The organism is Xanthomonas sp. 10-10 (assembly GCF_040182365.1).
GTDB lineage: Bacteria > Pseudomonadota > Gammaproteobacteria > Xanthomonadales > Xanthomonadaceae > Xanthomonas > Xanthomonas arboricola_F.
The window spans coordinates 57672-115342 of record NZ_CP144460.1 but is presented as its reverse complement, the minus strand read 5'-3'; the positions used below and the strand labels follow the sequence as shown (position 1 = coordinate 115342).

41 protein-coding genes (2 of these 41 cut by a window edge) are annotated in these 57671 nt (G+C 67.1%); 25 read left to right on the top strand and 16 right to left on the bottom strand.

Translation table 11 applies throughout. The annotated features are described in order from the left end of the window. Positions 1-2685 carry the 3' end of an AAA domain-containing protein gene (locus tag VZ068_RS00440; protein WP_349656531.1) on the top strand. It extends 2838 nt beyond the left edge of the window, so the window shows 2685 of its 5523 coding nt (coding positions 2839-5523); the start codon falls outside the window, past its left edge; it ends in the stop codon at positions 2683-2685. 265 nt (positions 2686-2950) lie between these two features. Here VZ068_RS00440 and VZ068_RS00435 read toward each other — a convergent pair whose 3' ends face one another. Continuing rightward, positions 2951-3985, bottom strand: a complete 1035-nt coding sequence (locus tag VZ068_RS00435; protein WP_349656530.1) for a nucleotidyltransferase family protein — start codon at positions 3983-3985, stop codon at positions 2951-2953. 523 nt (positions 3986-4508) lie between these two features. On the opposite strand from VZ068_RS00435, the gene VZ068_RS00430 reads away from it, so the two are divergent. The 4 genes from VZ068_RS00430 to VZ068_RS00415 all read left to right on the top strand — a co-directional run bounded on the left by VZ068_RS00430 (position 4509) and on the right by VZ068_RS00415 (position 6727). Continuing rightward, complete coding sequence (locus VZ068_RS00430) at positions 4509-5018, top strand: tail fiber protein (RefSeq protein WP_349656529.1); 510 nt, start codon at positions 4509-4511, stop codon at positions 5016-5018. Between the two features lie 24 nt (positions 5019-5042). Beyond that, positions 5043-5594 (top strand): tail fiber protein, encoded by a 552-nt coding sequence (locus VZ068_RS00425; protein ID WP_349656528.1) that lies wholly within the window; start codon positions 5043-5045, stop codon positions 5592-5594. A gap of 24 nt (positions 5595-5618) precedes the next feature. Beyond that, positions 5619-6206 (top strand): tail fiber protein, encoded by a 588-nt coding sequence (locus VZ068_RS00420; protein WP_349656527.1) that lies wholly within the window; start codon positions 5619-5621, stop codon positions 6204-6206. A gap of 68 nt (positions 6207-6274) precedes the next feature. After that, on the top strand, positions 6275-6727 hold the full coding sequence (locus tag VZ068_RS00415) for a GNAT family N-acetyltransferase (RefSeq protein WP_349656526.1): 453 nt from the start codon (positions 6275-6277) through the stop codon (positions 6725-6727). On the opposite strand, the gene VZ068_RS00410 is transcribed toward VZ068_RS00415, so the two are convergent. The 4 genes from VZ068_RS00410 to VZ068_RS00395 form a co-directional block, all read right to left on the bottom strand. Further along, positions 6728-7549: a sulfotransferase domain-containing protein gene (locus VZ068_RS00410; protein ID WP_349656525.1), complete on the bottom strand. Its 822-nt coding sequence runs from the start codon at positions 7547-7549 to the stop codon at positions 6728-6730. It lies immediately after the preceding gene. Next, the gene (locus VZ068_RS00405) at positions 7546-8499 is read right to left on the bottom strand and encodes a hypothetical protein (RefSeq protein WP_349656524.1); all 954 of its coding nucleotides are present in this window, start codon (positions 8497-8499) and stop codon (positions 7546-7548) included. The genes VZ068_RS00410 and VZ068_RS00405 overlap by 4 nt, the downstream gene beginning before the upstream one ends. Then, positions 8496-8777 carry a PqqD family protein gene (locus VZ068_RS00400; RefSeq protein WP_259159110.1) on the bottom strand — a complete coding sequence of 94 codons (282 nt, stop codon included), beginning with the start codon at positions 8775-8777 and terminating at the stop codon, positions 8496-8498. Before VZ068_RS00400 ends, VZ068_RS00405 begins: the two co-directional genes overlap by 4 nt. Before the next feature lie 80 nt (positions 8778-8857). Then, a complete protein-coding gene (locus VZ068_RS00395; RefSeq protein ID WP_349656523.1) occupies positions 8858-9598 on the bottom strand; it encodes a class I SAM-dependent methyltransferase in 741 nt (246 codons plus the stop codon). Between the two features lie 182 nt (positions 9599-9780). Between VZ068_RS00395 and VZ068_RS00390 the strand changes: the two genes are divergently transcribed. From VZ068_RS00390 to VZ068_RS00315, 16 genes are all read left to right on the top strand, one after another. Then, entirely contained in the window at positions 9781-9936 is a 156-nt protein-coding gene (locus VZ068_RS00390; protein WP_259159107.1) for a hypothetical protein, read from the top strand. A 41-nt stretch (positions 9937-9977) separates the two neighbouring features. After that, positions 9978-11903, top strand: coding sequence for an asparagine synthase-related protein (locus VZ068_RS00385; RefSeq protein WP_349656522.1), 1926 nt, complete (start codon positions 9978-9980; stop codon positions 11901-11903). 245 nt (positions 11904-12148) lie between these two features. Continuing rightward, positions 12149-12721 (top strand): lasso peptide biosynthesis B2 protein, encoded by a 573-nt coding sequence (locus VZ068_RS00380; protein WP_349656521.1) that lies wholly within the window; start codon positions 12149-12151, stop codon positions 12719-12721. After that, positions 12718-14463 (top strand): ABC transporter ATP-binding protein, encoded by a 1746-nt coding sequence (locus tag VZ068_RS00375; protein WP_349656520.1) that lies wholly within the window; start codon positions 12718-12720, stop codon positions 14461-14463. The genes VZ068_RS00380 and VZ068_RS00375 overlap by 4 nt, the downstream gene beginning before the upstream one ends. Next, positions 14460-15695: a polysaccharide biosynthesis C-terminal domain-containing protein gene (locus VZ068_RS00370; RefSeq protein ID WP_349656519.1), complete on the top strand. Its 1236-nt coding sequence runs from the start codon at positions 14460-14462 to the stop codon at positions 15693-15695. Before VZ068_RS00375 ends, VZ068_RS00370 begins: the two co-directional genes overlap by 4 nt. Before the next feature lie 89 nt (positions 15696-15784). Then, entirely contained in the window at positions 15785-17056 is a 1272-nt protein-coding gene (locus VZ068_RS00365; RefSeq protein WP_349656518.1) for a hypothetical protein, read from the top strand. Next, complete coding sequence (locus VZ068_RS00360; protein WP_349656517.1) at positions 17053-18006, top strand: NAD(P)-dependent oxidoreductase; 954 nt, start codon at positions 17053-17055, stop codon at positions 18004-18006. Before VZ068_RS00365 ends, VZ068_RS00360 begins: the two co-directional genes overlap by 4 nt. Positions 18007-18246: 240 nt before the next feature. Beyond that, positions 18247-18984, top strand: coding sequence for a TylF/MycF family methyltransferase (locus VZ068_RS00355; RefSeq protein ID WP_259159312.1), 738 nt, complete (start codon positions 18247-18249; stop codon positions 18982-18984). Beyond that, positions 18981-20327 (top strand): hypothetical protein, encoded by a 1347-nt coding sequence (locus VZ068_RS00350; protein WP_349656516.1) that lies wholly within the window; start codon positions 18981-18983, stop codon positions 20325-20327. The genes VZ068_RS00355 and VZ068_RS00350 overlap by 4 nt, the downstream gene beginning before the upstream one ends. A 52-nt stretch (positions 20328-20379) precedes the next feature. Then, positions 20380-22221: an asparagine synthase (glutamine-hydrolyzing) gene (gene asnB, locus VZ068_RS00345; protein WP_349656515.1), complete on the top strand. Its 1842-nt coding sequence runs from the start codon at positions 20380-20382 to the stop codon at positions 22219-22221. Beyond that, complete coding sequence (locus VZ068_RS00340) at positions 22145-23236, top strand: class I SAM-dependent methyltransferase (RefSeq protein ID WP_349656514.1); 1092 nt, start codon at positions 22145-22147, stop codon at positions 23234-23236. Before asnB ends, VZ068_RS00340 begins: the two co-directional genes overlap by 77 nt. After that, positions 23223-24482 (top strand): hypothetical protein, encoded by a 1260-nt coding sequence (locus tag VZ068_RS00335; protein ID WP_349656513.1) that lies wholly within the window; start codon positions 23223-23225, stop codon positions 24480-24482. Before VZ068_RS00340 ends, VZ068_RS00335 begins: the two co-directional genes overlap by 14 nt. Further along, positions 24479-25819, top strand: coding sequence for a hypothetical protein (locus VZ068_RS00330; protein ID WP_349656512.1), 1341 nt, complete (start codon positions 24479-24481; stop codon positions 25817-25819). Before VZ068_RS00335 ends, VZ068_RS00330 begins: the two co-directional genes overlap by 4 nt. Before the next feature lie 3 nt (positions 25820-25822). Continuing rightward, positions 25823-26902, top strand: coding sequence for a glycosyltransferase family 4 protein (locus VZ068_RS00325; RefSeq protein ID WP_349656511.1), 1080 nt, complete (start codon positions 25823-25825; stop codon positions 26900-26902). Between the two features lie 38 nt (positions 26903-26940). Beyond that, positions 26941-27681, top strand: a complete 741-nt coding sequence (locus VZ068_RS00320; RefSeq protein WP_349656510.1) for a WecB/TagA/CpsF family glycosyltransferase — start codon at positions 26941-26943, stop codon at positions 27679-27681. Next, entirely contained in the window at positions 27678-28946 is a 1269-nt protein-coding gene (locus VZ068_RS00315) for an O-antigen ligase family protein (RefSeq protein ID WP_349656509.1), read from the top strand. The genes VZ068_RS00320 and VZ068_RS00315 overlap by 4 nt, the downstream gene beginning before the upstream one ends. Here VZ068_RS00315 and VZ068_RS00310 read toward each other — a convergent pair. The 6 genes from VZ068_RS00310 to VZ068_RS00285 form a co-directional block, all read right to left on the bottom strand. Beyond that, on the bottom strand, positions 28915-29589 hold the full coding sequence (locus VZ068_RS00310) for a class I SAM-dependent methyltransferase (protein WP_349656508.1): 675 nt from the start codon (positions 29587-29589) through the stop codon (positions 28915-28917). The genes VZ068_RS00315 and VZ068_RS00310 overlap by 32 nt on opposite strands. 13 nt (positions 29590-29602) lie before the next feature. After that, complete coding sequence (wecB, locus tag VZ068_RS00305; protein ID WP_349656507.1) at positions 29603-30721, bottom strand: UDP-N-acetylglucosamine 2-epimerase (non-hydrolyzing); 1119 nt, start codon at positions 30719-30721, stop codon at positions 29603-29605. Between the two features lie 18 nt (positions 30722-30739). Then, a complete protein-coding gene (locus tag VZ068_RS00300) occupies positions 30740-32149 on the bottom strand; it encodes an undecaprenyl-phosphate glucose phosphotransferase (protein ID WP_259159076.1) in 1410 nt (469 codons plus the stop codon). Positions 32150-32215: 66 nt separating this feature from the next. Continuing rightward, the gene (locus VZ068_RS00295; RefSeq protein WP_349656506.1) at positions 32216-33388 is read right to left on the bottom strand and encodes a glycosyltransferase; all 1173 of its coding nucleotides are present in this window, start codon (positions 33386-33388) and stop codon (positions 32216-32218) included. Further along, positions 33385-34527: a glycosyltransferase family 1 protein gene (locus VZ068_RS00290; protein WP_349656505.1), complete on the bottom strand. Its 1143-nt coding sequence runs from the start codon at positions 34525-34527 to the stop codon at positions 33385-33387. The genes VZ068_RS00295 and VZ068_RS00290 overlap by 4 nt, the downstream gene beginning before the upstream one ends. A 540-nt stretch (positions 34528-35067) precedes the next feature. Then, on the bottom strand, positions 35068-37479 hold the full coding sequence (locus VZ068_RS00285; RefSeq protein WP_349656504.1) for a penicillin acylase family protein: 2412 nt from the start codon (positions 37477-37479) through the stop codon (positions 35068-35070). A gap of 551 nt (positions 37480-38030) precedes the next feature. Here VZ068_RS00285 and VZ068_RS00280 point away from each other — a divergent pair. The 3 genes from VZ068_RS00280 (at position 38031) to VZ068_RS00270 (ending at position 48641) form a co-directional block, all read left to right on the top strand. Beyond that, positions 38031-46568 carry a glucoamylase family protein gene (locus VZ068_RS00280; RefSeq protein ID WP_349657791.1) on the top strand — a complete coding sequence of 2846 codons (8538 nt, stop codon included), beginning with the start codon at positions 38031-38033 and terminating at the stop codon, positions 46566-46568. Further along, positions 46565-46786 carry a hypothetical protein gene (locus VZ068_RS00275; RefSeq protein ID WP_259166560.1) on the top strand — a complete coding sequence of 74 codons (222 nt, stop codon included), beginning with the start codon at positions 46565-46567 and terminating at the stop codon, positions 46784-46786. Before VZ068_RS00280 ends, VZ068_RS00275 begins: the two co-directional genes overlap by 4 nt. Positions 46787-47693: 907 nt before the next feature. Then, complete coding sequence (locus tag VZ068_RS00270; RefSeq protein WP_259166559.1) at positions 47694-48641, top strand: LysR family transcriptional regulator; 948 nt, start codon at positions 47694-47696, stop codon at positions 48639-48641. Between the two features lie 252 nt (positions 48642-48893). Here the strand turns inward: VZ068_RS00270 and VZ068_RS00265 are convergent, their stop codons facing one another. Both VZ068_RS00265 and VZ068_RS00260 read right to left on the bottom strand, forming a co-directional pair. Further along, positions 48894-49508 carry an NAD(P)H-dependent oxidoreductase gene (locus VZ068_RS00265; RefSeq protein WP_259159066.1) on the bottom strand — a complete coding sequence of 205 codons (615 nt, stop codon included), beginning with the start codon at positions 49506-49508 and terminating at the stop codon, positions 48894-48896. Between the two features lie 232 nt (positions 49509-49740). Further along, a complete protein-coding gene (locus VZ068_RS00260; RefSeq protein ID WP_349656503.1) occupies positions 49741-50622 on the bottom strand; it encodes a pirin family protein in 882 nt (293 codons plus the stop codon). Positions 50623-50983: 361 nt separating this feature from the next. On the opposite strand from VZ068_RS00260, the gene VZ068_RS00255 reads away from it, so the two are divergent. After that, complete coding sequence (locus VZ068_RS00255) at positions 50984-51328, top strand: hypothetical protein (RefSeq protein ID WP_259166555.1); 345 nt, start codon at positions 50984-50986, stop codon at positions 51326-51328. 319 nt (positions 51329-51647) lie between these two features. On the opposite strand, the gene VZ068_RS00250 is transcribed toward VZ068_RS00255, so the two are convergent. The 3 genes from VZ068_RS00250 to VZ068_RS00240 form a co-directional block, all read right to left on the bottom strand. Next, positions 51648-54740 (bottom strand): efflux RND transporter permease subunit, encoded by a 3093-nt coding sequence (locus VZ068_RS00250; protein WP_349656502.1) that lies wholly within the window; start codon positions 54738-54740, stop codon positions 51648-51650. Continuing rightward, the gene (locus VZ068_RS00245) at positions 54737-55945 is read right to left on the bottom strand and encodes an efflux RND transporter periplasmic adaptor subunit (RefSeq protein ID WP_349656501.1); all 1209 of its coding nucleotides are present in this window, start codon (positions 55943-55945) and stop codon (positions 54737-54739) included. The genes VZ068_RS00250 and VZ068_RS00245 overlap by 4 nt, the downstream gene beginning before the upstream one ends. A 460-nt stretch (positions 55946-56405) precedes the next feature. After that, positions 56406-57671 carry the 3' portion of an ATP-binding protein gene (locus tag VZ068_RS00240; protein ID WP_349656500.1) on the bottom strand. The gene runs 123 nt beyond the window's last position, so 1266 of the gene's 1389 nt are visible here — the last part of the coding sequence; its start codon lies beyond the right edge, outside the window — the gene reads right to left on this strand; the stop codon is at positions 56406-56408.

The following is a 57671-nucleotide window of genomic DNA, read 5'->3' as shown; positions in this document are numbered from 1 at the left end:
GTGGAGCAACTGGAAGGCTCCGTGCTGCGCTGGGTGAAGCCGGCATGGTGGCGGCTGCGTGGCGAGCTCGTTCGTCGCTACGATTTCGGCCGCCATGCCGTGCACCCTGGTTACACGGCGGTGCTGCGCGCGCTGGTGGCCGAGCAGACCGCGGCTGCCGCGGTCCAGACCGAGCAGGCCGCCGGGCAGGCCCGCTACGGTGTGGCGCGGCTGCAGGACCTGATCGATGCAGTGGCCCAGTTACGTGAACGTCTGGGCGCCTCAGCCGCGACCCGCACGCTGGTGGCGCATCTGCGCGCGGCCATCGCACCGCTTGCCCTCGCCCGTGCCGACGCCGACGCGCGCGGCCCGCTGGAGCGGCTGGCCAGCCGCATCGAGGAGCACCTGGAGCTTCCGCGCGAAGCCAGTCTTGAGAGTATTTCCGAGTATCTGCGCGACCTGCGCGAATGCCTGGACGAGTTGGCCGACCTGTTGCCGCTGCTGCGCAGCGTGCATGCCGCGGATGCGGGCAGCGCCTTTGTGATGCGCAATGTCGCTGCAGCGCCTGCAGGCATGGATGCAATCGTCGCGCACGCGGCCTGGCGGCGGCTGGAAGCCGACACACCGGCGCTGGCAGGGTTCGATGGGGCCATGCTGGCCCGCGCGGCGGCCACGGTGGCCCAGGGCCAGGCGCGCCTGCTGGCGCTGAATTCGCAGGTGATCCAGGCGACCCAGCACCAGCGCTTTGCCGAACACGTGCGGCAGTCGTCGCTGTCTGCCAGCCAGCTCGACCAGGACGGCAAGGCGTTCAAGAAGCTCTATGCCACCGGCCGCCGCGAGCTGGAGCATGAATTTGCCAAGAGCATGCGTCACCGCTCCATCCGTGACCTGTCCGATGACGAGACCGGCATGGTGATCAACGACCTCAAGCCGATCTGGCTGATGAGCCCACTGTCGGTCTCGGACACGCTTCCGCTGTCGCCGGACCTGTTCGACGTGGTGATTTTCGACGAGGCCAGCCAGATCCCCACCGAGGAAGCCGTCCCGGCGCTGAGTCGCGCGCGCCAGATCGTGGTGGTCGGCGACGAGATGCAGTTGCCGCCGACCAGCTTCTTCTCGAGCGCCGGCGATGGCACCGACGCATTGGTGGTCGAAGACGACGGCGAGCGCATCGCCATCAATCTCGATGCCGACAGCCTGCTCAATCAGGCCGCCCGCAATCTGCCGGCTACCCTGCTGGCGTGGCATTACCGCAGTCGCCACGAGGCGTTGATCAGTTTTTCCAACGCGGCGTTCTACGACGGCCGGCTGGTGACCATTCCGGACCGACGGATCGAACCTGCCGACGAACAACCGGCCACGCTGCGCTCGGATCGGCCCGATGCCGGCATTGCCGGTGCCGATGCAGTGCTGGCGCGTGCGGTGAGCTTCCATCGCCTGGACGATGGCGTGTACATCGGCCGGCGCAACGCGGCCGAGGCGCGCTACATCGCCCTGACGGTCCGCGAGCTACTGCGCCGGGAGACCGGCCTGAGCATGGGTATCGTCGCCTTCTCCGAGGCGCAGCAGGGCGAGATCGAAAGCGCACTGGAGATCCTGGCCGCCGAGGATGCGGACTTTGCGCTGCGCCTGGACCGCGAGTACGTGCGCGAGGACGATGATCAGTTCAACGGACTGTTCGTCAAGAACCTGGAGAACGTGCAGGGCGACGAGCGCGACGTGATCCTGCTCAGCATCTGCTACGCGCCTGGGCCGGACGGCCGCATGCTGATGAACTTCGGCCCGATCAACCAGCGCGGCGGCGAGAAGCGGTTGAACGTGATCTTCAGCCGCGCACGTCATCGCATGGCAGTGGTGTCCAGCATCCAGGCCGAAGCGATCACCAACGTGCACAACGACGGCGCCGCCGCGCTGCAGGCGTTCTTGCGCTTTGCCCAGGCCAGCGCCATCGGCGATCATGGCCGCGCCCAGCACGTCCTGGGCACACTCAATGCCGGTGCGCGCGAGGCCTTCGTGCGGCCGGCCAGCGCCGATGCGGTACGCAGCGCGCTCGCCCGTGCATTGCGCGAGCGTGGCCACCTGGTGCACGAGTGCGTCGGGCGCTCCCAGTTCCGCTGCGACCTGGCCATCGTCGACCGCAGCACCGGCGACTACCGGCTGGCGATCCTGCTCGACGCACCCGACCAGGCCGTCGCCGACACGCGCGAGCGTTACGTGTTTCGCCCCGGCGTGCTGCGGCGCTTTGGCTGGAACGTCATCGATGTCCCCGGACGTGATTGGTTGCGCGCACCCGATGGCGTGCTGGTACGGATCGAAACGGCGCTGGCTGGCGAGAACATCGAGGAAGACGCCGAGCTGGATCTGGCCCTGGATGACATGCTGCAGGCATCGCTGCCGATCGCCCCGACCGACAGCGCGGCGCTCCTGCCGACGCCGACGCAACCGGCGACGTCGGCGCCATCGCAGCCCCCGATGGCCGATGCGCTGCGCAGCCTGCGTTTCGAGCAAGGCAGCTCTCGCAAGTTCTGGCGCGTGGCGCGTAACGGTACGGAGCTGAGCGTGTCCTTCGGCCGGATCGGCACCACCGGCCAGACGACACTCAAAGCCTTCGATACCGTCGAACGCGCGACCCGCGAGATGGACAAACTGACGGCTGAAAAGCTGCGTAAGGGCTATGTGGAGGATGCAGATCCGGCAGTGCCTTGATGGCCAGCAGGGAGACGCCGACGCTGGCACTAGGCGAATGCTGAGGGCAGTACCGAAACACGTGGACGTTGCTGGCCGCATGCGGCAGCCACGGGCACGCATCCGCCCGCACTTGCCCGAAGCGCTGCAAATTCGTCCCACCATGCTGCCGATTTGTATCGAGGATGCTCGTCTGCCCTGGGGCAGCTTCCGGACACCGCGCGTAACGATTGCCGTTGTTCAATGCCGCACACCAGGCCGCTGGAGCCGTGTTGAAACCGGCGCGCTAGGTCTGCAGGTGCCTGCGTTTGAGCAGATGCTGCCTGGCCAACCGGATGATGCGCACGCCCACGTAGGCCCATTGCAATGCGCCGGGCAACGGCACGGCCTGGCGATCCATGTCGGTCGGAGCGAGCAGGATGGGTAGCAGTTGCACACGGCCGCGCCAGGTCGATTGCAGCGATAGCAAGTGTCTGACGTAAGCAAACAATCCCAGCCGTACCGCCAGATCCGCACCGCGGTCGGATCCGAGCGCATCCATGCACGGCAGCAGCGCGGCGGCGGCCGGCCGGGCCTTTTGCAGCAACGCAGGCTGCCGCTGTAGCGCGGCCGGTAGAGCGACACCCAGGCTCGCTTCTGCCAGCAACGCACTCAGCGCCAGCTGTCGTTCCACGCCAAGCCGACGTGCCAACGCGAGGACCGCATCCCAGTCCACTTGCGCGCTGCGCAGCGCCTGCGCCATGTCCACCAGCCAGAATGCGCGGTGCCAGTGGTGCTTGGTGCCGTGGAAGGCGGCATAGACCACGGCCGCTGTCGGCGACAGCGTGGGTACCTGCATCCCGGCCACCACGACAGTGCTGAGATGATCGCGCCAGACCTGTTGACTGAGCGGAAACTGGCGCTCGTGGTTAGCCAGCCGCAGATGCAGTTCCAGCACCACGCCGGTCGCATGGTGCTGCAATGGCAAGGCATGGTTGTGGCGGCAGTACTCCACCGGATCGAGCGCGGCCTCCGGTTGCAGTGCGTAGCCCAGGACGCTCAGCGCAGAGAGCGCATCTTGGGTGGCATGCGGCTCGATCAGCAGATCGATATCGCATGCCTCGCGGCGGTGCAGTTGACCGAAGTGCGCCGCATATCCCAGACCCTTGAGCAGGCAGCAGCGGATGCCCGCCTGCTGCAGCGCCGCGACCATCTCACGGATGGCAGCAGTCTGTTGCAGCGACTGCAGCAGCATGCGCTGCTGCCGCCGCCGCAACCGGTCGCGCACTGCAACAGAAACATTCGACGTCAGGGTGTCGGCAGCAGGCAAGGCCAACGCCATTCGGTGCTGTGCAAGCGCGCGTTCGAACGCGACCGCATCGGACGGTGCGGCCGGCAGTGGCCGTCCTGCAGCCGCACCCTCGTGGTGTCGCCACAGCGAAAGCACGTAGCCGAATGCGGGGGACCACGCCGCACAAGCGCTCTCGACCGTCACGGCGCAGTGCGCCTCAACGTGCGGCCGCATGAGAATCGCAAGTGGTGAACGTGCTCACCTTAGCGCGTCTGCGGCATGTGCTACGTTCGCTGTCAGGGGTCATTTCTGCATCTGCAGATTGCGGGGAAACTGAGTCAAGTCCTGATCCGTCCACATCGTCGTGTGCCTGACAAGCGGCTTTTTCGGCGTGCCGCCAGAGACGTCCTGTGGCGCACGTCTGCACATTAATAGCATAGCGTTCGCGGCGCCGGCCGTTGCGCAGGCGCCCCCATCCGCAGTGTCACGCATCTCGTATGCGTGACGTGCGTCGTCGTGGTTTTCACATCAAAGGAGTGCACGGATGACAGATGCATATGTTGGCGAAATTCGCTTGTTTCCGTTTGATTGGACCCCGCGGGGATGGCTACCTTGCGACGGCCGTTCTCTGCCGATCCAGAGCAACCAGGCGCTGGCGTCGCTGCTCGGTGCCCAGTACGGCGGCGACGGCAGGACCAACTTCAATCTGCCGGACCTGCGCGGCCGCGTCCCGGTCAGCCAGGGCATTAATCCATCGACCACGCCGACAGTGACCTATGCCGTCGGCAATTACGGCGGCCTGGAAGGTGTGGCACTGACCGCCGCGCAGATTCCTCCGCATACCCATAGCGTGAATGCGGTCAATGCACCAGCGACCACTGCCGCGGTCGTGACTGCCTCCAACTTACTGCTCGCCCAGACCCCCGCACCGCACACCCTGTATGCGCAAAGCGGATCACTGGTGGGGCTGGCCGCCGATTCGGTAAGCCAAGAGGGTGCAGGCGCCGCGCACAACAACATGCAGCCGTCGCTGGTGCTGAATTTCTGCATCTGCACGATGGGCCTCTATCCGCAGCACCCCTGACGCGGCGACAAAAGGAACAACATCATGGACGCTTATACCGGTCAGATCATTGTGTTCGCCGGCAACTACCAGCCCGAGAATTGGGCATTTTGCGACGGACGCCAGTTATTGATCAACGATTACCAGGCGCTCTACGCGCTGATCGGCACTACGTATGGCGGCGATGCCAGAACCACGTTCAATCTGCCTGATTTGCGCGGCCGGCTGGCGGTCGGCCAGGGTCAGGGCGTGGCGCGTGCACCGGCACCGCAATTGACCGCACGGGTGCTGGCACAGCAGTTGGGCACCGAGACGGTGTCCTTGCAACTGCCGGAAATGCCCGCGCACCGGCATACCTTGCAGGCACTCAACACACCAGCCACCGCATTGACGCCGGCCAACCAGTTGCCCGCCATTGCGCAGAACGGCGACGCGTCGTATTTCACGCCGCCCAGCGGAAGCGCGCCCGCGGTCAACACCTTGGCGACCAACGCGGTGGGCCCCAGCGGCGCCGGTCAGGCGCATGACAACCGCATGGCGACACAGACGCTGAACTACCTGATCTGCCTGAACGGGTTGTTCCCGGATCGGCCGTGATCGGCCATCGCAAAGGAGTTCGACATGTCCAACAGTTTCATTGGTGAAATCCGCGCGTTTCCCTACAATTTCGCGCCGGAAGGCTGGCTCGATTGCATGGGGCAGACGGTCAGCGTACAGCAATACCAGGCGCTGTTCGGGGTCATCGGCTTCGCCTACGGCGGCGACAACCGCACAACGTTCGGCTTGCCCGATCTGCGTGGTCGGGCCGTGCTGGGTCAGGGTCAGGGGCCGGGCTTGAGCAACTATACGATCGGCCAGTTGCAGGGCGCAGACAGCGTCGCGCTGACCTCGGTATCGCAACTGCCGGCGCACACCCACACCATCACCAGCAAGTTCATGCCGCCTGGCACTGCCCCGGGTGCATCGACCAGTACACCGGGTGCCAACGCCTACCTGTCGCGATTGCTCAACCCGACCCCTTCGCCACCTGTCACCACTGCCGCGTTCGCGCCGAACTCGACCACGCCGCTCACGCAATTGGCGCCGAACGCGCTAGCGCCGTTTCCACCCACCGCGGCCCCGGCACAGGCCCACGAGAATCGCCAGCCGTTCGCGACGTTTCGCTACTGCATCTGCGCCACCGATGGCGTCTTCCCGCCCCGACCATGATGCCGCCGCAGTTCGCCTGCCCTACGCCATTGCTGGCACGGGGTATGACGGTGCGACCGGAGTGCGCGATGGACCTGCCGGCGCTGCGTACGCTGTTCAGTACGCAGCGCCGGGCGGAATTCGCGATGCTGCCGTGGGACGATGCGGCGAAACAGGCCTTGCTCGACCAGCAGTTCGACGCGCAGCAGCGCCACTACATCAGTGCTTACGCGCATCGACAGTTCCTGGTGCTGCTGGACAGGGAGCGGCTGGCAGGCCGGCTCTATCTGGGCGACAGCGCGGCCGGGGATCTCTGCGTGCTGGACATCCTGTTGTCACCGGACCATCGCAACCGTGGCGTCGGTACGGCGCTGCTGGCGGCGGTCCAGGATCAGGCCGCGACAGCAGGCCGGCGCGTGTTGCTGGAAGTCGACAAAGGCAATCCGGCGGCCGAGCTTTACCGCAGGCTGGGCTTCACGGCAGTGGGCGACACCGATACCAGCTGGCGCATGGCGTGGTCCGCGGCAGCGACACAGGGCTAGCTAGTGGTAGCCCAGCCAGGCCATTACCACACCATGGTCTGCGCGCAAGCGCGTGACCTGTGCGGCATCCAGGGCGGCATGCCAGGCACCGGCCTGGCCTTGGCGAAAGAACCGCTGCTGGCCGCGGCGACGCTCGCTGAAGCCATCGCGTTCTTCAGCGTCGCGTAGCGCGTCGAAACGGCACGCGGCGACAGCACGTGCGATCCGTGCCGGGGCGGTGGGCAGGCCGAGGAATGCGGCCAGCCGCGCCGCTTCGCGCAATGGATGTGCCAGCAAGGTTTCATAGCGCAGCAGCAGATGGGGCCCCGGTGCTTCCTGCAACCACGACACCACGTGACTGGACCAGGCGCTATAGCGCTGCGGGGTCTGTGGCTGATAGCCGGTCGAGCCCCGGCTCATGAACAGGTCCGCATCGCCCATCTGCGCGATCGCGGTGTCCACGTCGACGCGCATGTGATCGGCCCACGACGGCGCGACGTCGCGCGGATCGCGCACGATATACACCGTCCCCAGGGTCGCCGCTGCCGGGAACAGCCGCGCGTCGTAACGATCGTGCACCTTGAGCAAGGTGCTGCCCTGCGCTGCGCAACATCGGTAGGCGCTGGCACGCAGGTGCTCCAGTTCTGCCGGAAGCAGATCGCCGTTATCCACCTCGACGTAGCGTTCGAGCCAAGTGCGCGAGGCGGCGTTGGGCATCGCCTGCCCGAGGTTGGCGAGATCGACACATGACGCGCCGCTCTGCAAGCTGGAGATCAGGCAACGCACCCAGGTGTTGCCCGATTTGGGATAGGACGCGAGCCAGACGATCCCCCGCCGATTCATACCAGGCCGCTTTCGATGAGTTCGGCGGTGGCGGCCAGCGCATCGAAACGGCGCGGCCGCCGTAGGCGCCAGGTCGGCACCTGGCGGGCGATCGCCGCCGCCTGCGCGAATGTGGTTGCACGCAGCCCCATGCGCGCGGCGGCCTGCGGTCGTGCCAGATTGGCGTGCAGCAGAGGCAGCGCGGCGGCGGGACTGCATCGTTGCAACTGCGGATCCGGCGCATCCTGCAGCAGCAGGATGGCGTCCAACCGTGCAGGCGTGGCATCGAACCCCGCCTGCGGGCGCAGATCGAACTTATCCATGCCCAGACGCACCCGCGACAAGCCGTCGCTGGGGATATGCAGAGCATGCAGCGCGTCGTGCCACAGTTTCAGCCGCGGGAAAGCCGGCAGCACCTCGATGCTGCGCTCGTCGCAACGGAGGACGGTCAGATCGTCGCTGAGTAGACCATGGCCGCGCTTGAGCAAGGCCGCAGATAGCGTGGATTTGCCGGCACCACTATGGCCGGCGATGGCCACGGTCTTCCCGCCGACGCGCACGCACGCCGCATGCAGCGGAAACAGTCCGCGTTGCAGGGACAGATAGCCCAGCGCCGATCCCAGCAAGAACAGCCGCCACCCCTCATCGCGCGGGTTCAAACGTTGCACACGGATCGATCGGCCTGCCTGCACGTGGAGGCGGACCAGCTCGGGAATCTGCAGCAGCACCGAACCGTCGCGACCGACCTCGAACCACGACCCGGGCGGCTGGGCCGGATCGAGTCGCTCAGGCACCGGCGCCTCCTCGATGGTCACATCCACGCCATCTCCGTCGTCCGCCAGATTGGTTTCCGACCAGGGCGCGAGCTCGGGAAGTGCCAACGTGCTGCGGACCCGCCAGCCACACAGCAAATAGTCGTGCTGGATCTGCCCGGAGGCAGACACCGCTGCGCAGGAGTGGCCCTGGATCAAGTGCGGATCTCGACCGCACCGGCGCCGTGCAACGTTTCCAGCAGCGCGATGACGTCTGCTTCGATGATGGATCTGGCCGTGGCGTATTCCGCGCTGAGCCGATCGCACAGATCGCCGAGGGTGCTTGGCGAGGCAATCTGCGTCCAGACATCCTTGCCAACCGGATCCAGCGACAAGTACAGGCCGCGCTCGGTACTCATGATCACCAGTTCTTCGCCCATTTCGGCGGCAAGACACCCCGGGGCTTGTGCGATCAGAGTCGTCGGAGCGATGCGCATGACAGGGCCGATAGCGTGGGAAACCAAACCTTACCTGGGAAGCGCGGTGACTGGAAAGACGGCGCGGCTTCGACGGACACTCAATCGCGGGGAACCGCACGGCGGCGGAACACGGCCTGGTCGTCAGACTGTACCGGCAGGCGTCGGTTGTCGGGGCCGAACAGCGGCGTGTCCGCGCGCGCCGGTGTCGGCATGCTCAGTACCGGTTCGAACCAACGCGCCGCCTGGGTATCGCGTAGACGGAAATTGGCGTGGCGCAACACCAGCAACCCGCCCGGACGCAGACAACGGGCGAAGTCCTGCAGCTGCGCCTCGACGTCCCGGAACCGGATCAGGTGATCGCACCGCGCGCCGCGGTGCCGCGCAAGGTCGCCGCGGCGCAGAACCGCAAGACAAAAGATGGCGTCATAGCCCGCCTCGCCCTCTCCCGCCGTATTGCCGGCCACGGCGAACCGCAGGCCGGCATCCGGGTGCGTCCCAAGCCACTGTCGGCACAGCGCGATATGGCCGGGGTGGATATCCAGCCCGGTGATCTCGGCATCCGGGAAGTAATGGCGCAGGCTGATCACTTCTTCACCCGTCGAGCAGCCGAAGGACAACAACCGCGGTGCGCTCGTTCCGGCGAGCGCGCCCTGCACGTAGCTAAACAGGGCCGGATAGCGATCCAACGACGTGGTGCCATAGTCCTGGAATAGGGGCGCCTGCGCCGTGAGCTGCAGCCGGGCGTACCCCCTGCCTTCGCGGTTGCGCGCCGCTCGATACAGCAATCGCAGGCCGGTCCGGCTCAGCAGACGATGCCAGGGCATCCGTGGCGGGCTCATGCAGGCACTCCAGGGCAAATCCGGCGTTGATCGTGTCTGCAGCGCCGCGCAGAGAAAACGCAGCCGTCGGCGGCGTGCTGGACTTGGTGACAGGTGACCGTGACGTGCATGGTCATGCAGCTTATGATACGAAGCATGCATCCCCGCAGCAGCCGCTGCGGCTCTCTGCGCGAGGACATCGTATGAACGCCAACGAATCGGCAGTTTCCGACCGGCTCACCCCGCAGCCAGGCCACAAGGTGTGGTCCACGCCGGTGGTCTCGTTCCTCTCCATCGACGAGACCGCCAACAACGCAACCACCGGCAACGATGGCCTAGGTCCGACCACCGGCTCTTGAGACCATCTGGCCCGACACCATGCGGGCCGATCGGGAGATCGATGAGCGATTTTGCCGGTATCTGGCACCTGGATGGCCGCCCGGTCGAACCGGACGTGATCCAGCGACTGGGGAATGCGCTGGAAGCACGTGGCATTGGCCCTGCGAGAATCTGGAACGCGGGCGAGTTTGCAGTGGTGCATCGCCAGCATGTCTTCACTCCCGAAGACGATGATGAAAGGTTGCCTCGTATCGGCGCATCCGGGGCGTTACTGGTCGCCGACAGTTCGCTAGTAGCGCGTAGCGAGCTCGTGCATGCGCTGGGCTGGTCGACCTTGCCCGCGCAGCCGGACGGCGAGTTGTTGCTCGAGGCTTTGCAACGCTGGGATACGGCCGCGTTACCGCGGCTGCACGGCAGCTACGCCCTGGCACTGTATCGACCGGACCAACGTCGGCTGTTGCTGGCGCGCGATCCGGTCGGCCAGCGGTCGCTGTTCGTACACCGTGGAACACGCCTGATCGCCTTCTCGACCCGATTGCCGGCCTTGCTGACGCTGCCCGGTGTTCCCAGGGATCTGGACGAGCAGAGTTTGGCCGACCAGCTCGTGATGGACCGCAGCCGGCCGCAGCGCACGGTCTACCGCGCGATCGGCCGGGTGCCTGCCGGGCATGCCATGCAACTGACACCGGAGGCGACCTGCACCGAGCGCTGGTGGTTTCTGCCTGAGGCAGGCTCGCTGCAGTTGGGCAGCGATGCCGATGTGGAGGCCGCCGCAGCCGACGTGCTTGATCGCGCGGTCGCCGATGCCTTGCGCGCCAGCAAGCCGGCAGCGGCCTGCCTAACCGGCGGACTCGACAGCGGTTCGGTCGTGCTCTCGGCCGCGCGACAATCGGCGCCGGTCCCATTGCTCACCCTCACGCGGGTGCCGCAAGCAACCACGGCGGCAGCGAACGCCACCCACTATTACGACGAATCTCCGCGCGCCCGTCTTCTGGCCGCCAGCCATCCGGGGATCGATTGGCACATGGTCGGCGACGATGACGGCGACTGGGGTGAGTACGACGCCGAACGCTGGTGGCAGGTCAATGGTCAACCGATGCGCTCGCCCTTGAACATGGCCTGGTTCTTTCCGCTGGACCGATTCCTGCACGCGCGCGGCGGAAATGTGTTGATCGGAGGCGAGATGGGGAACGCCTTCTTCAGTTACGACGGTCTGGTGCGTCTGCCGGAACTGCTATGCGCTCGCCAATGGCGCACGCTGCTGACGCAGACGCGCGCGCTTGCCCGCAATCAGGGGTTGAGTTCGCGTAAAGCGCTACAGCGGTTTGTCTTGCGCCCCTTTGCACCGATTGCGGCGCTGCGGTATTGGCACGGCTTGCCGGCCGCGCCCTGGATGCAATACGCGGCGTTGCATCCGGATTTGGCACGCAAGCTTCGCATGCACCGTCAGCTGGACCGGGATCGCTACCGGATCCGACTCGGCGGACGCCATCGCTCTGCGCATGCCCTGCGCGAATGGTTGCTCGGCCATGCAGCGGCGATGGATGGTTGGGGCACACTGCGGGCGATCTCCGGCGTTGATTTCCGCATGCCGCTCGCCGACCGGCGCGTCATCGAGTTCTTCGGCAGCCTGCCGCTGGACCAGTTCCTGCGCGATGGTGTCACCCGCTCGTTGCCGCGACGCTTGCTGGCCGCACGTGGCGCTCCGCCGGAAATCTTCGCCAACCGGCAAGTCGGCGTGCAGCATGGCGACTGGTTCGCGCATCTCACCGCACAGCGCGCGGCCATGCAGGCGCAACTCCATGCACTACGCGATTCGGCGCTGGCACGCCGCGTGCTCGACCTGCCACGCCTGCAGGCGTTGATGGACGACTGGCCGCGCGATGCGCAGGCGGCCGAATCCAGACGCGAAACCTATCTGCAGATGCTGGTGTTCGGCTTGCAGACCGGCGGATTTCTTGCCTGGCACGAACGCGGCGGCAGCTGATCGCAGTCGTCGGACGATCGCTTGGTCATGCGCTCGGTTTGCCGTAGCCGCACCACCTCCGATCATGTCCACGCCAGCACGCCAGCGCGCGCGTTTGCTAGGCTAGCAGCCACCGGCCACGGCAAGCCGTTCCGGGTTTGCGTGCCGGCATGGGCTTGATCGCGCAGGCCGCCCCTCCTCCGACAGCGTGTCTCTGCCATGCTCCTTCTGCGGTGGGTCCTGCACGTGCGACAGCGGACAACCTCATGTTCCAGCGCCAGTACGCGGTGCAACCGCCAGGCATTACCGCAGCGGCCCGCCAGCTGTGGAGAGGACGGCTGGCGGTGAGTGTTTCCCGTGCTGTTGCCGGCGTGCGCCACAGGCTGCTTGCGTTCGCCCGCCTGCCTCGTTTCGAGCGCCTGCTGCTGGTGCCGACCTGGCTGCTGCTGGGCGCGGCACGTGGCGCCGTGCGGTGGATCGGCTTCCGCCACCTGGCCCGCTGGGTGGGCCACCAGATGGCGGTACCGCCGGCCCTGCCGCGCCTGGACGAGCGCGCGCAACGTCGCGCCCTGCAGATCGGCCGGACGGTGAGACTGGCTGCTCGCCATACGCCCTGGCGATCCAACTGCCTGGCGCAGGCGCTGGCTTCGCATTGCCTGCTGAACGTGTTCCGGGTCGCTCATGTGCTCTGCCTGGGAGTCGCGCGCTGTGCAGACGGGACGGCGCTGCAAGCGCATGCCTGGGTCGTCGCCGGCAGCCAGCACGTGACCGGCGGGCACGGCACCGACCGCTTCGCCCGCGTAGGTTGCTTCGTGCCATATGCATGGCGGTCCCAATGACGGTCTTCCGCTTCCTCGCCGGCGTATTGCGTCTGGCACCGCGCGACCAGCGCATCGGGCTGTTGATGCTGATGGTGCTGGCCGCTGCGACGGAGGGCATCGGTGTGCTGTTGCTGGTGCCCTTGCTGAGTTCACTGCAGGGCGACGCCGCCGCCACGGGAGTGGCGCACCAGCTGTTGCGCCTGCTCGCGGCGCTTGGTGTCCGGGCAAGCTCGCCGATTCCGTTGCTGCTTCTGTTCTGTCTGGCACTGTTGCTGCGCAGCGCGATCCAGTTCGGCCGCGAACAGCTCGCGGCACGGCTGCAGCAAGACGTCGGCGAGCGGCTGCGCATCAGCAGTTTCGCTGCCCTGCTCGGTGCGCAATGGCGTTGGTTGGCGGGTCAGCGCACTGGGGACCACGCCAGTCTCATCCTGAGTGATGTGGGGCGCGCCGAAGTCGGGCTGGGACACGGTCTTGCGATGGTCTCCACGGCGATCACCGCCGCGCTCTATCTGCTGGCCGCCTTCGCGCTGTCCTGGGTGCTGGCGCTGGTCGCCACGCTGAGCGGGATTGCGTTGCTGTTGTTGGTAGGCAGCCAGCGTCGCGAGGTGGCGCTGCTTGGACGCCAGTTGACGCAGGCACACCAGGGCTTGCACGCGGGCCTGCACGACCGTCTGTCCGGTCTGCGCCTGGCCAAGATCCTGGGTGCCGAAACAACATATCTGGCGGCATTCGAACGCACGGCCCGGACCATGCGCGACCAGCAGCTGCGGTTTGCACGGGGTTTGAGCGTGTCCAAAGCCTGGCTACAGAGCGCCGGTGCGATCGTGCTGGCGTTTTTTACCTACCTCGGCCTGCAGTTCCTGCACATGGCGATGGCCGAGCTGCTCGTCCTGGTGGCGATCTTCGCTCGCCTGGTCCCGCTGTTGACGATAGTGCAGCAACAACGCCAGTACTGCCTGCATGCGGCGGCGGCGTTCGCCGAAATCGAACGCCGGCTACGGGAAAGCAGGGAGTGGGCCGAGCCGTCGCTGCCTGACGTCGCGCCACCGATCCACCTGACCACGTCGCTCGCGCTGTCCGCGGTACGGGTCCAGTACGCGGGGCGCAGCACGCCCGCGCTGCATGATCTTTCGCTGCGGCTGCCGGCGCGAACCACCACCGCCGTGGTCGGCGCCTCCGGTGCCGGCAAGAGCACGCTGGCCGACGTCCTGAGCGGCTTGCTGAGCCCGGATGGGGGCACGCTGGAGATCGATGGTGTGGTGCTGGATGCGGCCGCCCGGCGCAGTTGGCGCCGCTCGGTGGCCTACGTGTCGCAGGACGCGTTCCTGCTCAACGACAGCGTGCGCAACAACCTGTTGATGGTTTGCCCGCATGCCAGTGAGGCGGCCTTATACGCGGCCTTGGAGCAGGCCGCCGCCCAGTTTGTACATGCGCTGCCGCAGGGCTGGGACACCCCGGTCGGCGATGGCGGCATGCCGTTGTCCGGGGGCGAACGCCAGCGGCTGGCTCTGGCCAGGGCGCTGTTGCAACGTCCGGCGTTGTTGATCCTGGACGAAGCCACCAGCGCGCTGGACCACGAGAACGAGACACGCATCCGCAGCGCCATCCAGCGCCTGCATGGGGACGTGACCGTGCTGCTCATCGGCCATCGGCTGGCGTTGCTGGAACAGGCCGATACCGTGCTGGTCCTGGACCAGGGGCGGCTGGTGGCGCAGGGCCCATGGCAGATGGTGGCGCCGGTCTGGATCGGCGCACGGTGAAACCGCGTCTGCCGCCTGCCTGGCGCAGCCTGGTGCGTGGATTGTCGGCGCAGTGGGTGTCGATCCTGTTCACCGCCGCCGTCTCGCTGGCGCTGTCGGTGTGGCTGGCGCGTGGCATGGGTCCCGCCGGCTTCGGCCGCTACGCCTACCTGCTCAATCTGGCGACCTTGCTGGCGCTGCTGCAGGATGCCGGCATGCGTACCCTGGTGCTGCGCGAAGGGGTTGCGGCCGGCATCCCTGCGCCGATGGCGCGCGCGCTGCCTGGGCTGGCACGCGGGCACTTGCTGTGGTCCACGCTGTTGCTGGCCGCCGCCAGCCTGGCAGCGCGCCACGCCGGCGGCGATCCCGCACTGGTCTGGGCGGTGCTGTGCTTCGGTGCGGTGACGCTGACCCAGTTGGTCTCCGCCCAGCTGAAGGCGGCGGGCCGCTGGCAACGCGACGCCAGCTGGCTGGCGGGTGCGCGTGCGCTCAGCGCGGTGCTGGTGGTGATGGCGGTCCTGTTGCTTGGTCACGACCCCGGCGTGGTCTTCGCTGCCTGGGGATGCGGTCTGGTGCTGGCCTATCTCTTGTTGGGGCGGGGCCTGCGGGATCGACCGCAATGGCGGCCGCAGCCGCTGGCGTACCGCGCGGCGGCCGGCTTCTTCTGGATCGATACGGCCACCGGCCTGTACCGTCGCAGCGACGTGGTGATCCTGCAGCACATGGTGCCTGCGGCGGAGCTTGGGCAGTACGCCGCGGCGTACCGCGTGTTCGATGGCGTGCTGTTACTGGCGATGCCGGTTGCCTTGTTGCTGTTCCGCCAGCTGCGGCTTGAACGCACGCAGGCCACGCGTGCGCGCCGTCTGGAGGATCGCGCGCTGTGGCTGGCCGGTGCGGCAGGGCTGGCGCTGGCAGCGGCCGGTGCCTGGCTCGGTACCTGGTTGATGGAGTTGTTGTACGGAGCGGCGTATCGCGTGGTGGCCGGGCAATTGCTCGGCTGGCTGTTTGCTGCGTTCGTGTTCGTCCTGCCGAACTATGTGCTGACCCAGGCCGCCATCGCCAGCGACCGGCAGCGTTGGTACGTGCTCGGCGCCGGTCTGGCGGCGGTGGTCAACATCGCACTGAACCTGCTGCTTACCCGTCAGTACGGTGTGCACGGGGCAGCCATCGCCGTGATCGCCACCGAAGCGACGCTGACCGCCACGTTATGGTGCGGGTTGCGCGTTGCAGGGCGCGGCCGCGCCCACGCGTAGGTGCGTTGCCGCCGTTGCAATCGCTGTGGCACAGTGCTGCCGGTGCGGCGTGGCGCTCCCATGTCTCCTTGAACAACAGCGAAGACCCAATGCCGGGAATAGATGAGATCCCTGAACGCCGCGATGAGGTCTCCCTGGGCGATCTGCTGCTGGAGGTACTGCGCTTCTACCGAGAGTTTGGCCGCCTGCTGATCCCGGTGGCATTGCTGTTCGGCCTGTTGGCCGGCGCGCTTGTCGCCATGCGGCCCTTGCATGCGCTCACCGCGTTGCTGGAAACGCCGCAGATGACGCTGGAGCAATGGCGCAAGCTGCAGCCCATGCTCGCCGACCGCCAGCTGGTAGCGGCGTCTCTCGCGGGCATGACCGATCTACCGGCCGAGCAGCGCGAACGTCTGCAACGCGCGTTCGTGCGCAGGACTTACTGGGATACGCGCGTGACCTACCGCAGTGCGGTCGAACGCGACGACATCCGCCAACAGGTCAACATCGATGCCAAGAGCGTCGGCGCGCTGGGCTTGGAGGTGTCGCTGTACGCACGCGACGATGCAGCCGCGAACCAGCAGCTGGACGCCATTGCGCAGCATGTGCGCCAGGTCGTGTTGTGGGTCGGGCTACGCGATTATCTGGACAGCCTGCGTCAGCAGGCGCTCGAACAACGCCCGCAACTGCAGATCGACCAGATCCAGCAGCGCTTCGCGATCGAACAGAACGAGCGACAGGCGGCCGACATGCAGCAGTTGCTGGAGCGTTATCCGGAACTGCGGCGCAACGAAGTGAACACGGTCGTGTCGGTCGGCGATGGCGGCGGACGCTACCTTTCGCCGCTGGCGCAGATCGTCGCATTGCAGTCCACCATCGCCGAGACGCGTACCAAGTTGCGTCAGGTAGAGCGCGAACTGGAACAGCTGGATGGCAAGCAGCGCTTCCTGACGCGGGTGGACCAGCGCGCGCAGGCGCTGCATCTGGGCCGCGCACTGGCAGATTGGGTACAGAGCTGCCGAGCGGCCGTGTTCGGGACCGACACTCCGTCCGGCTCGTCGCTGTCGCAGGTCGCCAGCGAAATCGACCTGGCGCTGTCGCAACAGCGCTGGCGCGCGCAACTGGTGCGCTACCGCGCCATCCCCGCGTTGTCGCCGGCGCCGATACCTTCCCGCCAGCCGGTGCTGGTCGGGCTGGCGGTGTTCCTGGGAGTGCTGGTGCTCTCATCCATGGCGCTGTCGGTCTACGTGATTGCGCGTCGCCACGGCGACCGTCACGCGCCATGGTCAGCGCATGACGATCCGTTATTCGCCTGGTTGCCGCAACGCGCGCGGCGCAGCTTGCTCGGGCGTGCAGGTGCACGCACGCAGGGGCCTGGATGAAGCGGGTGCTGGTCACCGGCGCAGCCGGGATGATCGGGCGACGCGTGGCGGGCGCGTTGCTGCAGCGTGGCGATGCGGTGGCGGGGTTGGACGATCTGTCCAGCGGCATGCCGTTTCCGGAAGACCTGCATGCGGCAATCGTCGCCGACGTGAGCCAACGCGAGACGGTCGCTGCCGCACTGCGTGAGTTCCGTGCCGATGCGCTGGTCCATCTGGCTGCCATGCATCACATCCCTACCTGCGAGACGCAACGCATGCGCTGCCTGCAGGCGAACGTCGTTGGCACCGAAAGCGTGCTGCACGCCGCCAGCGACGCGGCCGTGCGACACGTGGTGATCGCCTCCAGCGGTGCGGTCTACGCCTGGGGCGAGGGCGCGCTGGACGAACACGACAGCGCGACCGAAGCGCGCGACAACTACGCCCTGTCCAAGCTCTGCAACGAAACGCAATTGCGGCTGTGGTGCACTGCCGACACTGGCCGACGCGGGCGCGCCGCACGTCTGTTCAACACGATTGCCCACGACGATCCCAACGCGCATCTGATACCGGACGTGCTGGCGCAACTGGCCGCCGACCCGGCAGAAACGCCACGCCTGCAGCTGGGCAACCTGCAGCCGTGCCGGGACTACATCCATGCAGACGACGCCGCGGCAGGACTGATCGCGCTGCTTGACGACGCGCGGCCGGACCCGGCCTTCGATGTATTCAATCTATGTTCCGGGGTGGAGCATTCGGTCGCCGAACTGGTGGAGCAGATCGGTGCGCTGCTTGGGCGATCACCGCGCCTGGAGGTGGACCCACAACGTCAGCGGCGAATCGACCGTCTTCACCAGCTGGGCGATCCGGGCAAGGCGGCCCGCGTGCTGGGGTGGCGCGCACGCTGGAACCTGCGCCAGGCATTGCAGCGCGTGTTGGCGGCGACCGACGCGGCCGCCGGACAACACGTGTGAGCCTGCTCAACGCGGTCATGCTGTCTGCCGCCGATCTGCCCGCGATGCCTGTTGCGTACTTGATCAAAGACGAGGTTTGCAGAGGAACCGAGCCGCGCCGCGTCCGGCATCTGGCGCTGGCCAGACGCGATCCACCGTCTCCATGGTGAGCATAACGTTGACCATTGCGTTGCCGCACGCCCAGCCCGGATACTCCTATCGCATGGTTCCCCCGTTCCTGCGAAGGTGTCTGGCTTGTCTGTGACGACCATCGAACGCCTCAAGTTCGCCTACCATCGGTTGCGTGGGAGCGCGAACCTGCATCGCAACGATGCACTCGGCGCACTGTTTCGTGCATGGGCTTACGTGCATGCGACCCAGCTGGCAGGCGACTACTACGAATTTGGCGTGTATCGCGGTAACAGTCTCGCCCACGCGTGGTTGAGCTATCGCCATCATCGGCGCCATCTGGAGCACAGCGCGCGGCTGCCTTACCGCAGGCAGGGAACGGTGTCTGCGTTTCTGGCGCAGCGCCCACGCTTCTACGGCTTCGACACGTTTGCCGGGATGCCGGCAAATCTGGAAGGCGAAGACAGCCTGGCTGCCGGCAGCTTTGTTGCCACGCAGGCACAGGCGCAAGCGCGCTGTGCGGCGGTCGGTCTGAAGGCGCCGGATCTGCAACTGGTACCTGGATTGTTCGCCGACAATGCGCACGCCATCGGCCACACGCATGCGGCGATCGTGCATGTGGATTGCGATCTCTACAGCTCGGCACACGACGCCCTGACCCTGATCGCACCGCGTCTGGTGCAGGGCAGCGTCATGCTGTGCGACGACTACGATCTATTTCGCGCCGACCACCAACAGGGCGAGCGCCGGGCGCTGCAGGAGTGCGCCGCTCGCTTCGGCATCGCGTTCGAACCCTGGTTCGCCTATGGCGCCGCCTCGCGTGCCTTTCTGTGCCATGTCCCGACGCTTGCACCTGCCCCGCAGCCATGACCGCCGCGCAGCGCATGCGCGCGGGATTCGTTGCCGGCGCGACGCTGTACGCGCTGGGTCAGGGCTGCGCCCTGTTGTTCCAGTGGCTGTTGCTGCGCCGGTTCGGCCTGCAGAGCTACGGCGAGGTGGGACTGGCACACCTTGGCCTGCTCACCCTGCTGTTCCTGGCCGATCTGGGCTACGCCTCGCTGTTCCTGCGCGAGGACCCCGACGCCGCGGGCTGGAACGAACGCTGGCGCCAGGCACTCTGGCACCGCCTGCTCGCCACCGTGCTGCTGGACCTGCTGTGGATCGCCGGTGCCTGGTGGCGGAGCCGCGGACAGGGCGAGGGGTTTCACTATCTGCTGGCGGCGCTTCCGGCGACGGTGTTCGGGCTGGTGGGCTATTCGGCACCGCTGCTTGCACAAGGGCGGCGGCTGGCGGGATTCATGGTGCAGCAGGTGGCGATGCCGGCGACGATCCTCGTCTGGCTGGCGTTGCAACGGCTGCTAGGCTGGAACGGCGGTTTCGGCGCCGGAGTGGCGGTCAGCCTGGGGTATCTGCTGCAGGCCTTGGTCAACATTGCCGTGTTCGGTGCATCGCTGCCGTTGCTGTGGCCGCGCTGCGGTGGCGGTCGGCGCATGCTGCGCCCGGCGCTGCAGTTGTCGTTGCTGAGCATCGCCGGCACCTTGCACGATCGATTGACGCCGTTCCTGCTGGCGTCGGTCGCGCCGGCATTCCTGCCTGTGTATTTGTTTCTGAACTATCTGCTCAATGGGGCAAGCGGTGTGTTCAACCAGTTCAATCGCCTGTTGGTGGCCGAAGCGCGCGGCCCGGCCGGAGAGCGTTGGGCCGGCACGCTGGTTTCCTTGGTGCTTGGCGCAGCCGCCGTGGGTGCGTTGGTGCTGCTGTTGGCAGCCGCCGCCTGGGGCAGTGCCGAGCAACGCGCATGGCTGCCATGGGTCACCCCGGTACTGGCCGCAGGCGCGACCACATTGCTCGGCAGCGTGCTGTCGGCCCTGTTGATCGGACGCCATCGCGAGGCGACGCTGGTTCCGTTGTTGTTGGTTGGCGTGTGCTGCAGCGCGCTTGTGCAGATCGCGGCGGCAGCGGCGCATGCGCCGCAATGGCTGCTATGGCTGCGATTCCTGTGCGTGCTCGCCATCGCGGCGGCGAGCCTGCACCTGTGCGGATTACGTTTGAACGCCGGCGGCTATGCGGCGCTGCTGTCGGCAGTGCTGGCGGTCTCGCTCGGTGGCAGTCCGGTGGCCATGACACTGGCGGCGCTGCTGCTGGTGCCGGTGGCGTGGATGGTGTGGCGATGTCGCAGCCTGCTGCACACCACCTTGCCGGCGCGCGCGTAATGCCCGCTTGCACCTTGATTGAGATGTCCAGCCACCAGAATCGGAGGCCACCATGTGCGGCATAGTCGCGCTGCGTAGCTTCGTGGCGGAAACGCCGCTGCAGGCACGCGCCGAACGCGCGCTGGATGCCTTGTCCCGCCGCGGTCCGGACGCGCAGGGTCTGCTGTGCCTGGAGCAGCCGGTGCCCACTGCGTTGGGCCACCGTCGCCTGGCGATCCTGGACCTGACCGACGCCGCCACCCAGCCGATGCGCTGCACCGAGACCGGCAACACGGTGGTCTTCAATGGCGAGATCTACAACTTCCTCGAGTTGCGCCGCGAACTGGAGGCGTTGGGTCACCGATTCCGCACCGACAGCGACACCGAGGTGATCCTGCACGGCTGGCGCGCCTGGGGCGAGGACCTGTTTCCACGTTGCAACGGCATGTGGGCGCTGGTGCTGCTGGACCAGGCAAGCGGCGACCTGATCTATTGCCGCGACCGGATGGGTGTCAAACCCTTGTATCTGCACCACGACGGCCGGCAGTTGGTGCTGGCCAGCGAGATTCGCGCCATCGCTGCCTGCCTGGGGGGCTACCCGCCACCCAATCCCGCGGCGGTGTTCGATTTTCTGGTCACCGGCCTGTCCGACCACACCGGCGAGACCTTCTACGCGGGCATCCGCGCCGTCCCGCCCGGCTGGCTGTACCGGGTGTCGCCGGCTGGTCACAGCCGGCGCACGCCGTACCACCAGTGGCCACTGCCCGGTACAGTTGCACCGCTGGATGCCGCAGCCACCAGTGCGCTGCTCGAAGACGCCACCCGCCTGCGGCTGCGCTCGGATGCTCCCACCGTGTCGCTGCTGTCGGGCGGATTGGACAGCTCGATCCTGACCACTCTCAGCGTGCAGGCAGGTGCGCTGCCACGTACCTGTTTCGCCGGCGCCTTCACCTATGGCTACCACGACACCGAACAGGCCGGCTTCGACGAAACCGACGCGGCCGCTGCCTTGATGCGCAGCCTCGGGCAGAGCGAGCGTCACTTCCTTCATCGCGTCCACGCGATTCCCGACGAGGAGGAATTGCTGGCACTGGTGGAGGCACAGGAAGAGCCGTTCTGCACGCCGTCGATACTGGCGAGTTTCCGCATGTATCGCGCCATCCGCGCCGCCGGTTACAAGGTGGTGCTCAATGGCGAAGGCGCCGATGAGCTGTTCGGTGGATACGTGCGCCTTTACCTGGCCCTGAGCGCACGCAGTGCACTGCATCAGGCACGGCTGCCGACCGCCATCGGGCTGCTATCCACCGGTGCAGTGGACCCGCGCCTGCTGCTCAATCGTCTTGCATGGGATCTGCCGGTCGGCCCGCTGGGCGCACTGCTGCGCCGGCATCGGCCGAGCGTGGCCTGCATGTCCTCGGCGTTGTGGCACGACCAGGCGGCCCGGTTGCGACTGCTGCAGGTTGATCGGCGGGCGGACGTCCAGACGCGCCTGCGCAGCGACGTGCTGTCGACCAACCTGCCGATGGTGTTGCGCATGACCGACCGCAACAGCATGTCCGCCGGCGTGGAGGTGCGTGCGCCGTTCCTGGACTACCGCGTTGTCGAACGCGCGTTGTCGACGCCGGCGCAGCAGCGCATGGGCGACTACCATGGCAAGGCGATGCTGCGACACGCGTTCGCCGATCGCCTGCCGGCGCGCGTGACCACGCAGCGCAAGAGCACCGGCTTCGGGCATGCCGAGCAATTCCTGGTCGACCGCATGCCGTTGCAGCAGGCACTGGCAACGCTGCCGGCAGGGGTGAACGCGCTGCTGGATGTGGCGCGGCTCCGCAGGGAGCTTGCCAGCGGCCGGTCCCACAGCACGCTGTGGTTCGCAGTCTCGGTCGCACTGTGGTATCGGAGCGTGTATGCGTAGCGCGCTGGCGACATCGCAGGAACCCTGGACGCCCGATCATGGGCATTGCCGCTGTTGTGGCGGTACGCAGGCGCAACGCACCATCTGGGCAGAGGTCTATGTCGGAACAGGCCAGGAACTGCGCCGCTGCGGCGCGTGTGCAGCGGTGTATCTGGCACCGGACCTCACCGAGGCGGCGCTGCAGCATTTCTATGTCCACGACTATCGCCGGCTGTTTCCCGCAGAAATCCCCTGGGGTAGCCAAGCACGTTTCTTCGCCTGGCGCGGCGATCGCTGGATCGCGCGCAGCCGGCTGCAGCGGATCGCGCCCGCGCTTGCGCCGGCAGCCAGGGTGCTGGAGGTCGGCTCCGGCTTCGGTGCCTTCCTCGGTGCCGCTGCCGCCCTGCGTCCGGACCTGCACCTGTCCGCCTGCGAGCCGGATGCTGCGCATCGCGACGGATTGCTCGACGGCGCCGCGGTGACGTTCCTGCCCGCACTGGACGCAATTGCCGATGGTCAATTCGACGCGGTTGTCGCCTTCCATGTGCTTGAGCACCTGACCGACCCGCGCGCGTTTCTGGCGGCATTGGAGCGCATCTTGGTTCCCGAGGGACAGGCCTGGATCGAAGTCCCGGACCTGATGAGCGGATGGCGCTCGCGCAACTACGTCCACCCAGCCCACCTGAGCTATTTTTCGGTGCCATTGCTGCGGCGCCTGGTCGAGGCGGCAGGCCTGGAGGTCGTGTCCTGCGGCCCGTATTCCGATCGCGGTGTCCTGGCCGGCAACATCTGGCTACAGCTGCGGCAACCCGCACAGCGGCGCAGCGCAGCGCCATTGGCGATGGCGGACGCGCACGAAATTGCCACGGTCGATGCACGCCTGGACCAGGTGGGATGGAGCAGGCGGGATCGACTGCAGCGGCGGCTCAAGCACGGCCTGATGCGCGTGCTCGGCAGAGGGCTGTTCGGTGAGCTGCAGCGCTGGCGCGGATACCGACAGCTTCGCAAGGAACAGGCAAACGATGCGCTTCGCTGAGTTCCAGCAGGCCGTGCATGCCCAGTTTGGCGCAGAGGCCGCCTCGGTGCGGCATGAAATCTACTTCCTGGCCCGTCGCCGTCGCGGCGCGTGGCTGCGGGCCGCGCTGGCCGTGCTGCGCGATGTCTGGCTGTGTCTGCGGCTGCCGCACGATGCGCCAGCGCTGTCCGCCTGGACAGCGCTGGCAACACTGCCGGGCAGCAATGGCTGGGGGGCGCTGGCTCCCTATCTGGCCGATCTGCACCAGCAGGGTGCTGAGTGCACGGTGCTGATCCATCCCCGGTTACGGAGCAGCGTCGATGGTCAGCTGCCTGCACGACCGACCTGGGCCAGCTGGCAATCGGCGCTGCGCGCGCTGGGCCTGCCCCGCCAGACGACCGGGCCGGCAGTGGCCCCGCTCTGGATCGTGCGCGCCTGCGTGTTCCGGCAGCGCCTCTGGCATGGTGCCTGGCAACGTACGCTTCGCGCGCCATCCAGCGGAGCCACGCTGCTGCTGCACAACGATTTCGACATGTACGCGGCCGCGGCATTGCAGGCCGCCGGGGACGGCTGGCGTAGCGTTTGCGTCCAGCATGGCCTGCCGACCGACGAATTCTTCCCGGTCCAGGCCCGGCATCATCTGCTCTGGGGACCCAGCAGCGCGCAGGTCTACGGTAGGCATGGCGTCGCTCCGGCGGCCATCGGCTTCGGGCCGGCGGTTGCACTGACCGATCTCGATACCGGCACGGCGCCGACAACGCTGTATCTGATGTCGCAAAGCCACACGCCAATCTACGGGCCTACCCTGGCCGCGCAGCTGCTGGCCCTGGCACGCGCTCTGCTGCCGCTGGAGGCCGGCGGCGTGGCCGTGCGGATCCTGCTGCACCCGGAGGAAGCGCGCGGCACGCATCCCTATGCAGACCAGCCACTGCGCCAGCGCTGCCAACGCCCGCCACACGCGGTCCTGCAACCTGGTGGGCCTCCGGCGCTGGTGGTGGGTTTCTGCTCGACCGCGTTGCTGCAAGCCGCCTGCCGCGGCCACTATGTGATCGGCATGGCCTGGCCCGCGTCCGCCTCCCATGATGCGTTGGCGGTCGGGCGGCCGCTGCAACAGGTCGCCGATGCCGACGCGCTGTTCGCGTTGGTCGGTGCGCTGCGCAGCGATGCAAGTGCGCGGGTGCGATTCGCCGCGCAGCAAAGGCACTGGCTGCAGCAGACCTTCGTCGCCGATGCCCGATGGCCGCAACGCCTGGAAGCGGCATCGTGAAGCGCGCGTACCTGCTGCTGGCCGTGCTGTTATGGGTCCACCTGGGGGATCTGCTGGTCGCGTGGCTTTACCATGGCGGCGCGCTGCCGGCTGCCGCCATGCTGCGGCCGTTGCGGGATGGCACGCTCATCGTGCTGGCCGGCATTGCGCTGGTGACGGTGCGCATGCCACGTGTGTTGCTGGCAATGATCCTGATGTTCGGGCTGATCGCGCTCGCCTATGCACCGGTCGGGTACGCGCACGGATTGCCGCTCGGCATCGTCATCGGTTCGCTTGGAACGCTCCTGCTACCGATGCTGCTGGTGCTCGCCGGCTATTGGTGCATGCCGCATCGGGCGGACTTCAGACAAGCTGCCCGCTGGTTGGTGTGGTTGGGCATCGTCAGCGCCTTGTTCGGCATATGGGACCTGGCACACACCGATTTCTGGGTGCATACGGTGCGGCTGCCGGACTACCTGGCGCAGGTGAAAGGCGTGCTTCCCAAGGACACCGATCCGGACACCCGGCTGCCATGGAACTTCTTTGGCGGCGAGGATTACTCCCGCCGGGCCGGCGGGCTGGTGGCCGCCCCCTTGGCGCAAGGCCAGTTCCTCGTCACTGCGGCACTGACCGCGTTGGGTCTTTGGCAGCGGCGCTGGCCGTGGCGCGCCCTGCTGGTGTGCCTGGCGTTGCTGGTGGGCGTGTGGATGTCGGGCACGCGCGGCGCCATGCTGGCTGGCATCGTGGGGGTGCTGGGCTATCTGGTCAGTTCCCGCGGGCTGGTGCGGTCGGCGTGGGCACGGCTGCTGCTCGTAGGTGGCGTCGCGCTGATGCTGGCTGCAGCGTCCTACGGCATCGTGGTCACCGCCGTGAACTTTCGCGACGGCTCCACCATCGGCCATTGGTGGGCGCTGCAGCGCAATCTGGCCGATCTGCACCAGGTCGTGTTCTGGGGCGGTGGGCTTGGCCGGCAGGGTGCGGTGGCCGCACGCCAGGCGCTGACCGACCTGGGCGGCGGCGAAGGCGCCGTGTTCACCATCGCGTATCAGATGGGGCTACCCGCAGCGCTGTTGTTCCTGGCCTTTATCGGTTGGGGCCTGCAGGTGCTGTGGCGCGCCTATCGCCAACACGACGACCATCTGGCATTGGCGATGTTCTGGCTGCTGGGTGGCATGGCGACGACCTTGATCTCCTCCGACAACGCGATGACCGTGTCCGGCGCCGGCGGTTTCTGGCTACTGCTCGGCGGTGCCTTGCGTCACTGCCACTGCCTGCTGCTGTCGCGACAGCCGCTCGGGCGCCCATACAGGGGCAATGCAACGCAGGCCGGCCCTACCGCCGACATGGCCGCGGGCTAGGCGATGCGCATCCTGCACGTGTACAAGGATTTCGCGCCCCATGGCGGCGGCGGTGGGGTGGCGCGCCATATCCATGGGCTGGCGGTGATCCTGACCCAGGCCGGCCATACGCTGCGGATCCTGGCACCGCTGACCGACAGCAGTGTCTCGCCGCAGGGCTACGCGGTGGTCCGCGCGACGGCATGGCAACTGTGGCACCACGTCGGCTGGGCCGATGTGGTGCACGTGCACGGTGCGCGCACCCCCATTGCCGCCGTCGCCGCCGCAGTGGCCCGGCTGCGCGGCAAGCGTCTGATCTACACCCCGCACTGCTATTACGACGACGATCCTGCGATGAGCAAGCGCGTGCGCAAGTGGTGCTGGGACCACCTCGTCGAGAAGCCGCTGCTGCGAAGCGCGCTACCGACCGTGCTGTTATCCGCCTATTGGCTGGACTATCTCTCGCGACGGCGACTGTCGCCCAGGCGGGCACTGCTGCTGCCCAATGCCGTGCTGGCCGCCGAGCAGTGCCTGCCCGCGACGGCGAGCCCGCCACTGCGCGGCACGCCTGCGCTGTTGTCGGTCGGCCGACTGGATGCGGTCAAACGGCTGCAGGATGCGATCGCAGCGCTCACCGAGCCGAACATGGACGCGGCAGTGCTGCACGTCGTGGGTCGCGGACCGGATCGGGCACGTCTGGAGGCCTGTGCGGTGGCGTTGGGTGTTTCCGCACGCGTGCACTTCTACGGCTTCGTCAGCGATGCCGAGGTGGCGACGATGGCGGCACTGGCCGATGTCTTCGTTCTGCCTTCGGCAGTGGAAGGCATGCCGACCGTATTGATCGAAATGCTGCTGCTCGGCTGCCCGGTGGTTGCCAGCGACATTCCCGGCAATCGCTCGATCCTTGCCCAGATCGGCCTGCAGGCGGCATTGCACCGGCTCGGCGACAGCGCTGCGCTGGCCGCATGCATCGACGTGCAGCGACAGCAGAGGATCGGGCCGGAACGTATGGCGCACGTCCAGGCGGACTTCACCTGGGAAGGCCTGCGGGCGCAGGTGCTGGCACTGTACGATGGGCAGGCCGCACAGGAACCCGCAACGTGACCAGACCACCTGCTCGCCTGTCCTTTTTCGGATGTCCGTTGGACCTCGTTCCCCCCGCGCAGATCCTGCTGCGTGCGCAGCATGCCGCCGAAGGCGGCGCGCCGATCCGGGTGGAGGGCCTGAACGTGGCCAAGCTGATCGATGCGCGTGCCCAGTTGCCGTTGCGACAGGCATTGGAACAGGCCGAGGTGGTGCACATCGATGGCGCAGGCATCAGCCTGGGCTTGCACTGGTTCGGGGCGGACGTACCCTCGCGCCGGGCCGGTATCGATCTGATGCAGGACATGTGCAGTCAGGCTGCCAGCAGCGGCGCCGGGGTCTATCTGCTCGGCGCCCGTCCGGCGGTGGTGGCCGCCGCCGCCGAGCGCCTGCGCACGGCGTGGCCCGGGCTGCATATTGCCGGCGTGCGCGATGGCTATTTCAGCGATGCCGAAGAACACTCGGTCGTCGCGGCGATCCGTCAGTCCGGTGCGCGCTATCTCTTCGTCGGCATCAGCTCGCCAAAGAAGGAGCTGTTCCTGGAGAAACACTGGCAGACGCTGGGTGTCCCGGTGGCCATGGGGGTGGGCGGCTCGTTCGACGTGCTGTCGGGAATGTTGCCGCGGGCGCCGCGACTGATGCAGCGTTTTGGCATGGAGTGGCTGTTTCGGCTTGCGCTGGAACCACGCCGCCTGGCCTGGCGCTATCTGCGCACCAATGGTGCGTATCTGTTGCTGTTGCTGCGCGCGCGTCTCAGCAGACGCTACCGCGCGCAGGCGCTCACGACCTGGAATACATGACAACGGGCGCGGCTGCGCCCCGGCCAGCGCAGACCGGGCTGGTGGTCATCTGCCTGGGCCTCTATCTGCTGTTCTGTCTGCAGCAAGTCGTGCTGACCGGACGCTACTTCGGGGTCGGTCTGTCGTTGGGATCGATGGCCATCCGCGGCGCCGCGCTCGGCCTGAGCGCATGGGCGCTGTGGCGGCATGGCGTTCCCGCATGCCTGCGCTGGCCACTGCTGTCGATCCTGCTGTGCATGGCCGCGCTGGCAGCGTCGGTCCTGGCATCGGACCACCCGGCATTGGCATTCAAGTATGCCGTGCGTTACGCCACCGCCTTGCTGTGGCTATGGGCATTGCTCAATCTGGCGGTGGCTTCGCCACGCTGGCCACGCGCGGCAACACTGGCTGCGTTGATTGCGGTATGGATCAATCTGGCGCTGGGCATGGCCGTGCGGCTGCAGTGGCCGCCAGCGCTGGAGTGGTCGCTGGCCTTCCATGCACAGGACAGCTTCAAGTACCTGCCGCGGGTATCAGGCATGTACGACCATCCGGCACTGCTGGCGGCAACCTCCGTCATCGTGGCGTTGCTGACGATCCAGCTGTACCAGCGCAACGAGGTCGGTCGCAAGGTACTGGCTGCGGCAGTGATGGCTGCCGTCGCCGCGCTGGCATTGAGTGAGGTCCGCAACCCGTTGTTGCCGGTGGCCGCGTTGATCGCCTGGTGGGCGTGGTCGCGCCGCGGCGGGCCACGCCCTGTCCGACGCACGGCCTGGATCGCCTCGCTCGGCCTGCTGGCCGTTGCCGCCTTCGTCCTGCGCCAACGCTACGCGGAGATGACCAGTGCGGTGCACGAAAACACGCTGACCGCGCTCACGCTGGGACGCACCTATCTGTGGTCCGGCGCGTTCGAGGCATGGCGCAGCCATCCCTGGTTCGGGCTCGGTGCTGGCGTGTTCCAGTTTCTGGTACCCGATTACACCGGTGGCCGCTTCGATCGTGGCGAACTGCATGCGCACAACGGTCTGCTGGCGGTGCTGTCGGAAACCGGCCTATGCGGATTGCTGGCATGTCTGTGCCTGCTGTGGGCGCTCTGGGCACCGCTGCTACGCAATCCCGCCGAACGCGGCTGGGCGCTGATCTGGTTGTTGTTCCTGGCCGGCTTGAACGTGTTCGATTTCTATCTGTTGTTCTATCCCTTTTCCCTGCATGCGGCGTTGGCCCTCGCCCTGCTGTACGCCCGCCACAGCGTGCTCAGCGACGCACCGCAATCCAGGACTTATTGAGGCCGTACCAGCGCTCGGCGACCAGCGCAGCGTCCGGGAACAGGCGCGCCATGTCGCGCCTGCGCAGCAGGCGGATATCGTCCACGAAACAACGCGCCTGCGCCCGCGTCTGCGGTCGATCGATGCGGCCCAGGGGAACCCGGTACAACAACTCTGCCTGCCAGGCGCGTGGCAGGAATTGAACGCCGGGCGCCAGATAATGCGGCTCGACCGGAAACCAGTAATTGGGCGTCTGCACATAGTACTGCGGGGCCACGCGACGGATTTCGTCTGCAAATGCGCGCGTGCGCGCGGCATCGCCCACGTGCTCGATCACCGAATTGGAGTGAGCGATGTCAAAGGCGTTGTCGGCGAACGCCAACGCACAGCCGTCGCCCTGCTGCGCACGCAGAGACGGGCGCGCGGTCGGCTGCGCGGAGTTGTCGAGATTGACCACGGTCACTTCGCAGGCGTGTTCGGCGAAGAAGGCGTCCGGCACGTGCGCCCAGTAGGCGAGCGTGCCGCCGACGTCGATCACCCGGCAATAACCTTGGCGCCGATGGCAGGCGCGTACCATCTCCAGGAACACGCGCAAGCGCCGTGCACGCAGTCGCGCACTGAGCGAATTGGCGTCGTTGTAATCGGCTTGCGCAGTCAGTGCCATCGACGCGACATGCTCACGCGTGCTGCAGGCGTTGACGCGGCGCGTAGGCCCGTTCGTCCCGCGCCAACAGCGTATCGAGGATGCAGCGAAACGCATGTCCATCGCCGAACGGGTTGCGCCATGTTACCGAGCGTCGCAGCAGACGATCGGCGGCGGAGCGCAGCGCAACTTCGTCCAGGCCGTGGGGGAGTTCCGCCCCACCGATCTGCAAGGTTTCCGGCCGCTCGGTATTGGTGCGCAGCACCAGACATTTGCGCTGCAGGATGCAGGCCTCCTCCTGGATACCGCCGCTATCGGTCATGATCAGGGCCGCGCCCTGCTGGAGTGCCAGCATATCCAGATAACCGACCGGCCCAATCGCGCGCAACGCCCGATGCCGCTGGGCCGCAGCGCTTCCCAGCGCGTCCAGGCGCGGGTGCATCGGAAACACCAACGGCAGGCCTTCGGCCTCGGAGATCGAGGTGACTGCCTGCATCAGGGCAGCAAAATGCGCGGGGTCTTCGGTATTGGACCGGCGGTGGCAGGTGAGCAGGTGATAGCCGCCTTCAGGTAGCCCCAGGCGTTGCAGGATCGTCGACCGTCGCAGTGCGGTCTGGGCGTGCGCCAGCGTCGCATCGGCGACGGTGTTACCGGTGATGCGGATGCGTGCACCGGTCAGACCTTCGTCGTGCAGGATCTGCGCCTGCAGTGCGGTTGGGCAGAACAGGTAATCGGACAAGTGGTCGATCAGAACGCGATTGACTTCCTCGGGCATGCTGCGATCGCGACTGCGCAGCCCGGCCTCGACGTGGGCAACGGCGATCTCCAATTTGTTGGCAGCCATGGCGCCAGCCAAGGCGCTATTGGTGTCGCCTTGCACCACCACGACATCCGGCTGCAGCTTCGCCAGCACCGGCTCGATTCCGCACAGCATCCGTCCGATCTGCACGCCATGCGGCGCGGAGCCTACGCCGAGATTGTAATCGGCCGGAGGCAGGCCCAGCTCGTCGAAGAACACCCGGTCCATCGCTTCGTCGTAATGCTGATTGGTATGGACAATCGAAAAATGCAGCCCATCGCGCAGACTGGCAGCGATCAGCGAGGCCAGTTTGATGATTTCCGGGCGGGTGCCGAGAACATAGGTGATGTGCATGGGACTCCCGATCCGGGTTCAATAGGCGTCGCGGTCAAACAGCACGATCACGCAGGTCTGCGCGATGATGCTCAGATCCAGCCAGAGCGACCAATGCTGGATGTAGGAAAGATCGTGCTGGACGCGTTGGTGCATTTTCTCCACGGTATCGGTCTCGCCGCGTAGGCCGTTGACCTGCGCCCAGCCGGTGATGCCCGGCTTGACCCGCTGACGTTGCAGATAGTTCGGCACCAATTGCTGGTATTGCGCGTTGTGAGCGACCGCGTGCGGACGCGGGCCAACAATGGCCATGTGCCCTTGAAGAACATTGAGGAACTGCGGCAATTCGTCCAGGCTGGTGCGCCGCAGAAACGCCCCGAAGCGGGTGACCCGAGGGTCTCCCCGCCTGGTTTGCGGCGCTGCGATTGCCGCATCGTGCACCTGCATGCTGCGGAACTTCCATAACTGGAACGGGCGCCCGTCCCATCCATGACGCATTTGCCGGAACAGCACCGGCCCGGGGCCGGAGAGCTTGACGCCCGCGGCCAGAGCCAGCATGAGCGGGGCGCTGATCACCACGATCGCGGTGGCCAACACACGGTCCATCGCCTCCTTCAGCATGCGCGACATGCCCGTCAGCGGGCGTACCGACAGTGACATCATCGGCAAGCCAATTACGTCTTCCAGGCACGACTGACCCGGACGAACTGCGGACAGATCCGGAATCCAGCGTGCATCCACGCAGCACGCATCCAGTTGGGCGATGCTTTGGCGAAGCCGCGCCTCTTCGCGCATCGGCCATGTGACCCACACGTCTCGGACATGCCGGGCTTCCAGCCAGCACGACAATCCAGCCATGCTGCCGAGCGCGAGGTCAGACGGTACCTGGAGCAATTCGATCCCGGAGCACGGCTGCTGCTGGATCCTCGTCACCAGCTCGGCGGTGCGCTCGGGCGGACCGAGCAGGGCGATACGCCGCCGCCCGATGTTGTGGCGATACAACCAGGCAAGTGCACCCTTCATGGCTTGTCGCACGCCCAGCAGACCGATACCGCCGCATCCAGCCCAGTAAAGGAACCACAGACGCGAGAACGCCGCGCCGGTTGCGCTCAGAAAGCTGATCGACATCAACACGCTCAGCACGATCGCCCACCCCGTCAACACGCGCCCCGCTACCATCGTCGGCGCCAGCTGAGGCCCCTGGCGATAGAGCGACAGGCGCCCGAACACCAGCAGCGTCAGCGCCGCGGCAGCGAGCAGCGCGTACGTATAGCGGGGTGCCTGCGGCAATGCCGGTTGACCGACTCGCATGGCATAGGCAAACAACCCGGTGCCGACCACCACGCCCATGTCGGCGATTTTCGCCAGACCGGCAACTGACCCAAGCAGATCACCAGATCGCCTGGGCACAACGGCGGCGCGCGGCAGCAGTGGATCGAGCGAGCTCATCCAGTGACCGCAGCCTGGCGATGGACAGTCGAGCCTACGCGTGGATGGATCAGCATCCCTCTCCCTTCATCCCTGGTTTCCTACAAGAGTGGCAGCTCCGCTCGCGGCACCGTGCACCTGGCGATAAAGCGTGGCATAGGAACGCACCATCGCCGCGCCGGTGAAGTACTGCCGATAACGGCTCAACGCCTCCTGCCCCAATGCGTTGGCCACCTGCGGATGGTTCCATAGATAACGCATTGCATCGCGTAAGGCCACCGGATCTGCAGGCGCCACCACCAGGCCGGTCTGTCCCGCCACGTTCACAAAACTGGTCCCGGTGCCGATTTCACAGGAAATCATCGGTTTGGCATGCATCGCCGCCTCCAGCAAGGTGATGCCGAACGCCTCCGAGCGCAGATGCGATGGAAATACCAGCCCTTCGCACAGCGACAGCAAGGCATGCTTGTCGGCATCGTCCAGCACGCCCAGAAAGTGGACGTGGGCCAGGCCGAGCTGCCGCGCCTGCTGGCGCAAGCGCGCGCCTTCCGGTCCGTCTCCAACGATGGCCACCGGGATCTGTGTCTCGCGCAGGGCCTGCAGCAGGTATTGCAGACCCTTGTAGTAGCGCAACACGCCGACGAACAACAGGAATCGCGGGCCCAGGCGCATGCGCCAGGTCTGCGCACGTTCGGCGTCCGGAGTATGGTGGCTGGATTGGTCCAGTCCGATCGGTATCACGCTCAGCTTGGCCTGAAAATCGGCCAGAACCGGGCTGGTGGCGCGGTAATTCGGCGATGTCGCAACGATATGGTCGACGCGGTCGAGGAACCGCTGCTGCAGCGGCCGATACAGGCGCAGCAACCGTCGTTGCCGCACGATGTCGGAGTGATACGTCAGCACCGAAGGCGTTCGAACGGCACTCGCCAGGTGCAGCACATCCATGAACGGCCACGGGAAATGATAATGGATCAGGTCGAAGCCGCGGGCCAGGCGCGCGAACTGGCGCAGCAAGCGCAGCGACACCGGCATCGATGCCAATTCGAAGTCGCGTCGAAAGCGGTGCAGCGTGTAGGGTCCCTGCATGCTGATACCCGCCAGGCGTCCATCGGCGCACAGTGTCACCACCTCGCTGTCCACAGCGTACCGATGCGACTGCGTAGCGAGCGTGCGCACCACTTGTTCGGTTCCGCCCATGGTCTCCGGCAAGCTGGTCTTGTAGACGTGCAGCACCCGTAGCGGGAAAGATGCAAGGCTCAAGCGGCCAACACGTCACGGTATGCATCGGCCGTCGCCGCCGCGCAACGCTGCCAGCTGAACTGGGCTGCGCGCTGCAGCCCCGCCTGCCGCGCGGCGTCACGCCAGGCCGCATCGTCCATGCCCCTTGCCAACGCCAGGGCCAATGCGCCGGGATCGGCAGGATCGAACAGCATCGCTGCATCGGCCGCCACCTCCGGCAATGCCGACGCCGATGAGCAAAGCACGGGCGTACCGCTGGCCATGGCCTCCAGCACCGGCAGGCCAAACCCTTCGTACAGCGATGGAAACACGAACAGACGGGCACCTGCCATCAGCGCCGGCAGACAGTCCTGAGGGACGTAGCCGAGATAGCGCAGCCAACCGGCCTGTTCGGCATTACGCATGCGCGCATGCAACGCCTCGCTGGACCAGCCGCTGTGGCCTGCGATCACCAACGGGTAGCGCGCACGCCAGGCGGCGGGCATGGCCGCGTACGCCGTCAGCAGCATGTCGATATTCTTGCGTGGTTCGATGGTACTCACGCACAGACAATACCCATCGGCCTGCAGGCCCAGCGCCTGCAGCGGTGCGGCTAGCTCGGCCGGGGGATGCGACCGAAACGCCGGATCTGCTGCCAGCGGGATTGCACGGATACGCTCCAGCGGCAAGGCAAAGTGCGCAGCGATCTCCTGCCGCGAGAATTCCGAGACAGTTACGATCAATTGCGCGCGTTGCACCGCCAGTGCCAATTCCTTGCGCATGTAGCGCACCCGGTCGGCGCGGTGGCATTCGGGCCAGCGGTAGATCGAAATGTCGTGGAAGGTCGCAACGCTGGGACCGCCATACGAAGGGAGGTAGTAATTGCAGCCATGCAACAGCGCCGGCTCCTGGCCGCGAAGGGCACGCGCCTTGGCCAGATTACCGAGGCGTCGATAGACGTCCGTCGCCGCTTCGATCCGCGAGAAACGATCACGCATCCACGACGCAACGGTCGAGGCCGGTCCGGGACTCGGTCGCTGTTGGAGCAGGCGTCGCCCATGCAGGTACTGCAACGATTCGATCTGCGGCAGTGCAGCCAGGTGCACCGCCAGTTCCTGCGTATAACGTCCGACCCCGGTAAGCGGGTGTCGAATCGACTCGGTAGCCAGGATGATATGCACGACGCGTGGCGACGATCAGGGCCGTTGGCAGGCGACGGCGCAGATGCCCGGGGCGCGCTGTACCGTCGGCGGTCTATCGGTACCTGGATGCAACGACTGGCACCGGCCCATTCCATGCTCCTCGTGGCGACCGACCCAGTCTACCCGCTGCCGAAGATGGCGGCGACCGAGTGATCCTCACTGCCACAGCGACGCCAGCCATGCACGCCGCGCTGTATCTTCGCTAAAGCAGCGCACCTGCCGGCGCAGGAAGATCCATCCGGCCATCGCAGGCAGCGACGTCAGGGACTTCCATCGCCTGATCCGCTGCATCCGCACATGGCGAGCTAGCCAACCTGCGGTCTGGGGCTATCGGCCCGTGTCGGCGCGACGCGCTACCCCGGCATGCGCCCCCCGGCTGCCGGATGGAACGACGACAGCTCAGTGATTCGGTACCCAGTCGCCTGGACGGATGCGCGGGGTTCGCCTGTAGGCATCGCACTCGCCTGTCAACGCCCGTGCAGCTGGCTCCGGTCGTCCCGTTACGCACAGACGGCATGACTAACGCGCTGCGGCAGGCAGCAGGTCGACAATCTGCTCGGTTGCCGCATCCACCGCAGCGCGCGTGTACAGCAGCGGGAAGTAGCTGCCCTGCAGCCACAGCGGCGCCAGGTCGCGGTAATGCGGGCTGGCCGGGTCGCCGGATTGGCCGGGGTAATTCATGGCGCGCGAATTATCCCAATCGCCCAGGTCGATGATCAGACGTGCGGACGGGCCGATCGTCTGGCGGAAGTCGCTGGGATCGTAACTGGATTGATTGGGCGTGTACGGGCTGCCGCCCTTGGCGAACGGGCCGACATCCAGCCGCGCGCGTTCGGCGCCGAGCGCTGCGCTCATCGCATGGGTGACGGTGTTGGTGTGCAGCTTGCCCCACTGCCATTGCGCCGGATCGGGGCCCTGCCTGTCGACCAGCGATTGATAGGCGCTGCGCAGCGACTCCAGCAGCAACCGGTCGCGAGCCGCGACAGGGTCGGGCCCGAACGCAGCGCCCGGATGCTCCAGCGCCTCCAGCAGTACCGCGGCGTCGGGCATGCCGAACGTGGCTGCCTCCGCCGGGCCCATCACCATGGCCTTGTAGGCCGCGCCGAGGTCGCTGCTGAACCACACTTCCTCCAGCGCGGCAGCGGCAGAGGTTGCGCTGACTTCGCCGTTCCACGGCCGCAGCAGTGCCAACGCCGCGTTGGTTGCCGGGTCCTGCGCGTGCAGCGGCTGGATCAGCGCCACCAGCCGCTGCGCCGGCAACGACACCTGGTCGTTCTGCAACTGCTGCGAATCCTGCAAGGTCACCTTGGGCAGCTGCGAGAGCACCTGGGTGATGCGGGCGTGCCGCGCGTCGTTGGCCCATTCGAAGCCGATCTTGCGTGCCAGGGATGGATCGCCGTCCGGCAGATTCATCTCGTTGGAGGTGGTGATGAAACCGGAAGCGGGATTCTTCGATGACGGCAGCACATCGCTGTGCCAGAAGCCGCTCCAATCGTAGCGTCCATCGCCGGGAACCGGCAGCAGCCCATCGGAGTGTGCGCGGCGCGGGGCCGTGCCGGCCGTCGCCCAACCGATGGTGCCGTGCACGTCGGCATAGACCTGATTGACCGACGGCGCGCCCCAGTGTGCGAGCGCGCCCTTGAACTGCTCGAACGATGCGCTACGCAGATACCGCAGCGACCCCAGATACGGCGCCGTGCCGGGTTGACTCCAGACCGAGGCAATGGCGTAGGCGATGTGCTTGTCCGCATCGACATAGACCACCGGCCCATGCCGGGTGAATTGCAGCTCCACCGGCACCGGTTTGCCATCGCGCACGGCAATGGATTCGCGCTGCGTACGCATCGGCTCCCAATGGCCTTGATACCAATAGGACGCGTGATTGGCCGGATTCAGACGGTAGACGTAGAGATCTTCCTGGTCGATGTTGAAGATGGTCAGGCCGAAGGCGCTGGTACGGTTGTGGCCGATCGCGATCCCCGGCGCGGTGGGCTCGCCGGCACCGATGATGTCCAGCCCCGGACTGCTCAGATGCACGAAGTAGCGCAGGCTGGGCACGGTATAGGCCCGATGCGGATCGTCTGCCAGTACCGCATGACCGGTGGCCGACTTGTGCGGGGCGATCACCCAGTTGTTGCTGCCTTCTGCAGCGGCTTGTTCTTCCGGGCGCAGCGACGCGCTGTCGGCGATGGCGCTGCGCGGCTGGGTATCGGCGCTCAGCCTGGGGCTCTGCGTGGCCAGTTCGTAGACCTTCAATACCGCGTCCGGAAGGCAGGGGTCCAATCCTTCGGGCACGTGGGTGGTCCAGGCCGGCTGCAGCTTCAGGCGGATCGCGTCGATGCGCAGCGAAGCCTTGCAGGCGACCTTGGCGCGTGCGACCTCGCTTTTGACGTTGCGGCTCAAGCCGGTGCTGCGGATGCGCAACACATCCTCGGCCGACCACGTCTGCGGACGATAGCCGAAGGTGCGGAATTCGTAAGGCAGCGCCTGTGGATGCGCATCCAGCCAGGCGATATAGGCATTGATGCCGGCAACGAATCGGCCCACGTCGCGCTGTGCGTCGGGGCCGTAACTGGCCCATTCGGCGTGCATGTCGCCGCGATACAGAAACAGCCGCGAGGCGCGATCCTGGGCGAGGTAGGCCGGCCCGAACGCCTCGGCCAGATGGCCAAGCCCTTTACGTCGCAGCAGATCGAGCTGGAACAGGCGGTCGCGCGCGACATTGAATCCCTGCACGAAGAACGCGTCGCCATCGGTGCGCGCGTAGATGTGCGCCACGCCCCAACGATCGACGCGGATCTGCGCCGGCTGCTCCAGCCCGGCCACTGCCATGGACGATGGCGATGGCGACGACGCTGGTGCGGCATTGCCCTGCAGGCTCAGGCTGCTCAGCAGCAGGCACAACGCCCACCGGTGTGTTGTGTGGAGCATGGATGAGGCCTTGTGACTGCAGAAAGGACGATGCCGCACGCCTGCACGATGACACCGACAGCCGTGCAGCGTGCCGCATTGGCGGCGTGTGCTTGCACGGATTGCAGAATGCACGGCGCAGCAAGCGAATCGTGCCGGGGGCGGCTGCGATGCAGTGTGGCTGCAGTGCCGTGCCCTGCGTTGCATGCACAGGCACACGCCCACAGGACTGTCGTGTCGGCTTGATCGCATGCTGTACGTGCGCATTCGCACGATGCCAGGCGTCGCATGCGCAACCATCGACAGCCGATATGCCATGGCATCGCGCGTCATGCATGCATCGCCTGCAGCATCGCGGAATGCTGCCTTCACATGCGCCGTGGCGCGAGCGCGCATGATCGTGGTTCTAGCGGCACTGATGCCGCACAGGCAATGTCTCCATGCCGCCAAAGCGGAAAGCGTCTGCGTTCTCTCTCTGGTGGCAATCGATTACCCAACCAGCACCATCGCTGCAGGCGCACCCGGCTCGGGATGCGGCAGTGCCCGGCGCTGCATTGCTCGGCGACGAGCAGATGGAAATGCTGGCGCGCGCGCTGGCAACGACGCACACGCTCTACACCGGCCCGGCACGCGAGCTGTTGTTGTCGGGACTGAAGTCCAATCAACGCGCGCTCGAAAGCGCGGCATCGCGCCTGAACGAGATGGCGGCCGCTGGCGTGCGCCTGCACCCTGCCGGCGAATGGCTGCTGGATAACGATTATCTGGTCCAAGAGCAGATCCGCCTGGCGCGCCAGCATCTTCCGCCTGGTTACAGCCGCCAGTTGCCGCGCCTGCGCACGCCGAACTCCATCGGTCTGCCGCGGGTCTACGAGTTGGGGTTGCAGGTCGTGGCGCATGGCGATGGGCGCGTGGATGCGATCACGCTGAGCCGTTTCATCGCGGCCTACCAACAGGTGGCACCGCTCAAGCTCGGCGAACTGTGGGCCATTCCGATCGTGTTGCGGCTGGCCTTGATCGACAACCTGCGCCGCGTTGCCGACGGCATCATGCACGACGGGCGCGACACGGCTCTGGCTGCGCATTGGGCCGCTATGCTGAACGCCACGGCCGCCGCGCAGCCCAAGGACGTGGTGGGAGTGGTGGCCGACATGGCGCGCTCGCAGCCGCCGGCCAGCGGCGCGTTCGTCGCCGAACTGACGCGCGGTATCCAGGGCCGCGGCCCGGTGCTGTCGATGGCCAGCGCCTGGGTGGAACAGTGGCTGGCGAGCGGAGGCCACAGCGTCGAGGGAATGGTGCATGCCGAAAGCCAGCGCCAGGCGGCCGACCAGGTATCGATCGGCAACAGCATCGGCAGCCTGCGCTTTCTGGACGAGATGGATTGGCGCGAGTTTGTCGAAACCATGAGCGTGGTCGAGCAGATCCTGCGCAAGGATCCGGCCGTCGTGTACGCGCGCATGGATTTCCAGACCCGCGATGCGTACCGGCACGTGGTGGAACATCTGGCCCACCGCATGAAGTGCGACGAACCCACGGTGGCCGACACCGTGCTGCGATTGGCCGCGCAAGCGCACGCGGCCGAACCGGTGGCCGCACACGTGGGTTACTACCTGGTGGATGCGGGGTTGCCGCTGTTGCGTGCCGCGCTGGGCGATCCGGCCGCACCCGGCGCGCCGACGCCACCGCGTCTGCGCGTGCGTCGCGTCGCGCTGCCGACGTATCTGTTGCCGATCGCAACGATCGCGGCGCTGTGGACCGGCGTGTTGCTGCAGTGGGCCAGCGCATTGCCGCCGGCGCTGTGGTGGATCACTGCCGGCATCGCGCTGCTGGCGGCCAGCGAGTTGGGCATTGCCCTGGTCAACTGGGTGGCGACGCTGTGGGTACGCCCGCGCCCGTTGCCGCGCATGGACCTGCGTGCCGGCATCACGCCCGATTGCCGCACGCTGGTGGTGATGCCGAGCATGCTGGCCGGTATCGATGCCATCGACGAGCTGGTCGGTGCGCTGGAGGTGCATTACCTGGCCAACCGCGACGCACAGCTGTACTTCGCGCTGCTCACCGATTTTCTCGATGCGGCGCAGGCGCTGTTGCCGGCGGACATGGCGCTGGTGGCGCATGCGGCGCAGCACATCGACCGGCTCAACGCGGCCTATGCCGACGCGCACGGCGATCGGTTCTTCCTGCTGCACCGTGCCCGCCAGTGGAATGCGGGCGAAGGCTGCTGGATGGGCGCCGAGCGCAAGCGCGGCAAGCTCGAAGCGCTCAACCGCCTGCTGTGCGCCGAGGATGCGCCGCTGCAGGCGGCCAGCGACTTCCTGCAGGTGCAGGGCGATGTCGCCGTCCTGGTGGGGGTGCGCTATGTGATCACGCTGGACAGCGACACCCATCTGCCCAGGGATGCGGCACGTGCCCTGGTCGGGGCGATGTCGCATCCGTTGAACATGCCGCGCCTGGATGCGTCCGGGCAGTACGTGGAAGCCGGCTACGGCATCCTGCAGCCCGGCCTGGGCACCGGCATGAGCGAGGGTGGCGAATCGCGCTTTGCGCGCATGTTCGGGATCGAACCGGGCATCGATCCGTACACGCGGGTGGTGTCGGACGTGTATCAGGACCTGTTCGGCGAAGGCTCGTTCATCGGCAAGGGCATCTATGCGGTGGCGACCTTCGAGCAGGTGCTGGCCGGGCGCTTCCCCGACAACCGCGTGCTCAGCCACGACTTGCTGGAAGGCTGCTATGTCCGCGCCGGGTTGCTCAGCGACGTGCGCCTGTACGAGCGCCATCCGCAACGCTACGCCACCGATGCCAAGCGCCGCGCGCGCTGGGTACGCGGCGACTGGCAGCTGTTGCCGTGGCTGCTGCCGTGGGTGCCCGATCGCGGCGGCAAGCGCGCGCGCAACCGGTTGTCGTGGCTATCGCGCGGCAAGCTGCTGGACAACCTGCGCCGCAGCCTGGTGGCGCCGGCCGCCTTCGGCCTGCTGCTGATCGGCTGGCTGTGCTCGCCCACGCCATTGCGCTGGACAGCCTGGCTGCTGGCGCTGTGGCTGCTGCCGGGGCTGTGCTCGGCGCTCTATGCGCTGGCGCACCCGCCCGAAGGTCTGGGGTTGCGCCATCACGCGCGCCAGGTCGGCGTGGGGCTGCGTCAGTACCTGTTGCGCACCGGCGTGGTGCTGGCCTGCCTGCCGTTCGAGGCCGGGCTGCAACTGGCGGCCATCGCCCGCACGCTGGTGCGGATGGCCATCACCCATCGCCATCTGTTGCAGTGGGCGCCCTCCAGCGAAGTGGAACGCAGCGCGCGCAGCGGCAATGCCGAACATCGCCTGATGGCCGGCGCCGCCTGCGCCGCGGCGCTGGTGGTTGCAGCGGTTGCGTGGTGGTCGCCGGTGGCGCTGTGGGTGGCACTGCCGCTTGGCGTGGCGTGGATGGGCGCACCCTGGCTGATGGCCTGGCTGGGCGGGCAGCCCGCCGCCCCGGTGGCGCAATTGTCGCAGGAGCAGCGCGCTTTCCTCGGCGGATTGTCGCGGCGCACCTGGGCGTTCTTCGAGACCCATTGCACCGCGCAGCATCATTGGCTGCCGCCGGACAACGTGCAGGAATATCCGGTCACGGTGGTGGCCAACCGCACCTCGCCGACCAACATCGGGCTGGGCCTGCTGGCCAACCTGGCCGCCTACGATCTGGGCTACCTGACAGTGGCCGGCGTCATGACCCGCGTGGCCGATACGCTGACCACCCTGGAATCGCTGCCGCGCCACCGCGGCCATTTCTACAACTGGTACGACACCGAAACGCTGGCGCCGCTGCTGCCGCGTTATGTCTCCACCGTCGACAGCGGCAATCTGGCCGGTCATCTGCTGACGCTGCGGCAAGGGTTGCTGGCGCTGGTGGAGGCGCCGGCGGTCTCGATGGCGGTGTTCGACGGGCTGGCCGACACCTTGAGCGTGCTGGCATCGCACGCCAGGGCACGCAACGTCACCGCCGATGCGCTGGATGCGCTGGATACGATGGCGCAGGGCGTGCAGGGCCTTTGCAGCCAGCCCGCGCCAAGCCCGCCCCAGGCCGACAAGGCGCTGCGCCTGCTGTTGGCGCAAAGCCAGCGGATCCTGGCGCTGATGCCGGTCAGCGGCGACGACGAAGAACCGTGGCCGCAGCGGCTGGTGGCCAGTTGCAAGGCCGCCCTGGCCGAGTTGAGTCACTGCGCACCGGCACTGGCCGACACCGATCCGCACGCAACAGGGACGACGGGCGCCATGGTCGCCACGCTGCGGCAACTGGCCGCCAGCGACTGCGCACCGAACGTGCAGAGCTGGGCCGCCAACCGTGTGCAGGAACTGCACCGGCTGGCGCATCGCGCCGGGCAGTTGGCGCAGATGGATTACGACTTTCTCTACAACCGTGCCCCGCAGTTGTTGTCGATCGGCTACAACGTCGACGACCGTCGCCTGGACAGCGGCCATTACGATCTGCTGGCCTCCGAGGCGCGCCTGGGGATCTTCGTGGCCATCGCCCAGGGCAAGCTGCCGCAGGACAGCTGGTTCGCGCTCGGGCGCACGCTCACCGATACCGGCGCCGAGCCGACGCTGCTGTCGTGGAGCGGCTCGATGTTCGAGTACCTGATGCCCGACCTGGTGATGCCCAGCTATCCGCAGACGCTGCTGAACCGCTCGATGCGCGGCGCGGTGCAGGCGCAGATCCGCTACGGCGCCGCGCGCGATGTGCCCTGGGGCGTGTCCGAATCGGGCTACAACACGGTCGATACGCGGCGCAATTATCAATACCGCGCGTTCGGTGTGCCCGGGCTCGGACTCAAGCGCGGCCTGGGCCAGGATCTGGTGATCGCCCCGTATGCCAGCGCGATGGCCTTGATGGTCGACCCGGATGCGGCGTGCCGCAATCTGCAGCATTTGCAGGCGCTGGGATTCGGCGGCCGCTTCGGGCTGTACGAGGCGATCGACTACACCCCGTCGCGGGTGCCGCGTGGCGAACAACACGCCGTGGTCCGCTCGTTCATGTCGCACCATCAGGGCATGGCGCTGCTGGCACTGGACCACGTGTTGCGCGATGCGCCGATGCAACAGCGCTTTGTCGCCGATCCGCAATTCCAGGCCACGCTGCTGCTGTTGCAGGAGCGCGCGCCGCGTGCCGGCGTCTACGTCAAGGGATTGGCCCAGGCCGCGGAGCGCCCGGTTCCCACCGAGGCGGGCATGGCCCTGCGCATCCATCGCGACCCCGATCTGGCCCAGCCGGCGTTGCAACTGCTCTCCAACGGGCGTTACCACGGCATGCTGACCTCGGCCGGCGGTGGCTACAGCCGCGCGCGCGACATGGCGGTGACCCGCTGGCGCGAGGACGGCACCCGCGACCACTGGGGCACCTTCTGCTATCTGCGCGATGTGGACAGCGGCGCGGTGTGGTCGGCCGCGCATCAACCCACCTGCGTGCCGGTGGAGCGCTACGAGGCGATTTTTTCCGACGCGAAAGCCGAGTTCAAGGGCAGCCACCAGCGCTACGACAGCCATCTGGAAATCGCCATTTCCGCCGAGGACGACGTGGAGATGCGCCGGCTGCGCATCCGCAACCGTTCGCGGCAGACGCGCGTGATCGAAATCACCACCTATGCCGAAGTGGTGCTGGCGCCGGCGCAGGCCGACGAGGCGCATCCGGCCTTCAGCAACCTGTTCGTGCAGACCGAGATCCTGGCCGACAAGCAGGCATTGCTCTGTACACGGCGCCCGCGCGGGCATGACGAGGCGCAGCCGTGGATGCTGCATCTGGTGGCCGTGCACGATGCCGACGTGGCGACGATTTCCTACGAGACCGATCGCGCCGCCTTCGTCGGGCGCGGGCGCAGCACCCGCAATCCGCTTGCCTTGCACGCGCACGCCAACCTGTCCGGCGCGGCCGGCTCGGTGCTGGACCCGATCGTGGCGATCCGCTGCCGTATTTCGCTGGCGCCCGACCAGCAGGCGCAGGTGGACATGGTCTATGGCGTCGGGACCCAACGCGAGGCCTGCACCGCGCTGATCGACAAATACCGCGACCGCCGTCTGGCCGATCGGGTGTTCGACCTGGCGCTGACCCAGAGCCAGGTCACGCGCCGGCAGATCGACGCCTCGCTGGAAGATGCGATGCTCTACGAGCGGCTGGCCGCGCGCGTGCTGTTCGTCGACCCGCAATTGCGCGCCGATAACGAAGTACTGCTGCACAACCATCGTGGCCAGTCGGCGCTGTGGAGTCATGCCATCTCCGGCGATCTGCCGATCGTGCTGTTGCGCATCACCGACCCGGACAATCTCGACCTGGCGCGCCAGCTGGTGCAGGCACACGCGTACTGGCGCCTGAAGGGCCTGCGCGCGGATCTGGTGATCTGGAACGAAAGCCAGGCCGGCTATCGCCAACAGTTGCAGGACGCCATCCTGGGCCTGATCGCCGCCGATCCCGAAGCCAATGTCCTCGACCGTCCCGGCGGCATCTTCGTGCGCGCCATCGAACACATTTCGCAGGAAGACCGCGTGCTGCTGCAGACCGTGGCGCGCGCGATCCTGTGCGATGCCAACGGCACGCTGGACGCGCAACTGCAGCGCCACCCCAGCGCACGCGCGCAGCCGCCGCTGCTGGAGCCGATCCAGCAGCTGGACAGCGCCGACGCGTTGGCCAGCACCCACGCCGCCTATCTGGACCGCACCCTGCAGGCCGCATCCGACGAAGCGGTGCTGTTCGACAATGGCCTGGGCGCGTTCGCCGCCGACGGCCGCGAGTACCGCATCACCCTGGACGAGGGCATGCCCACGCCGGCACCGTGGTGCAACGTGCTGGCCAACGCCCAGTTCGGCAGCGTGGTCAGCGACAGCAGCGCCGGCTACAGCTGGGCCGAGAACGCGCACGAGTTCCGGCTGACGCCATGGCATAACGACCCGGTCGGCGATGCCTCCGGCGAAGCGTTCTATCTGCGCGACGAAGACACCGGGCAAGTGTGGTCGCCCATGGCGCTGCCGTGCCGCGGCAGCGGCCGCTACACGGTGCGCCATGGCTTTGGCTACAGCGTCTACAGCCATACCGAACACGGCATCGGCAGCGAGTTGTGGGTGTTCGTGGATGCGCAACGGCCGATCAAGTTCAGCCATCTGCGGTTGAAGAACCTGTCCGGGCGCCCACGCCGTCTCAGCGTGACCGGCTATGTGGAATGGGTGCTAGGTGACATCCGCACGCGCTCGCAGCTGCATGTGGTCAGCGAGGTCGACCTGGGCAGCAGCGTGCTGACCGCACGCAACCCGTACAACACCGAGTTCGACGGGCGCGTGGCGTTCTTCGATGCCGATGCGCCCAGCCGCAGCATCACCGCCGACCGCAGCGAATTCATCGGCCGCAACGGCAGCCTGGCCGCACCGGCCGCGCTCGCCCGGCAGCGGTTGTCCGGGCGCGTGGGTGCCGGCCTGGACCCATGCGCGGCGATCCAGATCCCGCTGACGCTGGCGGCCGAACAGAGCTTTGAGACGGTGTTCCGGCTGGGTGCGGCCAGCAACCGCGACGCTGCGCTGGAACTGGCGCGCAGCAGCCGCGGCGTGGCCACCGCGCAGGCCGCATTGCTGGACGTGCGCAGGCACTGGGAACAGGTGCTCGGCAGCGTGCAGGTGCGCACGCCCGACCCTGCCGTGGATCTGCTGGCCAATGGCTGGCTGCTCTACCAGACCATCGCCTGCCGCTTCCTGGCGCGCAGCGGCTATTACCAGTCCGGTGGCGCGTTCGGCTTCCGCGATCAATTGCAGGACAGCATGGCGATGGTGCACGCGCAACCGGCGCTCAGCCGCGCCCATCTGTTGCGCAGCGCCGCGCATCAATTCGTGCAGGGCGATGTGCAGCATTGGTGGCACCCGCCACAAGATCGCGGCGTACGCACGCAGTGCTCGGACGACTTCCTGTGGTTGCCGCAGGCGCTATGCCGCTATCTGGACACCACCGCCGACACCAGCGTGCTCGACGAACCTGTCGGCTTCATCGACGGGCGCGCGCTCAAGCCCGACGAGGAATCGTATTACGACCTGCCGCAGCTCACCGGCAACGTGCAGTCGCTGTACGCACATGGCGTGCTCGCCCTGCAGCGCGGCATGACGCGACTGGGCGAGCGCGGCCTGCCGCTGATCGGCAGCGGCGACTGGAACGACGGCATGAACCGGGTCGGCAAGGACGGCAAGGGCGAAAGCGTCTGGCTGGGCTTCTTCCTCTACGACACCCTGCTGCGCTTTTCGGCCGTGGCCACGCAGCGCGACGATACGGTGTTCGCCGCCAGCTGCCGCACCCATGCGCAGGCCTTGCGCGCAGCGCTGGAACAACACGCCTGGGATGGGCAGTGGTACCGGCGCGCCTGGTTCGACGACGGCACCGTGCTGGGCTCGCACAGTTCCGACGAATGCCGCATCGATTCGTTGTCGCAGAGCTGGTCGGTGCTGTCCGGAGCGATGGATCCGGCGCGCAGCGCGCAGGCGATGCAGGCCATGTACCAGCACCTGGTCGATGCCGATGCGGGCATCGTCAAACTGCTGATGCCGCCGTTCGATCGTACCGGCCACGACCCGGGCTATATCCGGGGCTACGTGCCCGGCGTGCGCGAGAACGGCGGCCAGTACACGCATGCGGCGGTGTGGGCGGCGATGGCCTTCGCCCATCTCGGCGACAGCGCGCGCGCCTGGCAACTGGCCGGGATGATCAACCCGATCCACCACGCCCTGGATGCCGACGCCGCGCAGCGTTACAAGGCCGAACCCTATGTGCTGGCGGCCGATGTCTACGCAGTGGCGCCGCACGCCGGCCGCGGCGGCTGGAGCTGGTACACCGGCGCGGCCGGCTGGATGTACCGGCTGCTGACCGAATCGCTGCTTGGTCTGCAACGGCATGGCACCCGCATGCATATCGTGCCGTGCATCCCGGCCGGCTGGCCGGGCTATCAGCTGCGTTATCGCTTCGGCAGCAGCACCTACATCGTCGACGTCACCCAGCGCCCAGGGGTCCAGCCACGGCTGGAAATCGACGGAGTGACGCAAGCCGAGCTTGCTTTCACCCTGGTCGACGACGGCGAGGTCCACGCTGTCGCCCTGGACTGGCCGGGAGAGGCGACATGAGCATGCGCACACGCACCCACACCAATCACCAGCTTTCCGACCTGGGCAGGATGTTGTCGGTGTGGCCGCAACGGGTACGTGACCCCAGCCAGTTCTGGCCGCAATTCGATGCCTTGGCCAAAGGCATCCTGGATGAGGCGGCCGAAGCCGATCTGCAACGCGTGCAGCGTCGCTTGCGGCAGCTGCTGCACCGCCACGGGCTGACGCGCGCGCAGTAAGCGTACAGTCTCCACGGTCTCGTCGTCTGGTGAACAGGCTTCGGAGCGGGCAAGGCGCTGTCGCCAAGCCGTAGCTTCGCTCAGCTGCAACCGACCCATCGCAGCGGTCATCACCGCTGAGCCGGCGAGAGGTGAGGCTTGGTGTCGTTTTGGTGCAGCGTCAACTGCTCAGTCGGTCGAGCGCGCGATGCCCTCGCCGCTCGCGGGACACGCCGCAAGTACGTCCCTGTAGGCTCGGTGGCGGCATCCATGCCGCCACACGGTCCCGCAAGCGGCAAGGACACCGCACCAGACAATTGGTCGGTTGTTCGCTTAAAGGCTTGTCCGTTGATCGGCTCGCGTTAGGAGACTAGCGGACGCTTGCTTGTCAGAACTGCAGGGCACGGTACCTGCTCTTACGATGCACACCGACCCTATCGACCGGTCCTTGCCTGCCCACCGTCGCGGGACCTTACGCGGCATCCATGCCGCCACACGGTCCCGCAAGCGGCGAGGACACCGCACCAGACAATTGGTCGGTTGTTCGCTTAAAAGCTTGTCTGTTGATCGGCTTGCGTTAGGAGACTAGCGGACGCTTGCTTGTCAGAACTGCAGGGCACGGTGCCTGCTCTTACGATGCACACCGACCCTCTCGACCGGTCCTTGCCCGCCCACCGTCGCGGGACCTTACGCGGCATGGATGCCGCGTAAGAGCCTCCATGGACGGATTCACGGCGTGTCCCGCGATGGTGGGCGGGCAAGGGCCCTGCAGCCAAACCGCAGCGTCCATGCTCTGCGCCTGACCCCTCCGCACTGTTTCGCCACTTCTGAGTGGCCGAGTTACCGCAGACAGCACTCCACACCACCATGATCGACGACGCGCAGGCGCCACGCTTAGACTCCGCGTTTACACGCGCCAAGGCCGCTGGTGATCGATCTCAATGACATCGCGTTGTACGTGCAGGTGGTGCGCAGCGGCAGCTTTGCCGAGGCCGCACGCCGGCTAGGCACCGCGCCCAACAGCGTGAGCCGGCGCGTGCAGCAGCTGGAAGCGCAGCTGGACACACGCCTGATGCAACGCTCCACCCGCAAGCTCACCCTCACCGACGCCGGCCAAGCCTTTTACGAGCGTTGCGCCGATGCGGTGGACGGGCTGACCTCGGCCGGGCAGAGCCTGGTGGCCGGTGGCGATGAAGCCGCCGGTCTGGTGCGGGTGGCGGCGCCTGCGGATTTCCTGGATTTTTTCCGCGTCGAATGGGTGGGCGAGTTTCTCGCTGCGCATCCGCGCGTGCGCCTGGAATTCGTGCTCAGCGATGGCAAGGCGGACCTGATCGCCGAGCGCATCGATGTGGCCTTCCGCGGCGGTGTGGTGACGGACCTGGGCTATGTCGGCCGCCAGATCCTGGCCGACACCAACGATGTGCTGGTGGCCAGCCCCGGTTACCTGCAGGCACGCGGCAGGCCGCTGCGGCTGGACGAATTGCCGCAGCACGACTGCCTCAGCTTCCCGCATCCGAGCGGGTACGCCACCTGGACGCTGGTCGGCCCGTCCGGGCTTGCCGAAGACGTCCAGGTGCAGGCGCGCATGGCCGCCACCACTGCGCGCGCGCTGCGGCTTGCGGCGGTGGCCGGGCTCGGCATCGCATTGTTGCCGCAGGCGCTCACCTGGCCCGATATCCACGAAGGTCGCCTGACCGTGGTGTTGCCGGATTTTCAACGCAAGGGCCAGAGCCTGTACGCGCTGTATCCGAGCCGGCACCATCTGCCGCGTGCGGTGTCGGCGTTTATCCAGGCCGTGGCGACGCGACTGAATGCGGCTGAATGCAAAAAGGTGGCTGGCTTGGCAAACAGCGCCGCCATGCCGGGCGTGCGGTGATCGTGGCGCTGCGGAGTGCGGCGGTTTCAACGCCTTGATTCGACCCAGTCTGCGCACCTCGCGCGCACAACATCACGCCGACCTTGCTTGAAAGCGGTTGACGCCCTGCCGCGCGGGCAACGCGTTGCATCGAGCAGCACGTTGTCCGCTCGATGCAGGGTCGGCACGTTTGAACCATCGGCACCGTGCAAACGGATCACATGATCGCCAGCGCGGGCGATGCCCCCGGACGGGCATCGCGTGCTGCATCACTCAGGCTGCAAGCCCTTCGATCTGCTGCTGGGCGCTGGCAATCCCCGCCTGGCGGGCGTCTGCGCCAGTGGCCAGGCCTTCGGCCACGATGACCTCGGGGGCGTGCACGCCGACAAAGCCCAACGCGGTGCGCATGTAGGTCTCTGCATGTTCAAGCGATGCCATCGGCGAGCCGGCGCCATAGAAGCCGCCACGCGCCACCAGCAGAATCACCCGCTTGTTGCCGGCCAGCCCTTCGGGCAGGCCTTGCGCGTTATAGCGGAAGGTCCTGCCGGCCACCAGCACACGATCGATCCATGCCTTGAGCTGAGTCGGGATGGTGAAGTTGTAAAGCGCCACACCGATCACCACAGTGTCGGCCTCCAGAAATTCCTGCAGCACCGCTGCACTGGTGGCCAGTTCGGCTGCCAGTTCCGGGCTCTGGTCGCCGGTGGGATTCTGCTGGGCCGCCAGGTGCGCGCCGGAGAGGTGCGCCAGCGGCGTGGCGGCCAGATCGCGGTAGGTCACTGCGATATCGCGGTTGCCGGACTGCAACCTGGCAACCGTGGCCGCCGACAGCTGACGGCTGACCGAGTAAGCGCCGAGGATGCTGGAATCGAGATGGAGCAGTTTCATTGGAATGCCTTTGGAAACGTAGGGGGTGTGAGGGTTCGACGATGCGTGGCGGTAGCGCCCACGCATCGACACGGTGGTGATGGACGTCGTTGAAGCTCTGACGCGCGCAGGGCGCGCCTTTTCAAAGCGCACGGCTCTCAGCAACATCGGCAGTGCGCTGGTTTGCTGGGCAACGCGTGTACCGTGAGCCGGCCACGCCGCCGCCCTGCATCCGCTGCCCGCGGCGGTTGCATCAGGCCAGGCGGCCCCTGGCGCGCAACTGCTCGCCGATGCGGCGGATCTCCGCCTCGCCCTGGGCCAGTGCCGCCGCGCTGGTGTGCACCGAGTAGTGGCCCATCACCAGCTCGTGCGGATGCTTGACCGCCGAGCCGAGCACGAACGATGTCGCGCCCACCGACACCACCTCGATGGCCTGCTCGGCATCCTTGAACACAGCCATCTGGCCGGCGCCGATGCTTTCGGCCGCTTCCAGCTGGCCGCCGTGCACCGCGATCCAGGCCACGCTGTGGCCGGCTGGCGGCACGTAGCGCCAGGTCTCGCCGTCGCGCAACTGCACGCTCAGGTAGGTCATGTCGGCCGGTGCCGGGATCCTGCTTTCCAGCGCGCCGTAGCGACCCAGCAGCACGCGCACCGGGCCGGCCACCGGCACATCCTCCGGCGACAGGTACAGGCTCTGCGCCGGCGCATTTTCCTCGGCCGCCGGCAGTGCGACCCACAGCTGGAAGCCCTTGGCCGACGCCTGGCCCACCGGCACGCCGTCGTGCCAGACGCCATTGCCGGCACGCATCCATTCCACCCCGCCGGTGGGCAGCGTGCCCTGCTGGCCGGTGCTGTCCTCATAGCCGACCTCGCCCTCCATCAGGTAGGTGAGCGTGGCAATGCCCGAATGCGGATGCATGCCCATCGGTGCGGCTCCTGCGGACGGTTTGACGGTGAACAGGTCCAGGAACACGAACGGCTTGACCAGCTGGCCCAGATCGCCCGGGCTCATCAGCCGGGTGATCGGTCCGCGGGTGGTGCCGCGGGTGCGAAACACCACTGGGCGCGGCGGGACCTGCACGCTTGGCGCGCGCTGCGGCTGATCGGCATAGACGGGGGCCAGTTGTGCGTTCATGACAGATCTCTTTGCGGTGGTGGAGCAAGCTGCTCCGGTGATGCAAAGCGTAGAGACGCGCCGATTGATCGACTAGCCGGGACATTTGGAGTGCAGTCGTCCAGAAATTGAAGCAATCCTCTCCACATGATCTTCCCGGCACGCGCGACTGGCGCAGCGGCCGCACCGCTTGCGCCGTGCGCGCGCTCGGGACGGGAGCGCTGCCCGGGGACTTTCGCTCGGTGATCCAGATGCTGGTCGCTCCCGGCCACCAATCCAGCGCGAACAGCTCGGCGTTGCCGTGCGCCCCGGCGGGCAGCCTTCATGCCGCGCCGACAACGGATTCTTCACGCTTGCGCCATTCTTCCGCTGGAGATCTCCGATGATCCGCACCCTCGCCCCGCTCGCTGCCGTCCTGTTGCTCTCGGCCTGTGCCTCCAACCAGGTGGCGCAGGTACAGCCCATCGATGGCGCGATCTCCGGCCAGTGCCATATCGAAAAGGTCCGCGGCATCGTGGGTCTGGCCGCAGCGGCGCAGACGGTGGAGCGTGCACGCGTCGATAGCGACAGCCTGCAGGTCAGCGTGCGGCGCGGCGAACGCGCCACCGGCGGCACCACCGCCAGCGGCCTGGCCGACCCGGCGCAGGGCGCCAGCGAGAGCGGTGGCGATCACCTGAGCATCGAAACCGGCCCGTACAACAACATCACCGCGGTGTATTGCGGCTGACGGCAACGCCTGGCGGCGAAGCGGCGGGTTGCAATCGCAGCGGCCTGGTCTGGCGAGTCCTGCGCAGGCGATGGCCCCGGACTGCAAGGTGACGGTGGCTGCAGCTGCGCTGCCCTTGCGGCCCTGCACGGACGACCAGCGCACCGGCCCCCAAGTACTGTCCGCCGGCCGGTCATCCGGAAGTACCTGGCGCGCTGCCACAGCGGCGGGCACGCCGTTGCCAGCGGGAGTCGGCACCGGGCAACCACACAGCCAACGCGTCACTGCGGGCACGGGCCGCGCTCGCCTGGTGGCTGCGTCGTCGTTTCGTCAGTCGTCCTCAGTCTGCCGAACGCGCCTGGCCGGCTGCATCGTCATCAACCCGGCCGAACGCGTCGCGCCAACGCCGATGCAGCCATGTCTGGCCATCGTGGATGCAGCTGAACACCGCAGGCACCACGACCAGGCACAGCAGCGTCGAACTGATCAATCCCCCGATCACTGCGATGGCCATCGGCTGACGGAAACTGGCATCGGCGCCGAAGCCCAACGCGATCGGCAGCATGCCGGCGATCATGGCAACGGTGGTCATCACGATCGGACGCGCGCGTTTGTGGCACGCATCGAGCAACGCGGCGTCGACGCAGGCTGCCCCATCGCCGATTGCGATCACCGCGTATTCCACCAACAGGATCGAGTTCTTGGTGACGATACCCATCAGCATCACCAGGCCGATCATCGACGGCACATCGAGCTCGCTGCCGCACAGCAACAGCGCGATGAAGGCGCCGCCGAGCGAAAGCGGAATGGCCGACAGGATGGTCAACGGCTGGAAGAAGTCGTTGAACAGCAGGATCAGCACGCACAGCATGCACAAGGTGGCGATCACGATCGCCAGCAGCAGGCCGGACGATAGATCCGCCGCCACTTCGGCATCGCCGGACTGGATCAGCGCCACGTTTGCAGGCAGTTGCCGGATGGCCGGACGCGTGGTGGCCAAGGCCTGCGCCTTGCTCAACGGCATCTCGCCCAGGTCGGCACTCACCGTGACGTAGCGTTGGCGATCGTAGCGGTTGATCTCGGTCGGGCCGCTTTCCACTGCCAGGACCGCGACGCTGGACAACGGCACCAGGCCATCGCGCGATGGCACGCGCAGATTGGACAAGGCCTCCAGATCGGCACTGACCCGGTCGGGAACCTGCACGCGGATATTGATCTGCCGGTTGTCCAGATTGAGCTTGGCAAGTTGCGGTTCGAAATCGCCGCTGGTCGCGGTGCGCAGGGTCTGGCCGATATCGGCGCTGCTCACGCCGTAACGGGCGGTCTGGCTCTGGATCGGCCGCGCAACCAGTTCCGGCCGTTGCAGGCTTGCAGTGGTGCGCACACCCGACAGGCCGGCCGCGCGCAACTGGCTTGCGAACGCAGTGGCGGTGGCGTTGAGGGCGTCCTCCGATTCGCTGGTGAGAATCATCGACAGGTGTTCGCCCGGCCCGCCGCCGCTCACGGTGACCCGTGCGCCGGTGATATTGACCACGACCTGCCGCACTGCGCGCTCGATCTGCGCCTGCGCCGCGCGCGTCTTGCGCGGCGACAGCACCAGGGTCATCTCGGCGTTGCGCACCTGCGCCACCTGCGCATCGCGTCCACCCGCATCGCCGCCGATGCTGGTGAACACCGCGCCGACGCCGTCGATGCGGCCTACCGCCGCGCGCACCCGTTCGGTGACCTGGCGGGTCTGCCCGATGTCGCTTTCCGGCCCCAGCTCGACCTTGACGGTGATGAAGCCGCGGTCGCTGGGCGGCACCAGACCCTTGGACAGCAGCGGCAACAACGCCAGCGACAACAGCAGGAACACGCCGGCCGCGCCCAGGGTCGCTGCGCGATGCCGCAGGCTCCACTGCACCAGCCGCAGGTAGCCGGCAGTCACCACGCCGGTCGTCGGTTCGGCTGGATTGTCGTGCCGCGCGCCGAGAAAGGTGGCCGCCATGATCGGGGTGATCAGCCGCGCCACCATCAACGAGGCCACCACCGCAATCACGGCAGTCCACCCGAACTGCTTGAAGAACAATCCCGGGATGCCGCCCATCAACGTGGTCGGCACGAACACCACCACCAGGGTGGCGGTGGTGGCCATGACCACCAAGGCGATCTCGTTGACTGCGTCGGCAGTGGCCTGAAACGCGGATTTGCCCATGCGCCGGTGACGTTCGATGTTCTCGATCTCGACGATGGCGTCGTCGACCAGGATGCCGACCACCACTGCCAGGGCCAGCAAGGTCAGCGTATTGAGCGAGTAATCCAGCCACCACATCACCGCGAACGACGGCAGGATGGACAGCGGCAGCGCCGATGCGGCGATCAGGGTGGCGCGCCAGTCGCGCAGGAACAGCCACACCACCAGCACCGCCAGCAACGCGCCCTCGTAGAGCATCGACATCGACCCTTCGAATTGCTCCAGGGTGTAGGCCACGGTGCCGGAGACCGGAGTGATGCGCAGGGAGGTGTCGCTCCGTTGCAACTGCTGCAGCGCCTGCGCGACACCTGCGGCGATCCTGGTTTCGTCGAAGCCCTTGGTGCGATAGAGGCTGAGCCCGATCACCGGCTTGCCGTCCAGCAGCGCGGCCTGCCGACGGTCGGCGATGCCGTCGCGCACGCGCGCGATCTGCTCCAGGCGCACGCTGCCGCCGCTGGCGAGCGCAATCGACATGCCGGGCAGCTGCGCGGCCTGCCGCACACCGGCCAGCGTGCGCACCGATTGCTCGGCGCCGCCCAGTTGCACGCGTCCGCCGGAGGAGTCCTGCTGCATCTGCTGCAACGCGCGCGATACATCGGAGGTGGTCACCCCAAGCGCCGTCATCTGCACCGGATCCACCTCCACCCGTATCTCGCGCTGCACGCCGCCCAGGCGCTGCACGCGGCCCACACCTGGCACCTTCAGCAGCGCCTTGCTCACGCGGTCGTCGACATACCAGGACAGCGCGGTCTCATCCAGCGTCGTGGAGGTCACCGCATAGGTCAGAATCGGCGTGCTGTTTTCGGTCACCGCACTGATGGCCGGCTGCAGCAGTTCCGGCGGCAACGACGAACGCACGCGGTCGACCGCATCCTTGGTTTCGATCAACGCATCGGACAGCGACTTCTCCAGGCGAAATTCGGCCACGATCTGCACCTGTCCATCGCTGATGGTGGTGCGCAGGTGACGCAGGCCGCTGACGGTGGCGAGGGAGTCTTCCACCTTGCGCGCCACATCGGTTTCCAGCTGCGCCGGTGCCGCCCCCGGCTGTGTCAGGGCGACAGTGACGGTGGGCAGATCCAGATCCGGCAGCGCCTGGATGGAAAGATTGCGGAAGCCGTACACGCCCGCCAGCGTCAGCAGGAAAAACAGCAATACCGCAGGAATGGGATTGCGCAGCGACCAAGTAGCGAAGTTCATCGTGGCCCACGTGGAATCAGCTGCATGCCGACCAGCGGGCCGGCCGGTGTGGTCCTGACCAGCACCGTATCGCCATCGGCGAGCAATCCCGCGCCCTGCGCCACGATGCGCTCGCCGTCAGTCCACGGCTGCAGCAGTTCGACCTCGCTACCGAAGCGCCGCCCCACCGTCACCGGTTGCGCGCGCACCCTGGCAGCGGCGCCGCTGCCGACGACGCGGAACACCAGGCTGCGGCCATCGCGCACCACCACGCTCGACGCCGGTACCACCAGCGCGCGGCTGGACGGCAGCGCCACCGCACCATCGACGTACATCCCGCCGCGCAACAGGCTGTCGGGCGGGATATCCGCATACACCACGCCAAGCCGGGAGCGCGCATCCAGCAGCGGCGCGATCTGGCGCACGCGTGCGCCCACGGTGCTGCCGTCGGGTAGCCGCAGCCGAACCGGCTGGCCCGGCGCGATCCGCGCGATCTGCTCGGGCGTGAACTCTCCGCGCCACTCCAGGCGCCCCTGGCGCACCAGGCGGAACAGTTCCTGGCCGCTGCTGGCCACCGCGCCCAGCGTCGCGCTCTGCGCGCTGATCAAACCATCGTCCGGGGCGGTGATGTCGGCTTGCTGCAGTTGCAGCCGGTTGGCATCCAGCTGCGCCTGCGCCACCGCGATCTGGGTGTTGGCCGTGACCGCTTCGGTCACGTAGCGCTGTACTTCCTGATCGCTCATCGCCCCGGCCGCCTGCACGCGCACGGCGCGCATGCGATTGGTATCGGCCTGATGCGCGGCCGCCTGCGCCTTGGCCAGGCCTGCGCGCAGTTCTGCGCGTGCTGCCAACAAGGTTGCGGTATCGAAACGTGCCAGCAGCTGCCCGCGCGCCACCACATCGCCGACCGCCACGTTGAGCGTCACCAGCCGCAGCCCGTTGCTTTGCGAACCGATCACCGCTTCCTGCCAGGGCGCCACGATCCCGGTGGCCGACAGCGTGCTTGGCCACTCCACCTGACGTGCCGTTATCGCCGTGACCGACAACGCGGTGATCGGAAGCGCGTTTATGGGTGCTGGCTGGGCGCGCGTGGACCACCACCAGCCCGAGGCGATGGCACCGCTGCCCAGCAGACACCACAGCAGCGGCGTTGCGAAGCGTCGCGGTCCGCGCCTGGGTGCCGCAGCGGGGGTACGCGCGCGCGCTGTCGTGTCGGTTGGGGTCATGGTGGTTACGCGTTCTGAGGCAAGGGAAAGGACATCAACACGCCGGACAGCCTCCGAGCGCATGGGCGCGTGGCGATCGGCCGCGTGGCGCCGAAGGGCAGTAGCGGTCGCACCACCTCTGCCGTTGCGCCCACGCTGCCGACGCGATGACGTTGGCAAGCTCGGCGCAGCGGGGAAGCGGTAAGCGCATCGCAAGCGCCAGCGAACCGCTGGCTGGATGGCATCGTTGCAAGCAGCCGTTAAAGAACTTTTAGTCGGTTGAAGAATTCTTTAAGCGCACCGGGGTGGCTGTGCGAAGTGTTCAGCCCTGGCCGCCAGCGCGGTCGCGTCGATCGGTGCCAGGCCGGCGACCTGCAAACTCCCATCGCCGTGCACTGCGGCCGCCGCAGTGCACTCCAGCGTATCCAGCACGCGCAGCGAAGTCCCGCACTCCGTGCCTGCCCCACGTCGGAGCATCCATTCAGCCCCTGGCGCTGCCTGGAAAGACGATGCGCACGCTGAACCCGCGCCCGCTCAGACCTGGCCCGGTTTCGATGCGCGCCTGGTGCAGATCCGCGATACCGGCGACCAACGACAGCCCGATGCCGCTGCCGCGGACGGGGGTGCCGGCCACGCGATGGAAGCGGACGAAGATCGCCTCACGCTCGGAGTCGGGAACGCCCGGGCCATCGTCGGCCACCTGCAGATAGACATTGCTGAGGGCATCTGCGCCATCTTCGCCCGCATCGACAACATAGCCGCAGCTGACCAGGATGTTGCCGCCCTCGGAGGTGTAACGCATCGCGTTATCCACCAGGTTGCGCAGCAGGATGCCGATCTCGTCCACGTTGCACGCAACCACACAGCTGTGGATGTCCAGATACAGCGCACGCCCGTTCTGCGTCGCATGCACCTCGAATTCCTGTGCCACGTGATGCACCAGCACGCTGAGTTCGGTCGGTTGATGCAGCGATGCGCTACGTCCTGCGTTCAACCGCGCCAGATCCAGCAATTGTTCGGACAGGCGCGTGCTGCGCCTGGCCACGCGCAGCAGCTTCACCAGCGCCTGGTTCTTGCTGTGCAGATCCGGTGCGCCCAGCGCGATTTCGGCCTGCGCCTGCAGTGCCGACAGCGGGGTGCGCAGCTCGTGCGCGGCATCGCCGATAAAACGGCGTTCGCCTTCGATCACCGCATCCAGCCGCTCGAGCAGATGATTGAACGACGCCACCAGTGCATGTATTTCGCGCGGGAGCCTGGACAACGGCAACGGCGTGAGGTCCAGGTTCTTGCGCCGCCGCAATGCCTTGCCCAGCGCTCGGACTGGTTGCAGCGAGCGACGCACCACGAACCACATCACTGCGCCTGCCACCACCACCAACACCGTGGCCAGGGCGAGCGCGTGCCACGCTTCGTGGCGCAGGTCCGCATCGACCACGCTCTGCGGGTTGCCGACCTGCACGCTGACCCGCCCGGTCTTGTCGGTGATCGCCGACACCCGCCATTGTTCTCCATCGACGACGGTGGTGGCCGCTCCATCGGTAAACGACGGCTGCAGTGCCGAATCGGGCGCACCCGGCGTGCGCGCCACCATCCTGGTGCGATCGATCCAGACCTGGAATACCAGCTTTTCACGCGCACCGGTAAAGCCGTCCGGCAATTGCAGGCCGGGGCCGGCCCTGGTGTCGAACCGGCTCTTGGCCGGTATGGTGATCAGCATCTGGGTGGCGATGGCTTCGAGCTTTTCGTC

Bases quoted from the DNA above. Each gene is read 5' to 3' on its own strand.
- VZ068_RS00390 (WP_259159107.1), top strand. From the start codon at position 9,781: ATGAACGCCAACGAATCGGCAGTTTCCGACCGGCTCACCCCGCAGCCA.
- VZ068_RS00415 (WP_349656526.1), top strand. From the start codon at position 6,275: ATGGACCTGCCGGCGCTGCGTACGCTGTTCAGTACGCAGCGCCGGGCG.
- VZ068_RS00275 (WP_259166560.1), top strand. From the start codon at position 46,565: ATGAGCATGCGCACACGCACCCACACCAATCACCAGCTTTCCGACCTG.
- VZ068_RS00395 (WP_349656523.1), bottom strand. From the start codon at position 9,598: ATGAGCCCGCCACGGATGCCCTGGCATCGTCTGCTGAGCCGGACCGGC.
- wecB (WP_349656507.1), bottom strand. From the start codon at position 30,721: ATGCACATCACCTATGTTCTCGGCACCCGCCCGGAAATCATCAAACTG.
- VZ068_RS00265 (WP_259159066.1), bottom strand. From the start codon at position 49,508: ATGAAACTGCTCCATCTCGATTCCAGCATCCTCGGCGCTTACTCGGTC.
- VZ068_RS00325 (WP_349656511.1), top strand. From the start codon at position 25,823: ATGCGCATCCTGCACGTGTACAAGGATTTCGCGCCCCATGGCGGCGGC.
- VZ068_RS00285 (WP_349656504.1), bottom strand. From the start codon at position 37,479: ATGCTCCACACAACACACCGGTGGGCGTTGTGCCTGCTGCTGAGCAGC.
- VZ068_RS00380 (WP_349656521.1), top strand. From the start codon at position 12,149: ATGTTCCAGCGCCAGTACGCGGTGCAACCGCCAGGCATTACCGCAGCG.
- VZ068_RS00335 (WP_349656513.1), top strand. From the start codon at position 23,223: ATGCGCTTCGCTGAGTTCCAGCAGGCCGTGCATGCCCAGTTTGGCGCA.
- VZ068_RS00245 (WP_349656501.1), bottom strand. From the start codon at position 55,945: ATGACCCCAACCGACACGACAGCGCGCGCGCGTACCCCCGCTGCGGCA.
- VZ068_RS00385 (WP_349656522.1), top strand. From the start codon at position 9,978: ATGAGCGATTTTGCCGGTATCTGGCACCTGGATGGCCGCCCGGTCGAA.
- VZ068_RS00375 (WP_349656520.1), top strand. From the start codon at position 12,718: ATGACGGTCTTCCGCTTCCTCGCCGGCGTATTGCGTCTGGCACCGCGC.
- VZ068_RS00410 (WP_349656525.1), bottom strand. From the start codon at position 7,549: ATGAATCGGCGGGGGATCGTCTGGCTCGCGTCCTATCCCAAATCGGGC.
- VZ068_RS00400 (WP_259159110.1), bottom strand. From the start codon at position 8,777: ATGCGCATCGCTCCGACGACTCTGATCGCACAAGCCCCGGGGTGTCTT.
- VZ068_RS00365 (WP_349656518.1), top strand. From the start codon at position 15,785: ATGCCGGGAATAGATGAGATCCCTGAACGCCGCGATGAGGTCTCCCTG.
- VZ068_RS00255 (WP_259166555.1), top strand. From the start codon at position 50,984: ATGATCCGCACCCTCGCCCCGCTCGCTGCCGTCCTGTTGCTCTCGGCC.
- VZ068_RS00250 (WP_349656502.1), bottom strand. From the start codon at position 54,740: ATGAACTTCGCTACTTGGTCGCTGCGCAATCCCATTCCTGCGGTATTG.
- VZ068_RS00435 (WP_349656530.1), bottom strand. From the start codon at position 3,985: ATGGCGTTGGCCTTGCCTGCTGCCGACACCCTGACGTCGAATGTTTCT.
- VZ068_RS00420 (WP_349656527.1), top strand. From the start codon at position 5,619: ATGTCCAACAGTTTCATTGGTGAAATCCGCGCGTTTCCCTACAATTTC.
- VZ068_RS00280 (WP_349657791.1), top strand. From the start codon at position 38,031: ATGGAAATGCTGGCGCGCGCGCTGGCAACGACGCACACGCTCTACACC.
- asnB (WP_349656515.1), top strand. From the start codon at position 20,380: ATGTGCGGCATAGTCGCGCTGCGTAGCTTCGTGGCGGAAACGCCGCTG.
- VZ068_RS00425 (WP_349656528.1), top strand. From the start codon at position 5,043: ATGGACGCTTATACCGGTCAGATCATTGTGTTCGCCGGCAACTACCAG.
- VZ068_RS00300 (WP_259159076.1), bottom strand. From the start codon at position 32,149: ATGAGCTCGCTCGATCCACTGCTGCCGCGCGCCGCCGTTGTGCCCAGG.
- VZ068_RS00315 (WP_349656509.1), top strand. From the start codon at position 27,678: ATGACAACGGGCGCGGCTGCGCCCCGGCCAGCGCAGACCGGGCTGGTG.
- VZ068_RS00360 (WP_349656517.1), top strand. From the start codon at position 17,053: ATGAAGCGGGTGCTGGTCACCGGCGCAGCCGGGATGATCGGGCGACGC.
- VZ068_RS00310 (WP_349656508.1), bottom strand. From the start codon at position 29,589: ATGGCACTGACTGCGCAAGCCGATTACAACGACGCCAATTCGCTCAGT.
- VZ068_RS00350 (WP_349656516.1), top strand. From the start codon at position 18,981: ATGACCGCCGCGCAGCGCATGCGCGCGGGATTCGTTGCCGGCGCGACG.
- VZ068_RS00260 (WP_349656503.1), bottom strand. From the start codon at position 50,622: ATGAACGCACAACTGGCCCCCGTCTATGCCGATCAGCCGCAGCGCGCG.